This window comes from Sphingopyxis soli (assembly GCF_018682675.1).
In the GTDB taxonomy this organism is placed as follows: Bacteria; Pseudomonadota; Alphaproteobacteria; order Sphingomonadales; family Sphingomonadaceae; genus Sphingopyxis; species Sphingopyxis soli.
This window is the reverse complement of the sequence record NZ_JAFMTR010000013.1, coordinates 1-50,010: the sequence shown is the minus strand read 5'-3', so window position 1 is coordinate 50,010 and position 50,010 is coordinate 1. Positions and strand designations below refer to the sequence as shown.

The window sequence follows — 50,010 nt, the reverse complement described above, 5'->3', positions numbered from 1 at the left end:
CGATGCTACCCGCTGCACCCGCCCGAACCCGATATCTTCGCCATTTCGACGCCTCGAGCGTGGAATTAATGGGTCCTGACCCTAGGCTTTGGGCTTCCAGGTAGCGACGCGCCACAGGTAAACGGCCACCAGCGATCCGATCGCGACGAGCGCCACCGGCCCGACGAAGGCGTCGAGATTGGCGAAGCGTCCGCCGAACCAGTTGCCCGCGCCGGCGAGCGCCGCGATCCAGATCGTCGACCCCGCCGCGGTCCAGATCAGGAATTTCGCCTGGTTCATGTGGACCATTCCGGCGGGCAGCGACACCATCGTCCGCGCGACCGGCATGAAGCGCGCGACGAAGACGATCGCCGGTCCATATTTCAGGAAGAAGGCGTGCAGGCGCTGGACCTCCGCCCAGTCGAGCGTCAGCCAGCGGCCATGGCGGTCGATAAAGGGTTTGAGCCGTTCATACCCGATCCAGCGCCCGATCGCGTACCAGACCCAATTCCCCATCGTGGTCCCCGCGACCGCAACCGCAACCAGCGTCCAGAAATCGAAACGCCCCTGCGCGACCGCGATGCCGCCAAGGCCCATGATGACTTCGGAGGGGATCGGCGGAAAGACATTCTCGATCACCATCAGCACGAAGATGCCGAGATAGCCCCAGCTCTGGATCAGATCGAGAATGAAGTCGGTCATGGATCAGGAACGCGGATGGGCGTCAGCCGATCCGTCGTTTGATCGCATCCCAGATCATCCCCGCCGTGTCGCTGTTGTTGAAGCGGTCGATCGCGACGATCCCGGTGGGCGAGGTCACATTGATCTCGGTCAGCCATTCGCCGCCGATCACGTCGATGCCGACGAACAGCAATCCGCGTTCGCGAAGCTGGGGGCCGAGGACGTCGCAAATCTCCTGCTCGCGGGGTGTAAGCTCCGTCGCCTCGGCATAGCCGCCGACCGCAAGGTTCGAGCGGAACTCGCCTTCGCCGGGCTTGCGGTTGATAGCGCCCGCGACCTCGCCGTCGACGAGGACGATCCGCTTGTCGCCCTTGGCGACGCTCGGCAGGAATTGCTGGACCATGAAGGGTTCGGGCCAGACCTGCCCGAAGAGTTCGACGAGCGCGCCCAGATTGCTGCCGTCGGCGTCAATACGGAACACCGCCTTGCCCCCATTGCCGTGCAGCGGTTTGATCACCACCGCGCCATAGCGGCTCTGGAAGTCCTTCACCGCGTCGAGGCTGCGCGTCACCATCGTCGGGGGCATGAATTCGGGGAAGTCGAGCACGAACACCTTCTCGGGCGCGTTGCGCACCGAGACGGGATCGTTGACCACGAGCGTTTCGCCGCGGATGCGCTCGAGCAGCCAGGTGCCGGTGAGGTAGCCGAGGTCGAAGGGGGGATCCTGCCGCATCAGCACGACATCGACGTCGCGGCCGAGGTCGAGCGTGACGAAATCGCCGAATTCATAATGCGCGCCCGCCTCGCGTTTCGCGTCGAGGATGCGGTGCGCCCTGGTGGTCAGCCGCCCGGCCTCCCACGTCAGTCCGCGCACGTCATAGTGATAGAGTTCGTACCCGCGTTCGAGCGCCTTCAGGATCAGGTGGAAACTGCTGTCGCCATTGATGTTGATTCCCTCCATCGGGTCCATTTGCACGGCTGCACGCAGGGTCATCTTCTTCTCCGTTTCAAGCGGCAACGGGCGCGCCTTCACGGCTGCCAGACGTGGACCAGATGGCGAGGCAATCGCTTCGGCGCAAGGAGCATCACGTCGATGCGGATTTCATCCGACGGGCGCGCAAAGCGGGGGATGAGCATTTCCGCCGCCGCCGCGACGCGTCGCAAGCGCCACTGGTCGATCGCAAGGTCGAGGTCTTCGGGGCGCTCGCGCCACTTCACCTCGATGAAGGCGAGCGTCGTGCCGCGCCGCGCGACCAGGTCGACCTCCCCCGCGGCAACGCGGAGCCGCTGCCCGAGGATGCGCCAGCCGTGGAGGCGGAGCCACCATGCGGCGCGCCGTTCGGCCCTTCGGCCGCGTGCTTCGGCGGCGGCGCGGTTCAAGCCTGTTCCTTCAGGGCCAGCGCGCGGGCGTAAACATCGTGCCGGTCGAGCCCATATTGCTTCGCGACCGCCTTGGCGGCCTGCGCGACGGGCCGGTCCGCCATCGCGGCGCGCAACGCAGCGTCGATGGTCGCCGAATCGGCTTCCCCGGCGCTCTCCTCGCCGGGCGGGCCGACGACGATCACGATCTCGCCCTTGGGCGGCGCGTCGGCATAGCGCGCGGCGAGATCGGCGAGCGTGCCGGTCGCGCATTCCTCGTAGAGCTTGCTGATTTCGCGCGCGACGGCCGCCTCGCGGTTGCCGAGTCCTTCGGCCAGCGCGCCGAGCGCCGCCGAGAGCCGCGGCCCGCTTTCGTAGAAGACGAGCGTAGAGCGCAGGGCGGCGAACTCGGCGATCGTGTCGGCGCGCGCCTTTGCCTTGTTCGGCAGGAAACCCGCGAACAGGAAGCGGTCGCTGGGCAACCCCGACAATGTGATCGCGGCGATCGCGGCGCAGGGACCGGGAAGGGTGGTGACGTGTCGTCCGGCTGCGCGCGCGTCGCGCACCAGCTTGTACCCCGGGTCCGAAATCAGCGGGGTTCCGGCGTCTGACACCAGAACGACAACTTCGCGTTCCATGCGCGCAACCAGGGCGGCGCGGGTGCGTTCGTCGCTATGGTCGTGATAGGGGGTCATCGGAACGCGCAAACCCAGGTGCGACAGCAGCTTCGCGGTCACGCGCGTGTCCTCGGCGGCGATGACGTTGGCCGAGGCAAGCGTCGCGGCCGCCCGCGCACTGATGTCGCCGAGGTTGCCGATGGGCGTCGCAACGATATAGAGACCGGGCAAGGGAGATTTTGAGATGGTCGAATCCGGCATGACGCCGAAAATGGCAGAAACTGCCCAAGATTGCCACGGGGGCTCGCGCCAGGTTTATGCATCGTCGCGGCGCAAGATACTGCGCGGGATCGCGATGGTGACGCTGGGCGGTCTGCTCGCCGCGTGCCAGATGGTGCCAAAGGCGACCGGGCCGGCAGCCACGCCGCCGCCCGAAAAGCCCGCCGATGGCGTCGGTCCCGGCCTTCCGACCGATACCGACCGCCACCGCGTCGCGCTGCTGGTTCCGCAGACCGGTCCTAACGCCGACGTCGGCATGGCAATCGCCAATGCGACGACGATGGCGCTGCTCGATTCGAAGACCGAGCGGGTTCGCATCACCACCTATGACACCGCGCTTGGAGCCGCCGCCGCGGCGCGGCAGGCGGTCGCCGACGGCAACAAGCTGATCCTCGGCCCGCTGCTCAGCGAGGATGTCTCCGCGGTCGCGCCGATCGCGCGAGAGGCGAAGGTGCCGGTGCTGAGCTTCTCGAACGACAGCAGCGTCGCGGGCAACGGCGTCTTCATCATGGGTTTCGTCCCCGGCCAGTCGGTCGAGCGCGTCGTCGCCTATGCGCGCAGCAAGGGGCAGCAGCGGTTCGGCGCGCTCGTCCCCAAGACCGTCTATGGCGACCGCTCGGCCGCCGCTTTCCGTTCGGCGGTGACCGCCGCCGGGGGCACGCTGGTCGCGGTCGAAACCTATGACCGCAGCGCGACCGCGCTGACCGGAGCCGCGCGCCGCCTCGCCAATGCGGGCGCGATGGACGCGGTGCTGATCGCCGACAGCGGCGGCAACGCGATCCGCGCCGTTCCGGTGGTGAAGAGCACGGGGAACAAGCAGATCCTTGGCACCGAACTGTGGAACACCGACGCGGCGCTCGCGGGCAATCCCGCGATGCGCGGTTCTTGGTTCGCCAGCGTATCGGACGGCCTCTATGGCCAGCTCGCGACCAAATATCGCACACGGTTCGGCAAGGCGCCGTATCGTTTGGCCAGCCTCGGCTATGACTCGGTGCTGCTGACCGTGCGCATTGCGCGCGACTGGAAGCCGGGAACCAATTTCCCCACGACGCGCCTGCTCGCCGAGGATGGCTTTGGCGGTATCGACGGCATTTTCCGTTTCAATAACCGCGGGATCGCGATGCGCGCGCTCGAGGTCAGCGAAGTCGGGGCCGGCGGCTTCCGCGTGATCGATCCCGCGCCGACGAAATGGTAGTGGCATAACCGCCACAGCGCGGCGAAAAGCGTCATGTTTCTACCACGCGCAGCCTTTACGGCGCGGCGGCGTTCACTATATGGGCATCGGGCGCGTTTATGGCGTCAATGCCGCGTGCCTTGTTTGAACGATCAGGAGATACAGCTATACCACCGCCCATGACCCGCCGCTCGATGGCGCCGCTGCCGCCGAAGAATGGCCCGAGATACAATGAATTCATCGCTTCCCCGAAGGTCCGCGTGATCGATGAGGAAGGCGAAAATCTGGGCGTGATGCTGACTGCCGAAGCGATTGAGCAGGCCGCTTCCGTGGGACTGGATCTGGTCGAAGTCTCTCCGAACGCCGATCCGCCGGTGTGCAAGTTCCTTGACGTGGGCAAGTTCAAATACGAAGCCCAGAAAAAGGCGAACCTGGCGCGCAAGAGCCAGAAGACGCAGGAAATCAAAGAGATCAAGATGCGTCCGAATATCGACGATCATGATTTCGACGTGAAGATGAAGAAGGTCTTCGACTTCCTCGGCGAAGGCGACAAGGTCAAGATGACCATGCGCTTCCGCGGCCGTGAAATGAGCCATACGCAACTCGGCCTCAACGTGCTCCAGCGCGTCGCCGAAATGACCGCGGAAATCGCGAAGGTCGAGGCGCATCCGCGCACCGAAGGCCGTCAGATGGTGATGGTGATCGCGCCGAAATAAGCGGCGGGCATCAGCCGATACGGAAATTCAGGGCGGTCGTTCCACCGGGACGGCCGCCCGCTTCGTATCGACGTTCGGCCATGTGCACGTCCCCCGTCGCCGAGATTGCCACGAGCGTCGACGCCCGCGTGCCGTAAACATCGCCGAGCAGGAACAGCGCGGGGTCGCTTTCCGCGGTCAGCGTGTCGAGCAGGCCTTCGGGGTAGGCTTGCGTCTCGACCACCGCCGCCAGCGCGGCGCGCAGCCGGTCCGCGCGCGGACAGGAGGCGTCGACCGGCTCGTTGGCGAGCGCATGGACGCCGGGCGCCAGCGTCGCGATCAGCGGCTTGGGGCGGTTGGTCAGCAGCCGCGCGGTGCTGTCGACGGCAAACAGGTTGAACGCGTTGAAGCGGCCGAGGTCGGCTTCGGTCGGATCGGCAAAGCGTCCGTAGCCAGACAGCATGTCGACGACGAGCGCGCCGCGCGATTCCTTCGCGGGGTCGGGCATCGCGCCGCGCACGTTCGTCACCACCGCCACACGCCCGCTCGGCCGGTGGACGCCCAGCCATGTGCCTCCCGCCTGAAGGTCGCGTCCGGCGACGATCCCGCTGCCATCGGGCCAATGCCCGAGCGGCGCGGTCGGCCGCGCGTGGAACTCGTCGCGGTTCCCGACCAGGATCAGCGGCCAGTCGGGATGGGCATTGCGGGCGAGAGCGACGACACACATGCCGCGCATATCGGTTGTCGCCGCGGATTTGCCAAGCCGTTGGCGCAGTGTGTTGCAACGATATGCCACTCATTGCCGGGAATGGACAATGATGATATTCAGCTCCCGTCTTTCTGGAGGGGGAGATGAAAATGGACGTAGCCGTCAAAACGCCTTGGCACCTCTGGGTGGTCGGGGGTCTGTCGTTGCTCTGGAATCTGTTCCCGGTGGTCGATTTCTCGATGACCAATATGCAGAACGAATTCTGGCTGTCGCAATATAATGAAGCACAGCGCGCATTTTTCCTGTCGACGCCGCTATGGGCGAATATTGGCTGGGCGCTGGGCGGCTTCGGTTCGTTTATCGGGTCGCTGTTGCTTCTGCTCCGGTCGCGCAATGCGCTGACCGCTTTTCTGGTGTCGGCGGCGGGCCTTGCCGTGGTGAGCTATTACCAGCTCGTCCAGAACGGCGAGCGGCTCAAACAATTGCTGGGCGACATTCCGCTCTACACGACGATCACGGTATGGGTGGTCCTGCTCGCGCTGATCCTCTACGCGCGGTCGATGAAGGTAAAGGGCATCCTGCGCTGACATATGAGGGACGCCCCCGGGCGCCTCTCAGATGCTAACGCCCGCGAATGAAGGCGCGGACGTCAGCCGATAATTTGTGGCGGTCCTCGTCGCGGATGTACATCATGTGGCCCGCGCCATAATATTTATACTCGATGCGGTCCTGCGGGATGCCGGTGCGCGACAGCGCATATTCGGCGGCGAAGAAGGGCGTCGCGAAATCATAATAGCCCTGGCCGACGAACACGCGCAGCCCTGAATTCTCGCGCAGCGCCTGGCCGATATAGGGCGTGACATTCATATAGGCGTTGGTGTCGCGCCCGCCGATCCGCCAGTCCCATTGCCCGCCGATCCCGCTGATCGACTGATATTCGCGGTCGGTCTTGAACCCCAGCGTGTCGCGGCTCCAGCTGTTGATCGCGGCGGTATAGCTCGCGTCGATGCCATAGAAGCTGGGGTCGTTGTCGGGCTCTTCGCCCGCGCTGTCATAATCCTTGCCCGTATAGCGGCTGTCGAGCCGCCCGACGGTGAGGCCGCGGTCGCGCAGCAATTCCTTGTAGAAGCGGCTCGGCGTGACGCGCAGGTCGGCGCTTTCAAGATAGGTTTCGCTGAGCCCGGTAAAACGCGCGAGGTCGCGGCGGATCGCGGCGCGCTCCTCGCCCAGCAATTTCTGCCCTTTGAGCAGCGCGGCGGCATAGGGGCCGATCGCCCATTGCCTTGCTTCCTCGACGAACTGCTCGACCGAAAGGCCGGCTCCGGCTTTGCCATGGAATTGGGCGGTCGCGGCCATCGAAGGCAGGTTGGTGATTGGCGACAATTCGTTGCCCGGCGTGTCGGCGCCCGCCGCGAAATCGAGCACCGTCGAGATCAGGATGATACCGTTGAGCGCGACGTCGTTGTACGTTTCGTTCATCAGCTGGTTCGCGACCGCCGCCGAGCGCGTCGTGCCATAGCTTTCGCCGCCGAGATATTTGGGGCTGTTCCAGCGGCCGTTGTCGTTCAGCCAACGCCGGATCACCTCGGCGACCAGCTTGGCGTCCTGCGTCACGCCGTAATAGTCCTTGGGGTCGGCCTTGCCGATCAGGTGCGAAAAGCCCGTGCCCGGCGGGTCGATGAAGACGATGTCGGTGACGTCGAGCAGCGCGTCGGGATTGTCGACGATCGGATAGGGCGGGGCGCCGTCGTCGCGCGCATCACCGGGGATCGCAACGCGCTTCGGCCCGAACGCCCCCATCATCAGCCAGACGGTGCCCGATCCCGGGCCGCCGTTGAACAGAAACGTCACCGGCCGGTTCGGGTCGCGCGGTTCCCTGATATAGGCGGTGGTGACGACCGCGACTTCGGGCACGCCGTCCTTGTTCTTGATGATCGTCTCGCCGATCGTCGCGGCGTAATTGATACGCTGGCCGCCGAAGGTGCCGGAGAGCTTTGTGGTGCGGACCTGGGGCGTGATGTCGTCGACCTTGTCCACCTTCGGTTTGTCGTTCTGGTCCTCGGCATGGACGATGGCAGGAACCGCGACGGCAAGCGCCAGCGCGATCATCGACAGACCCGATTTCATCAACTTGTCTCCCCGTTTTGAAGCGTGGACGCTAATCCGCGCGCGGGGAGGGGGCAATGGTGCTGGTCGGTTGCAGTGGGGTCTTGGTCGAAGGCGTCAGGCGGCCCTTTTGGGCTGCACCGATAATTCGAGGCCGAGGGCGTCGAGAACGGCCATCAGCGTTTCCAGCGTCGGATTGCCGCTTTCCGACAGTGAATTGTAAAGTGCTTGTCGGCCAAGCCCGGTCTTGCGGGCGATTTCGCTCATGCCTTTCGAGCGGGCGACGTCACCGAGCGCGCTGGCGATGTGTTTCGGATCATTCCCTTCCATCGCCGCTTCGAGATAATAGAGGATGTGCTCCTCGGTCGCGAGATAGGTTGCTGCGTCAAATGGTCGTAGCTCCGTCACGGCCTTCAATCTCTTCCTTCAACCGCTTGGCGCGGGCGACATCGTCATCCTGACTCCGCTTGTCACCGCCACACAGCAGAATGACAAGCTCCTTACCGCGCCGGAAGAAATAAACCCGATAGCCCGGTCCATAGTCGATCCGCATTTCCAAGACGCCGCCCTTGACGGACTTATGGTCCCCGAAATTGCCGTTCGACGCGCGTTTCAGACGATCGACGATTTTCGCTATCGCTCGAATGTCCCGCAATGAACTAAGCCAACTGGCGAATTCGGTCGTTTCCGCCAGTCGGTAAGCCTGTCCTGTATAGAGGACATTTTTCGGATTGTCAAGCTCATCTGGCATCTGGTTACTCAGTCTATGGGCGTTGCGTGTGCTAGGATGATATTTGCTATCTTTGTGGCTTCGCTCTTGGTCAGATCAAATGGGACCGGTCCGATCCGAACAGTCAAATTATGACGGATCTGAATGGGAATCACATTTCCTGAGCCGGGTGATTCAGTATCGACCGAGTGATCTTGGGGAGGGGGTGTCTTTACGGCCGGCTTGCGCAGTACCAGCTTTTTCTTGTCCCCTCCATTTGGTTGCTCAGATATGGGGCGCTTAATCTGCGGACGGCCCTGTGGCCGAAAGCCAACCGGGTTGTCACAATAAGCCTTGAAATCGGCTACCGAGGTTTCGAATCGGCTGCGATAAGTTCTCTGGCTTTCAGGCTTGTATTTTTTCCCAAATTTGTTGGTGAAGCGCAGCATGACATTATCGATATCCAGTGCCGTGATATCCGAAAGCTCCTCCTCTTCGAGAGCCGCAAGGACTTTATTGGCGACCGCCTTTCTTGCTTGAGCCGTATTAAGAGGCATGAGTCCCTTCGAGCCTAGCCAGTCTAGGAATTCTAGGAAGTCAGCTTTCGTTCGACCGCTCATGACAAATGCTCCGCACAACCTGATTGCGCAGAGATGTCATCACGGTCATGATATGTCAATGTGATATTTCACACCGGTGAGCAGATAGCTATCGCCCCCACTTCGTCTTGCTCTGCTTCCCGAACCGGCCCTTGCGGGTTCCCGGCTTGCCCTCGTTAGAGCGGCCGACGCGCGGCGCGACCTTCTCGTCGGCGGGCAGACCCAACTCGTCGGCCTCCAGCCGCCGGATTTCGTCGCGCAGGCGGCCGGCTTCCTCGAACTCCAGGTCTGCCGCAGCATCGCGCATCTTCTTTTCCAGGTCGGCGATGTACGCGCGCAGATTGTGCCCCACCATATGCGCAGGCTTGTCCTCGCCGATGTCGATCGTCACCTGATCTTTCGACGCGACATGCGCGATGATGTCGCCGATATTGCGTTTGATCGTCTGCGGCGTGATGCCATGCTCTTCGTTATACGCCTGCTGCTTGGCGCGGCGTCGGTCGGTTTCGCGGAGCGCGCGTTCCATGCTGCCGGTGATGCGGTCGGCGTAAAGGATGACGCGGCCGTCGACGTTGCGCGCGGCGCGGCCGATCGTCTGGACGAGGCTGGTTTCGCTGCGCAGGAAACCCTCCTTGTCGGCGTCGAGGATCGCGACCAGCCCGCATTCGGGAATGTCGAGCCCTTCGCGCAGCAGATTGATGCCGACGAGCACGTCGAACACGCCCAACCGAAGATCGCGGATGATTTCGATGCGTTCGAGCGTTTCGACGTCCGAGTGCATGTATCGGACTTTCAAGCCCGCTTCGTGCAGGAATTCGGTCAGATCCTCGGCCATGCGCTTGGTCAGCGTCGTGACGAGCGTGCGGTATCCCGCGGCGGCGGTCTTTTTTGCTTCGGCAATCAGGTCGTCGACCTGTTCCTCGACCGGCTTGATCTCGACCGGCGGGTCGATGAGGCCGGTGGGGCGGATCACCTGTTCGGCGAACACGCCCTGCGTGCGCTCCATCTCCCAGGTTCCCGGCGTTGCCGAAACGCTGACCGTCTGCGGCCGCATCAAATCCCATTCGGCGAAGCGGAGCGGGCGATTGTCGATGCAGCTGGGCAGGCGGAAGCCATATTCGGCGAGGGTGATCTTGCGGCGATGGTCGCCCTTCGACATCGCGCCGATCTGCGGAATCGTCTGGTGGCTTTCGTCGACGAAGAGCAGGGCATTGTCGGGCAGATATTCGAACAGGGTCGGCGGCGGCTCGCCGGGCAGACGACCGGTCAGGAAGCGGCTGTAATTCTCGATCCCCGCGCAACTGCCGGTGGCGGCGATCATTTCGAGGTCGAAATTTGTGCGTTGTTCGAGCCGCTGCGCCTCGAGCAGGCGGCCTTCGGCCTCGAGTTCCTTGAGCCGCTCCGCCAGTTCGTGCCGGATCGCCTCGGTCGCCTGCTTGAGCGTCGGGCCGGGCGTCACATAGTGGCTGTTCGCATAGACCCGGACATAGTTGAGGCTGGCGATCTTCTTGCCCGTCAGCGGGTCAAACTCGACGATCTCCTCGATCTCGTCGCCGAAGAAGCTGACGCGCCACGCCATATCTTCATAGTGCGAGGGGAATATCTCGAGGCTGTCGCCGCGCACGCGGAAATTGCCCCGCGCGAACGCCTGGTCGTTGCGCTTGTATTGCAGCGCGACGAGCTTGCGGATGATCTCGCGATTGTCGACGACCTGGCCCTTCTTGAGGTCGAAGATCATCGCCGAATAGGTCTCGACCGACCCGATGCCGTACAGGCACGAAACCGATGCGACGATGATGACGTCGTCGCGTTCGAGCAGCGCGCGGGTCGCCGAATGGCGCATCCGGTCGATCGCCTCGTTTACCGAGCTTTCCTTCTCGATATAGGTGTCGGAGCGCGGGACATAGGCTTCGGGCTGGTAATAATCGTAATAGCTGACGAAATATTCGACCGCATTGTTCGGAAAGAAGCTCTTGAACTCGCCATAGAGCTGCGCCGCGAGAATCTTGTTCGGCGCGAGGATCAGCGCCGGGCGCTGCAACTCGTCGATGACCTTCGCCATGGTGAAGGTCTTGCCCGACCCGGTGACGCCGAGCAGCACCTGATCGCGCTCGCCCGCCAGCGCAGTGTCGACCAGTTCGCGGATCGCGGCCGGCTGGTCGCCGGCGGGCTGATAGTCGCTAACCAGTTCAAATCGCTTGCCGCCTTCGACTTTTTCGGGGCGGGCGGGGCGATGCGGGACATAGGCCTCGCCGGTGTCGATTTCATCGAGCGATGTACGAATCTGGATTGCCATCGCTGCCAATATGGTATCGATGGGGTGGGCGCACAATCGCAATGAGTCACAGGGGATGGATATGAAAAAGCTACTCACTTTCGCCGCTCTTGGCGTTGCATTGGCGACGGCGGGCTGCAGCAAGACCGAAAATGCCGGCGGCACCGTCAAGCGCGAGGCTGGAAACTGGAAGACCGACGTCAAGCTGGTGAAGTTCGACGTCCCGGGCATGCCGCCCGAAATGAAGGATGGCATGGCGAAGATGATGGAAGGCGCCAGCGGCATGGACCAGTGCTTCACGCAGGAGCAGGTCGACAAGGAAGATATCGCGGCCGAACTCGCCAAGGGGCCGGGCAACGGCGGCGAGTGCAAATGGTCGAAAAAGGATGTCAGCGGCGGCAAGATCGACGTCGCCGGCACCTGCACCGCCAATGGCCAGACGGTCGATATGGCGATGGCCGGTACGATGGAAGCGAAGAAGACCGATGTGACAATCACGACCAAGGGCAAGATGCCGACCGGTCAGGGCGAGATGGAGATGGTGCTGCAGATGACGAGCACCCACACCGGTCCCTGCAAGGACGGCGCGGCCGCGACCAAGAGCTGAGCCAAACGGCAATAGCGTACAAGCGGGGCGTCGGTGCGAACCGGCGCCCTTTCTGTTTGAAGGGAGAGAGAAACATGATCGGCTATGTGACCATGGGCACCGACGATTTGCCGCGCGCCCGCGAATTTTATGCCGGGCTGCTCGGGACGATCGGCGCGAGCGAGTTGATGCGCATGTCGGATACCGAGGCGAACGGCTTTACCCTTTATGGCACCGGTTGGGGCCAGCCCGGCATTGCGGTGACGCGGCCCTATGACGGCCCGCCGATCGCGGCAACGGCCATATGGCGGCGATCGTCGTCGACGAGCGCGCGAAGGTCGATGCGCTCCATGCCAAGGCGCTCGAACTCGGCGGCAGCTGCGAAGGATCGCCGGGCGTTCGCGGCGACGACGGCGAGCAGGCCTTCTATGCCGCCTATTTCCGTGACCTCGACGGCAACAAGCTGTGCGCCTTTCGGATCGGGCCGGCCTGAGTAGCGAAACTTGGAACGCCGGGGCCGATGTGTCGGGCTTCGGACTCGCCGGACGGGATGCAGGTGGGGCTGCATGTCCGTCCGGCGGAGTCACTGTTATGGAGCCGCCCGATATGCCGAAAAGCGCCAGGGACCAGCTCGCGCCCTTCGATCTTGCGACCCCAATTGTCCCAACCGGGCATAAGCCCAGCCCAGACCACGACGGCACAGGGCACGTCGCGACCGTTGAACGATCTCACGTCCCCCGGCGATATGGCAGTTACAAGGGGTCACGACGCGGCATGTCGCGAAACGGCAAGAAATTATTAACCACAAATGTCGCTTTTCAGCGTCATTTGGCACCCCTTAATGATTTTGATATAAGGCTGCGGCCTTCTGTTACCGTTACATGGTGGTAAAATCGGCTAGCTGTCCCGGCCGTTTGGCGTATCTAGCGCGCACGCCTCGCGAGGGGGCATTCGAGGTTGCATGGACCATATAATCGCTGATCAGCTTCCCGATGGTGATGAAACCGACCGGATCATTGCCGCCGAGTTCGAACAGCTGCGCGATTCGGCCCTGTTCACCCGTTCGCCGGTTCTGTCGCGTCTGTTGCAATTCCTTGTCGAGCATCGCCTGCGCGGCGGTCGCAGCGCCCCCAAGGCCTATGCGATCGCAACCGAGGCGTTGGGACGCAGCGCCGATTTCGATCCTGCGGTCGACAGCTATCCCCGCGTCATGGTCGGCCGACTCCGGACGCTGCTCGATCGCTACTATGCCGAAACGCCATGGATCCACCGTCTGCGGGTTCCGCAGGGTAGTTACGAAATCGTCGTCCAGCATCGCGCGGCGCCCCCCGCCCGATCGGCCGCGGACGCCGAGGGTGACATGGCGGCGGAACGCGCGCGAAACGCCGATACGGACGTGGCGTCATCGCGCCACAAGCGCGACGCCGGGATCTCGGCGCGATCCGGCTATGCGCGCCGGGTGGCGACGCCGCTTTTCGTGCTGCTGGCCGCCGCCGCCGGATGGTGGACCTATGCCAATTGGGGGCGGATGGGCGGCGCAACCCCCGTTCCCATGCCGCTGCTGGAGGTCGGGGCGCCGCAGGCGGGCGAAACGCCGGTTTCGCGCGCGCTCGCACGCGCGCTCGACGGGCGCCTTCGCGACGGTTTCCGGCGGTTCGAACTGGTCGACTTGCGAAGCGCGGAAGCGAATGGATCGTCGGCCGCCGCGCCGCAGCCGGACTATCGCCTCGACGTCCTGCTTGTCCGCGACCTCGATGGACCCGCCGACGTTACGCTGGTGCTGAACCGGGTCGCCGATCAGCGGACGATCTGGTCGCAACAATTTCATCTCGAAAAGTCGCAGATGCCGGAATTCGCGCCGGTCGACACCGCCATCGCCCAGATCGCCGGGGACTATGGCGTGATCGTCCGTGATCAGGTCCAGCGCCATCCGAACGATTTCGCGCCGGGCTTTCCATGCCTCGCGCAATTCAACCGGGTGCGCCAGATGCGCAGCGCCACCGCTGCACGGCAGATCGATGCCTGCCTGCGTGCTACGCTGGACCGCACTCCGGACGATCCGGTCGCGTTGACCGCGCTGTCGCTCGTCCGCTTCGGCGACTGGCAACCGCGCCGCAACACGCCCGAGGGCGCCGCCGCCTTTGCCGAAGCGCGGGCGCTTGCCGAGCGCGCCTATGAAAATGGTCCGGGGTCCTCGGCGGGCCTTTTCGCGATGTCGCGCGCGAACTTCTATGCGGGCAATTGCCCCGCCGGGCTTGCGCTCGGCGACGGCGCGATGCGGCTCAATCCCTATGATGCCGACATCGCCGGATTTCTCGGGCTGTTCAAACTTGCCTGCGGGCAGCCGGATGAGGGCACCGCGCTGTTGCAGCGGTCGCTCGATCTCGACGCCTCCTACCCCGGCGTGCCCGCGGTGACGCTGGCCTTTGTGCGGTCGCAAGCGGGGGATCAACAGGCGGCACAGGCCATTCTCGACCGGGTGCCGACGCCCAGCAAGATGGAACCGCAGTTCATGATGGTCCGCGCGATCGTCCTGGCGCGGCAGGGGCATCTGCCGGAAGCGCGCGCGACTTGGCAAGCATTGCTGAAATATACGAAGCAGCCCGCGAACGCCGCGCCGGAAACGGTGTTGCGACAGTTCCTGATCACTCCGGCGGTCATCGTTCGTGCGTCGGCGGCGCTCCGCGAGTCCGGCGTCGTGCCGCCCGGCCCGGCGTCCTGAATCCCGTTCCCGCGAGGCGTCTCTTGAACGCGCGCGGCGCAATTCCTATGTCTTCGCCGACTATAGAAGGGGCGGGAAAACGGGTGGGCCGGACTGGATTGCCGTTGAAAGCCAGCGATCGACAGCACGCTCGGCGTCCGACCGATGCCAGCCCTCTTGCCAGCCCCCGCGCTGGGCACTAGGGCGAATTTCAACATTCACGCCATAGTCAGAAAAAAGGAACTGTGCATGAGCGATTCGGCCGAAAAGGTTAAGAAGATCGTCGTCGAACATCTGGGCGTCGAAGCCGACAAGGTCACGGAGGAAGCCAGCTTCATCGACGATCTGGGCGCCGACAGCCTCGACATCGTCGAACTGGTGATGGCGTTCGAAGAAGAATTCGGCGTCGAAATTCCTGACGACGCGGCGGAAAAGATCGCCACCGTCAAGGATGCGATCGACTATATCGAAGCGAACAAGGGCTAATCGGGCCCTGTCCGGCGCAGCCGGACGCGGCGGCGACGCCGCCCACGCGTTTCCGGCTTCCCGGTCCCGAGCGTTCGTGCGCAGTGGCCGGGAAGCTTTTTTTATGGATATGACCTGGATGGATATGGCCGAGCACAGCGCTATATCCGTCATCCCGGCGAAGGCCGGGATCTCGCCATCTCGGTGATTGCAGGTCGGAAGGGCGAGACCCCGGCCTTCGCCGGGGTGACGATGCAAAAATATGACGCGGCCCGCTGCGGGGGCAGGGGCCGATGAAAGGAATGACTATGCGCCGGGTTGTGGTGACGGGTTTGGGTTTGGTGACGCCGCTGGGCGGTGATGTGGAAACCACCTGGACCAATCTGATCGCGGGCAAATCGGGCGCGGGTCCGATCACCCATTTCGACGCGTCGGACCAGAAATGCACCATCGCCTGCGAGGTGAAGGGGCCGGATCATGAATATGGCTTCGACCCCGCCAAGCGCGTCGATCACAAGGTCCAGCGCCAGGTCGACCCCTTCATCATCTTCGGCATCGATGCCGCCGGCCAGGCGCTCGAGGATGCGGGTCTGACCGACCTTACCGATGAGCAGAAGGTGCGCGCCGGCGTATCGATCGGCTCGGGTATCGGCGGCCTGCCGGGCATCGAGAGCGAAAGCCTGCTGCTTGCCGAAAAGGGGCCTGGCCGCGTTTCGCCGCACTTCGTCCACGGGCGCCTGATCAACCTCATCTCGGGTCAGGTCAGCATCAAATATGGCCTCAAGGGTCCGAACCATGCCGTCGTCACCGCCTGTTCGACCGGCGCGCATTCGATCGGCGATGCGGCGCGGATGATCCGCGACGACGATGCCGACATCATGCTCGCGGGCGGCGCCGAGGCGACGATCTGCCCGATCGGCATTGCCGGCTTCGCGCAGGCGCGCGCGCTCAACATGAGCTACAACGACCGCCCCGAACAGGCGAGCCGTCCCTATGACAAGGACCGCGACGGCTTCGTGATGGGCGAGGGCGCAGGCGTCGTCGTGCTCGAGGAATATGAACATGCCAAGGCGCGCGGCGCCAAGATCTATGCCGAAGTCGTGGGCTATGGCCTGTCGGGCGACGCCTATCACGTCACCGCGCCCGACCCCGAAATGGACGGCGCCTTCCGTTCGATGAGCGCGGCGCTCAAGAAGGCGGGCATGACCCCCGCGGACATCGACTATATCAACGCGCACGGCACGTCGACGATGGCCGACACCATCGAACTTGGCGCAGTGAAGCGCCTGTTCGGCGATGCGATGGCGAATGTGTCGATGAGCTCGACCAAGTCGGCGATCGGCCACCTGCTCGGCGGCGCGGGTGCGGTCGAGACGATCTTCTGCATCCTTGCGATCCGCGACCAGGTCGTCCCTCCGACGCTCAACCTCGACAATCCCGACGAGGGGACCGAAGGCGCCGACCTCGTCCCGAAGGTGGCGAAGAAGCGCAAGGTCAAGGCCGCGCTGAACAACAGCTTCGGCTTCGGCGGCACCAACGCCAGCCTGATCGTCAAAGCGGTCGAAGACTGATCGCCATGCGCTGGCTGCTTGCAGCCCTGATGGCGTTCGCGCTCACCGCCTGTTCGGGCGGCGCGCCGCGCGATACGGTCGTCGTCATCCCGCCGGGCGCGAGCATCGCCAAGGCAGGCGAGATCCTCGAAAAGGCGGGCGCGGTCTCGTCGGCCGACAGCTTTCGCAACCATGCCCGCTTCTTCGGCGGCGACGACCCGATCAAACCCGGCGAATATGAGATCAAGAAGGGGATGGGCGCGGGCGATATCCTGGGCCTGCTTCAGTCGGGCAAGACCGTCCAGCGTCTTGTCATGATCCCGCAGGGGATGCCCTCGATCATGGTGTGGGAGCGGCTGATGGCCGAACCGCGCCTGAAGGGCGAGATTCCGGTGCCGGCAGAGGGCAGTATCCTCCCCGACAGCTATGCCTTCACCACCGGAGAAACGCGCGCCGCAGTCGTGAAGCGGATGCAGGCTGCGATGGACAAGGCATTCGACGAACTCTGGGCGAAGCGCTCGCCCCGTAGCGCGGCGAAGGACCGCAACGAAGCGATGACGCTCGCCTCGATCGTCGAGAAGGAAACCGGCGTCCCCGCCGAACGCCGCACCGTTGCGGGGGTCTATACCAACCGCCTCGCTGTGGGCATGAGGCTTCAGGCCGATCCCACGATCATCTATCCGATTACCAAGGGCAAACCGCTCGGGCGCCGCATCCTGCGGTCGGAGATCCTCGCGGTGAACGATTATAATACCTACAGCATGACCGGCCTACCGAAGGGGCCGATCGCCAACCCCGGCAAGGCATCGATCGCCGCAGTGCTTGATCCCGAGGCGAATGATTATCTCTATTTCGTCGCGAAGGGCGATGGCGGCCACGCCTTCGCGCGCTCGCTGAGCGAGCACAATGCGAATGTGCAGAAATGGTATCAGCTGCGGCGCGATCGCGGGGAAATGGAATAGGCCGGCACGTTGGGCGGTCGGGAAGGGGAGAGCGATGATGCGAAACCTTGCGGGCCATGCGATGATCCTGCTGGCGGTGACCGCCTGCATGGCGGATGGAGGCAGCGCGGCCGGGCGGGCCGCCACCGATATCCGGATCGAAGACGGGCCACGGCTTTCGGCGCCGCGCGCTACGCACCAGCTCGTCGCCGTCTCGGGGCGCTATGTACTCGCGATCGGCGGCTGCGTCCGTACAGGCTGCGAGGCGGGCCCCGCCAGCGCCACGGTCGATATCATCGATGCGCGCACGATGCGGGTTGTCGGCACCGGTCGGCTGCTCGCGCCGCGCATCCAGCCGACCGCGGCGCTACTGCCCGACGGGCGCATCCTGGTCCTTGGCGGCTGGGTAGATGGCCGCGTCTCGGCTACCTCCGAAATCTTCGATCCGCAGACGGCGAAGTCGGATGCGGGACCGGCGCTCATGGGGCCCCGGACGGGTGCGGTCGTCACCGGTCTTTCCGACGGCCGGGTGCTGGTCGCCGGCGGCTATGACGGGCGCGAGGCGCTCGCCGACGCCGAAATTTTCGATCCGGCAAGCGGCCGGATGGCGCCTGCGGGTGCGCTCGCCGTCGCGCGCAGCGGCGCAACGGGCACGCTGCTTTCCGACGGCCGCGTGCTGATCGTTGGTGGCGGCCGTCCCGACCGGGCGCCGCAGATTGCACTTGCCAGCGCGGAGATTTTCGATCCGGTGACAAGGCGCTTTCAGCCTGCCGGAACACTGGCGCAGCGGCGTTACAAGCATGGCGCGGTGCGTCTCGACAATGGCGACGTGCTGATCGTCGGCGGGTCGGACGAGCGCGACTATGGCGGCAAACTGCGCTCGATCGAGCGCTATGACGTCGCATCGGGCCGCTTCGTTGCGGCGGGCAGCCTGTCGAGCGCGCGCTTCAAACTTGCGGACGGCCTGCTGGCGATGCCGGGCAATCGCGTCCTTGTCGCGGCGGGCGACACCGCGCCGGAGATTTTCGACGTCGCCAGCGGAACCTCGACGCGCGTCGACTATGATCTCGGCGGCCAGTGGAACTATATGACGCTCGTCCGGGCTGACGCAGGCACGGCGCTGCTCGCCGGCGGATATCGCGAAGGGCGGATCGAGCCCACCGACCGAAGCTGGATCATCCACTTCGGCGAAGGGGCCGCATCATGACCACCGCCAAACTCTTCCTCCACGGCGTTCCCGACAGTCCCGCGATCTGGCGGCCGCTGCTCGCCGCGCTCGACCTTGGCGACACGCCGGTGGCGGTCCCCGCGCTGCCCGGCTTTACCGGGCCGCTTCCGGCAGGCTTTCCCGCGACCAAGGAAGCCTATGCCGACTGGGCGGTCGGGCAGGCCGAGGCGCTGGTCGCGGCGCACGGCCCGATCGACATCGTCGGGCACGACTGGGGCGCGTTGATTGCACAGCGTGCGGCGATGCTGCGCCCCGACCTGTTCCGCAGTTGGGCGGTGTCGAACGCGGTGATCGACCCCGATTATCGCGGCCATCGTATCGCACGCATCTGGAACACGCCGATTCTCGGCGAAATCTTCATGGCACTGAGCAAACCCGCGGCGCTCGCGAAGGGGCTCGCCGAGCAGGGGATGCCCGCCGGGATTGCCGATGAGGAAGCGGCGCAATGGGCGAACAAGGACAAGCGGCGCGCGATCCTGAAACTCTACCGCTCGGCGAAGGGGCTGAACTTTGAACATGACTGGGCGCGCGATCTCGACAGGCTGCCTGCCAACGGCACGCTGATCTGGGGTGAAGACGATCCCTATGTCGATCCGTCGGTAGCCGAGCGATTCGCCGCCGACAATGATGCACCGCTGACGTTCATTAAAGGAGCAGGGCATTGGGCGATCGCCGAGCGGCCACAGGAGGTCGCGGCGGCGCTGCATCGCTTCTGGAACAGCCTCTAAACAGCGGTTTTCGCGAAGTCATCGGGAAGAGCGATCATAGTGACCCAATTAATCGATTGGATCGCATTGTCGGCTTCGGCCAAAGCGCGGGGCAACGAGACAGGGCGTCCCATGGACGACGGCAGGCCTCCCTTTACCGCTTCGTCCATCCCGTCTCGACCTTGGTGACCCGGGCCTTCCCCCCTCCCTCCCGGGCCGCCGGTGCCGCGCCCATCGTCCTTACAGCGACGATGGGCGCGACAGACCAACGCCGTTTCGACGCGCTGCGTCAGGCGCATTACCCGCCGCAGCGCAACCATATCGCGGCGCACATCACCCTTTTTCACCATCTTCCTCCCTCCGCGCTCGATGAACTCGACCGGTTGGCAAGATCGATCGCGGCCGATACGCCGCCGCCGCTGGCGGAGGTGAGCGACATCTATTCGCTGGGCGGCGGCACGGCTTTTCGGATCGAGAGCGGCGAGCTGTTGTCAATCCGCGCGCGCATCGCCGGGCATTTTCATGGCCTGCTCGGCGCTCAGGACAGGGGGACGCCGCGGCTTCATATCACGATCCAGAACAAGGTGCCGTCTGCGGAGGCACGGGCGCTGGTCGCAGAACTCGGGCGGGATTTCCGGCCCCGGCCGCTGGAGATCACCGGGCTTGCCGCCTGGCACTATCGCGGCGGCCCGTGGGAACCGGCCTTTGCGCGCAAATTTCGGGGAGCGCGCAGATGATATTGACCCGCGGGGGCGCCATGCCTATAGGCGCGGCTCGCCCTCGCGGCGGCCTTTCGGGGCGGAGTAGCTCAGCAGGTTAGAGCAGCGGAATCATAATCCGCGTGTCGGGGGTTCGAGTCCCTCCTCCGCTACCAACCCGGATTGTCCACCAGTGACCCACTGAGGCCACTGGCAGACATTTTTCGAGGAAAATCAAATATTTTTCGCGTCCCGTTGCGTACGCCGGCGTCCCGGTGCGACCGGCTGCGGCCACCCACGGCGATTTGGATTGGGGGTATTTTGGGGGTATTTTTCGGCTGTCCCCAAAACAGGCGATACCCCCAGATGGCTTTGAAAGAACTTGAGGTCAAATACGCCACCAAGCGGCAGCGCCCCTACAAGCTGTCCGATGGAGAAGGCCTGCACCTGCTCGTCCAGCCGAACGGATCGAAGCTCTGGCGCCTGAAATACCGCTTCGACGGCAAGGAAAAACTGCTGAGCTTCGGCAAATATCCGACCGTCACGCTGGCGATCGCCCGCGAGAAGCGGACCGAAGCCAAGCGGCTGCTCGATCAGGGTGAGGACCCCGCCGAGGCCAGGAAGCGGGCGAAGAAGCAGAGGGCCGCGCTCAAGCTGTTCGAAGAGATTGCGCGGGCCTGGCACGCCAATCGTATTGAAGGGCTGGACTCGGCCCATGCCCTGCGCGTCATCAACCGGATGGAGCGCGACGTCTTTCCGGTCATCGGGAAGCGTCCGATCACGGAAATCGACCCGCCCGAGATTCTCGAGATGATCCGCGCGGTCGAAGCGCGCGGCGCCCTCGATATCGCCCGTCGCCTCAAGCAGAACGTCAGCCAGATCTATCGCTTCGCGATCGCGAGCGGCTGGGCGACCATCGATCCGACGCTCGGCCTCAACGATGCGCTCAAGCCCAAGCCGCCCGTCAGGCACATGGCGCGCGTGCCGCTCGCGGAGTTTCCGAAGCTGGTGCGAGCGATCTTCGCCTATGACGGCGAGGACACGCCGCGCCGCCGCGAGATCACCCGTGACGCGCTGCTGTTCACCTTGCTCACATGGGTCCGAACCAGCGAAACCCGCTTCGCGGCCAGGGACGAGTTCGAGGATCTCTATGGACCGAACCCGCTATGGCGTCTGTCGCCGGAGCGCATGAAGATGGAACGTGAGCATCTTGTTCCGCTGTCCCGCCAGGCCGCAATGATCGTTCAGCGCCGCTTGCAGGCGACGAACGATGCGTTCCTCTTTCCCGGAGCCAAGCCTGGAAAGTCTATTTCCGAGAACACCATGATCTATGCCTGTTATCGGATGGGGTATCTCCATCGGCAGACGGTACATGGGTTTAGGGGGCTCGGCTCGACCTGGGCGAACGAAGCCGAACGCTACAAGCCGGATTGGATCGAGATGGCGCTCGCTCACGAGGACGAGGATGAGGTGCGCGGCGCTTACAACAGTGCGCTCTATCTCACACCGCGAAGGCGGATGCTCCAAGACTGGGCCGACGTGATCGACGCGGCAACCGCAGTGTCGAATGTCGAGAAGAATCCTATCGAGTTCTCACAATTCATGCGCTGTTCCGCTCCCATCCAGCACCTGCCACCAAGCGACCAGAGACAGCCGTATTGGCAACGCCCCCTTCGGGCGGCTTCGCGATGAGCCTCAAAAGTCAGAACCGCCGATTTAGAGGCGCGGTTTTCTGCCATAGTTGTTAGAAATATCAGCTACTTAGATGCATCCGCGAATAGTAGAATGAACTCCAAGAAACCGTATCTCACTACATCTCATCATAGCTGATTCCCCTTGCAACTCGACAAGGGAAACCGCCGGGACCGCCAATTACGCCGATACATCGTCTGGAAGGGCTCGATTGGGGCGAGCAGAACGCGCGCATCCGTCCCGATGGACGCGCTCAGCGTGACTAATTCAATGAAATATATGGGGTTATTTGCGTCGCCACGAAGCGTCAGCGGTGCAGGCTCATCAGTCCTTAATCAATGAGTGGGAGGAATAGTTCGCCAACAAATTGAATTGGACGATGAGCCCCAAGGCGCGGCAAATGGCGCCAACTCAAAAAATGCCGTGGGGAGGACAGTCATGGTCACAGCCTTTAGGACAAATTTGCTTTGTGCCACCGCGCTATCGATCGCGTGTGCGCTTGCAGTGCCGGCACATGCCCAGGACGCTGCATCGCAGGGCGAAAAGCCCGAGGCGCAGGAAGGTGGCCTTGAGACAATCGTCGTCACGGCGCAGAAGCGCGAACAGAATTTGCAGGATGTTCCAGCCGCCGTTTCCGCCATAGGCGGCGAGACGCTGCGCACGCGCGGCATCACGGAGACCTCAGACTTGATGGGCGCGATCCCCAGCCTGCAAGTCACCACTCCCTATGGTCGCACCCAACCGAATTTCTCGCTGCGCGGGATTTCAGTGGCGAACGAATTTTCCGCCTCCACTGCGTCGCCGGTTGGCGTCTATGTCGATGAAGTCTATCAGAGCTTCCGGGCGAGCCATGGCCTGCAACTCTATGACATCGACCGGGTCGAGGTACTGCGCGGACCGCAAGGAACACTCTACGGTCGCAACACCACGGGTGGCGCGATCAGCTTCTTCACGCGCAAGCCGGATCTGGGAGAGGCCAATGGCTATCTGACCGCCGGCTATGCCAATTACGACACTTTCACGGTGCAGGGCGCCGCTGAAGCGACGCTGGTTCCCGACATCTTGGGCGTCCGCGTCGCCGGTACTTTTGCAAAAGGGGATGGTTGGCAGCGCAATGTACTGCCTGGGAATGAGCGCGACCTAGGGACCACCGATACGATCGGCGGTCGCATCTCGATCCGCTTCCGGCCCGATCCCGATCTCGACATCAATTTGAAGCTCTATGCCGCGAAGGACGATCCATGGGGCACCGCGCCCTATGCAGGTGGTCAACTCGCGGGCGGGCAGGATGCGCTCGGCTATTCGCGTTACGATCCGCAACCTTTCCTAGGCGGGCGGTTGCTGCGTGACAATGAGGTCGCAGTTGATCGGGTAGGTAAGAACATCAGCAAGTCGAAAGGGATAGCCCTCAACATCAAATGGGATGTCAGCGACCAATTCTCCGTCACCTCGATTACCGGCTACGACACCGGCGACTATATCAACAATCCTGATGATTGCGATGGCGGCCCAGCCGATCTCTGCTCGATCGGCTACACGTCGACGAGCAAGAATTTCAACCAGGACCTGCGTTTCAGCTATTCGAACGACCGCCTCGATATCATTGCCGGCCTTTATTATGGCAGGGACAAGGTCAAGACGGTCAACTACCCGGACTTTTTCGGGGCGCTGAGGCCGCTGCTGCTTGGCGCCGGTCTTCCGGGCAGCTACAATAACGCCGCAATCGGAACGCCCGACGCGATCCGCTATATCCCAGCCTTTGCCGCCAATCCGGCGTTGGGGCCTGGCGATGCCGGATTCTGCGACGCGATCGAGATCAATCCCAACGGCTTCCTTGATGCACGCTCGCTGATTGCACTCCAGACCGACATCGCGATCAATAATACGGGCAATGGCGGCATGGGGGGTAGCTTTTCGGCGGGCTGCGCCGGGGCAGGCGCGCCTCCGTTCACCCCGATCCTCGGCGAACAGCGTTTTGACGTGTCGCGCCCCTCGAAGGCGATCTACGGCGACGTAACCTGGAAAGCGACCGAGCGGCTGACCGTGGCGGTGGGTGCACGCTACACCCAGGATAAGGTCAATTACCTTAACGGCAGCACTTTCCTCTATGCGCTCGACGGTACGACGCCGGTTGTCAACCTGATCCCCTACAGCAATCCATACAACCCCAATCTCGCGCCGCTTGAGCAGCGCGAAAAGGCAAACAGGCTAACCGGCCGTATCAATGTCAGCTATGAGTTCGCCGATGATATCATGGGCTATCTCCAGTACAGTCGCGGTTACCGCAGCGGCAGCTTCAACGGGCTTGCCTATCAGGGCGTCAATCAAGTCTATTATATCCAGCCTGAAAAGGTGAATGCATATGAGGCGGGGCTCAAAACCCGGCTGTTCGATCGCCGCGTCCAACTTAACCTCGCGGGCTTCTACTACGAGTATTCGAATCACCAAGTAACGCAGGTGGTCGGCGCTACAACCTTCACGCGCAGCGCCAATGGTCGCCTGTTCGGTGGCGAGGCCGAACTCGCCTGGCAGGTGGCCGATACGTTGCGTTTCGATGCTTCGCTGGGCTATCTCAACAGCAAGTACAAAGGCAATGTGATCGATCCGGCAAACCCGGCCAGCCCGACATTGAACGTCAACGGCAATCCCTTCCCGAACGCGCCGGAGGTTACGTTCCAGGCCGGATTCGACTGGGATATGATCGATGACGGCACCAACAAGCTGACCTTGCGCGGTGATGCGTCCTACATGGGCAAGTACTATTTTGATCCGTTCAAGAATTATGGGCAGACACCGTGCGATACACCCCCAGCGGGATCGAACATAACGCTCGCGGGTAAGGCGATTACATGCGCAAATCCGGGCTACTGGCTCGCCAATGCGCGATTAACCTATGCGCACGACAATATGTCGGTTAGCTTGTGGGCGAAGAATCTGTTCGACAAATATTACTACACCTACGGCCTCAACCTCAACGTGTTCGGCTACGATTATCTGAACCGCGGCATGCCGCGCACTTATGGCGTCGAAGCGACAGTCAAGTTCTGATCGCTGCTGCGACGGGGGCGGCGGGCATCCTCTCCCGCCCGCTGCCCCCGATTTTTTCGACCTGACTTTCAGACCGAGGAGTATCCATGATGCGTTCCACCGGCAACGGTCCCTCATTCATCGGCACGGCGTACAGAATCGAGCGCGCTGTGATCACTGAGATCGGCGCAGCTGAAAGCACCGCCCAGGCGAGCAGCGCCGAGCGGCCAGCGCGCCTCCGGACGATTTAACGTGGATGCGTCTCGGAACAGAACTGAGCTGGAACGAATTTTCGCGACCCAACGCGAAGGGACGCGTGAGCAGGTTTCGCGCAGCTACGAAGAACGCATGGACCTGCTCGGGCGCCTTGGCCGGATATTTGAGCAGCACAGAGACGAATTGGTCGATGCCGTTGCCGCCGATTTCGGCATTCGATCCCGCTACGAGACTATCCTGCTCGACCTGATGCTTGGCATATCGGAAATTAAATTTGCGCGCCGCAATCTGAAGACGTGGCTGAGGCCGCGGCGGGTGAAGACTGACATCTTCGGCCTTCCCGGTTCATCGCGCCTGGTCCCCCAGCCCCTAGGTGTGGTGGGCGTTCTCGGCACGTGGAACTATCCGCTCGGCACCATATTCGTTGGCGCGGCCGGTGCATTGGCGGCCGGCAACCGCGTGATCGCAAAGCCGAGCGAAGTTTCCGCCAACGCCGCCGAAGCCAGCGAGCGGCTTGTGCGCCGGTATTTCGCCGAAGAGGAATTCGCGATTGTCCAGGGCGGGCCCGACATGGCACAGGCGATGACGGCCCTACCTTTCGACCATATTCTCTTCACCGGTTCACCCGCGGTTGGCCGCAAAGTCTATGAAGCGGCGGCTGCCAACCTTACACCTGTTACTCTGGAACTTGGCGGCAAATGCCCTGCCATCGTGGGCAAGGGTGCATCGCTTGCACAAGTCTGTGAAAGCTTAGTGTTCGGCAAGCTGCTCAACGCCGGCCAGACCTGCATCGCCGCTGACTATGCCTTCGTCCATGTCGATCAGATGGAAAGCTTCGTCGCCGCACTCCGCGCTCAGGTTGCCAAATGCTACCCCAACGCGGCAAGCAACCCCGATTTCACCAGTATCATCAATGACCGACAGTTCGCGCGGCTCCAAGGTTTGCTCGATGATGCCGAAGCCAAGGGCGCGACGGTGCTCAACCTCTCGGACAACGGCGATGGAACGCTTCCTGAACGGCATCGGATCGTGCCGTTGGCGGTTCTCGACGTTACCGATGACATGGCGATGATGCAGGAGGAGATTTTCGGACCGATCCTGCCGATCATGCCATATCGCTCCGAAGACGAGCTCATTCGCTACGTAAACCGGCATGAGCGCCCGCTGGCGCTCTATTATTTTGGCGACGAAAGTGAGGAACGGCGCAAGATCATTTCCGAAACGCACGCTGGCGGCGTGACTCTCAACGGCACGGTCATGCACGTCTTCCAGCGCCGGCTGCCTTTCGGTGGCATCGGACAGAGCGGCATCGGTGCCTATACCGGCGTCGCCAGTTTCGAGCGCTTCACTCATTACAAGCCGGTGTTCTCTCAGCCGAAACTCAGCCTGCTTGGTCAACTTCTGCCACCCTATTCGAGCAAGACCGAAGGACTACTCAACATCTTCGAAAAGATCCTCTGACGTGGCTGCGGCGGTTGATGCTGGCATGTTGCATGACGCCGGGTCGCCAGCATGGGTCGAATGACAAGGGAAGCAAATGGCTGACTATGTAATTATTGGAGGTGGGTCGTCGGGCGGCGTTATCGCCAGCCGGTTGTCCGAGGACCCCGATGTCACCGTTTGCCTGCTCGAGGCAGGCGGCCCAGGCACCTCGCCGCTTGTGTCCACGCCCGGCGCTTTTGCGGCGCTGATCCAAGACTATCGGATCAATACGCTCAACTGGCGGTTCAACACCGACCCTTCAAAGGCGCTCAACGACCGCCGCCTCTACAATCCGCGCGGGAAGATGCTGGGTGGATCGAGCGGTATGAACGGGATGGTCTATATCCGCGGCGACCGGTCGGATTTCGACCACTGGGCCGAACTCGGCAACGACGGCTGGGGTTACAACGATGTCCTGCCCTATTTCCGCAAGGCTGAGAATAATGAGCGCGGTGAGGATGAGTTTCACGGCTCGTCGGGACCGCTTCACGTATCCAACGGCAAGCGCGAATTCGATGTCTATGATGCTTTCATCGAGGCGGCGACTGGACTGGACCATCAAGCCAATCCGGACTTCAATGGTGCCAGCCAGGAAGGTGTCGGCATCTATCAGTTTACCGTGAAGGACGGGAAGCGCGCCAGCGTGAAGGCGTGTTACCTTGATCCGGTGATGGGCAGGCGCGGCAACCTCCGCGTCGAAGTACATGCCCGCGTCCATCGTATCAGGTTTGAGGGCAACCGCGCGGTGGCAGTCGAGTATTCCCAGGACGGGCAGTTGAAGACGATCCCGTGCGAAAAGGAAGTCATTGTCAGCGGCGGCGCCTATAATTCGCCCCAACTGTTGATGCTTTCCGGTATCGGACCGCGTGATGAGTTGGAGAAGCATGGAATCGAAGTGATTCATGATATTCCCGGTGTCGGCCAGAATCTTCACGACCATCCTGACCTGATGCTGGTCTACCAGTCGAAGAAGCGGCTCGGGATCGCACTCAATGTCGTTGGCGCGCTCAAGACCGTGCGAGACCTATTCCAGTATCTCACGCAAAGGAAAAGCTGGCTGGCATCGCCGCCCACGGCTGCAGGCGGTTTCTTGCGATCCGCGCCGGGGCAGAACCGGGCGGACTGCCAGGTCCATGTCGTGCCGCTCGCCTATCGCGACCATGCGCGCGACTACAAGCTGATGACGAAATGGGGCTATACGATCATTCTCAATATTGGGCGCCCAAAGAGCCGCGGCTGGGTTGCCTTACATGACTCAAACCCCGAATCCGATCCCAAGATTGACCTCAATCTCTTGAGTCATCCCGACGACCTCAAGACGTTGCGCAATGCCTTCCGTGTCGTGCAGGAGATCCTGCATTCGGATCGCATGAAGGCGATGATGAAACGGCCTCTCTATCCTGACCGCTACCTTGAAACTGATGAAGAGATCGACGCCTATATCCGGGCAGAAGCCAATCATGCTTATCATCCGGTGGGAACATGCAAGATGGGCACCGACGAGATGGCGGTGGTCGACAACCGCCTGCGCGTTCACGGCCTCGCAAATATCCGCGTGGCCGATGCCTCGATCATGCCATCAGTCGTCAACGGCAACACCAATGCAACCTGCATCATGATCGGCGAGAAAGCCGCCGACATGATCCGGCACGATAATATGAGCAGCAAGAATAGCATCGCAGAATATTGAATTGGACGATTGGATCAATGCTGCAGACACAGATGCTTACGAAAAGAAGTCCGGAGAGGCCTATCGCATGTCAGTTTATTATGTGTCGACTGCGCCATTGTGGGCGAGCGCCTTAGAGGAGCGCGGCTGATGGACGTCCGTACGCAAATACGTCGCGCCGCACGTTATTTCGCCCAGCAAGAGGCTCTCGTTCACGGCCACAGGCGGTTGACTTTCTCGGAAGCCTGGTTGCGCGGCGTGAAGCTCGCAAATGCTCTTGCGGAGTGCGGCCTTCAACCGGGTGACCGGATTGCTACGCTGGAGAAGAACTCCATCGAGGCCGCCGACATCATACTGGCGGCTGCCATTGGAAACTATACGCGTGTTCCTCTCTATGCGCGCAACCGATGTGAAGCGCACGCCCATATGATCGCGAGTACCGGATCTCGGTTGGCGCTGGTCGATGAGGCATTGGCTTCGGAGTTGGCGGGGCTGGATGCCCAAGCTCCGACGCTTGAGCGGATCATTATCCGCGATCACAACTATGAGAATTGGTTGGCGACAGCCTCGGACCGGGATCCTGATCCCGTCGTCGCGCCGGAGGACTATTGTGTCATCCGCCACACCGGCGGCACGACGGGCAAACCCAAGGGCGTTGCCTATCGGCACCGTTCATGGATGACGATCTCCGCCGCATTTTTCAGCATCGGCCCCCAAGTGGCCCCAGGGGATGCCATTCTGCATGTCGGCCCGTTGTCCCATGCATCGGGCTTCCTGTTCGTGCCGGCCTGGTATTGCGGCGCCCGCAACGTGATGATGGACGGCTTCGATCCAGCGTCCTTTCTTGACACTCTCGAGCAGGAACGGATCAGCCATGCCTTTGTAGCCCCCACCATGCTCAATGCCATAGTGCATCACGACGGGGCATATGGCCGCCACTTTCCGAATTTGAAGTTTCTGCTGAGTGCTTCAGCGCCGATCTCCGAGCCGACGCTTCGCAAGTCGTGCCAGATATTCGGGAATCATGTTCTTCATTCGGGCTATGGACAGACCGAAATCCTGCCCATCGCGTCTATGGGGCCCAACGAGTGGTTCGGCGAATTTGAAGGTTCTGCCCCAATTCGGGCGGTCGGACGTCCCATGAGTGGCGCCGATATCGAAATCCGTAACGAGGACGGAAAGGTGCTGGGACCAAACGAGCCCGGCGAGATCGTCGCACGGTTCGAAAATGGCCAGATGGAGGAATTCTGGAACGATCCGGAGGAAACCGCCCGGCGCATGGAAGATGGCTGGGTCAAAACCGGCGATGTCGGCATGATCGACACAAACGGATTTTTGTATCTGCTCGATCGCAACAACGACATGATCGTGTCAGGCGGCTTCAATATCTATCCCACCGAAATCGAAAACGTAATTGCCGACCATCCCGGTGTACTCGAGGTCGCGGTCTTTGGCGTGCCCCATGAAAAATGGGGTGAAACGCCGCTTGCAATGGTGCGTGTCAAGCCCGGAGCACAAATCACGGAGACCGAGATAATAGATTTGGTGCGCCAGCGTCTGGGCTCCGCAAAAAAGCCAAGCAAGGTCGTTTTTACCGCCGAGCCACTGCCGTTGAGCAATGTCGGAAAGGTGCTTCGTTCAAAGCTTCGAGAGCCCTATTGGGCGGGCCAGGACCGGCGCATTTCGGGGGCATGACCGACGCAGCCATCCTAGCCACATCCTCTATTCCGGTGACCGCCTGCCGGCGCGCGGGAGACTGCAATGGACTATGAATACATCCTGGTTGAGCAACGCGGCCCAGCGCTTTGGGTGACCCTCAACCGGCCGGCAGCGTTGAACAGTCTGTCGTTGGCTTTGGCCGAGGAACTCGCCGCAGCGATCGAGGCAGCGGAAGCAGATGCGACGGTGCGCGCTTGCATTCTTACCGGCGCCGGACGGGCGTTTTGCGCTGGCGCGGATCTGCTCGCAATTGGCGATGGAACAGGCGGACAAACTCTCGCCGAACGCTTAAATCTGTTTCTGCCGCCGCTCGGTCAGGCTTTTAACAGGATCGAGACGTCGCGCCTTCCGATAATTGCGGCGGTCAACGGCCTTACGCTCGCCGGCGGCTTGGAACTGGTGTTGTGCTGTGATCTCGTCATTGCCGCGCACCCGGCCAGATTTGGCGACGCCCATGCAAATTACGGCCTGTTGCCCGGCGGTGGAGGGTCGGTTCGACTCCCTAGGAAGATCGGCGAAGCGCGTGCGAAACATCTGATGATGACCGGCGGGACCATCTCGGCTGCCGAGATGAAGGAAGCCGGACTCGTGACCCAACTGGTTGCTCCCGAGGATCTCATTGCGGCAGCGCAAGCGCTGGTAGAATCTCTTGCAGAAAAGAGCCGGCCAGGGCTCGCCTACATGAAGCAGCTAGTCCGCGCTGCGCAGGATAGCTCGCTCGAAGTCGGGCTGCGTCAGGAACTCGAAACCATGGCTGCTTACGCCTTGTCCAACGACATTGTCGAAGGACTGGCGGCATTCCGGGAGAAGCGGAAGCCCGATTTTTCCGACCGGTGAGACCTGATCGGATGCGGAACACATTGGAAGAATGGATCAACGAATGACCGACATATTCGTCATGGGGGTTGGGATGACCCCGTTCGGAAAACAGTTCGACAAGAGCCTGAAAATGCTCTGCGCCGAAGCTTCGTCGCAGGCCTTTTCCGACGCAGGATGCACCGCCGGCGATGTCGAAGCCATCTTCTTCGGCAATTGCGTCCAGGGGCATATGGAGGGCCAGGACATGATCCGCGGCGAAATCGTGGCGCGAGCGATGGGCATCTCAAGCGTTCCCGTGGTGAATGTCGAAAACGCATGTGCGACGGCTTCCACGGCCTTGCACATGGCCGCCGCCTATGTTCGATCGGGGGCAGCGGATGTCGTACTCGCGCTCGGCGCGGAGAAGATGTACTCGCCCGACAAGGCGCTCATGTTCAGTGCATTCGATGGCGCTTGGGACGTGCATGAAACCGAGTCGGGCCGCGCGCAGCTGCTGGCCATGGGCAATGGCGTCGATGTTCCGGAAGGAACGACATCGAGTCAGCCTTACAGCGTTTTCATGGATGTATACGCCGCGATGGCACGCGCGCACATGAAGACCTACGGCTCGACGCAAGCGCAAATCGCGGCCGTCTCGGCGAAAAATCACATGCATTCGACGCGCAATCTGCTTGCCCAGTATCGCCTCCCATATACCGTCGAAAGTGTACTCGCTGCGCCTCCGATCGTTTACCCGTTCACACTGCCGATGTGCTCCCCGATCAGCGACGGCGCCGCCGCTGCGATCATCTGCAGCGAAGCCGGTCGGCGCAAACTGTCGGCAGCCCCGGACAGGGCGCTAAGAATCCTGGCGTCTGTGCTGCAAACCGGCGCCGCGCGCGATCCCTTTGATTATGACCACCATGTCAGCCGCCTTGCGGCGAACCGGGCCTATGCGATGGCCGGCGTGGGGCCAGAAGATATTGGCGTCGCGGAGGTGCATGACGCCACGGCGGTTGGCGAGATCATTGAAATCGAGGCGCTCGGCCTGACGCCGCCTGGCGAGGGCGGACTCGCGGCAGAGCGCGGTGAGACGGCGCTGGGTGGGCGTATTCCGGTAAACACGTCGGGCGGGCTTGAATGCAAGGGACATCCGATCGGCGCCACCGGGCTCGGCCAAATCTACGAGCTTGCGCTGCAATTGCGCGGCGAGGCGGAAGATCGACAGGTTCCGAATGCCCGGTTCGCGATCGCGCAGAACGGCGGAGGTGTCATCGGGGTGGAAGAGGCGGTGGTCGCCGTCACGATCCTGGGCCGGTAGTTGTCAGAGCGCGCCTAGGGAAACACGGGGTCACGATATGAACTTTGAGCTGTCCGATGAACAACGCATGGCGGTGGAAACCGTCCGCCGCTTTCTCGACAACAAGCTTGAGCCGGAAATCCGCCGGCATGGGGAGCGATTCATCCCCAAACCGCTCATGAAGGAATGGACTCAAGCACTGACCGGCTATGGCCATATTACCGCACCGCATCAGGAGCAATGGGGCGGGCTTGATATGGGATGGCTCACTCATCTGCTCATTTTCGAGGAGATCGCCTATTCCTCGCTCGATGTGGCCATACCCGGCTTCATCAACGCGGTTGGCGCAGAACTCATCCGCCGCTTCGCCCCGGAGACGATCAAGCAACGCTATCTTGCCGACCTCGTCGCGGCCGAGAAGTTCGTTTCGCTCGGCATCTCGGAGCCCGATGTCGGCTCGGACGTCGCCGCCATCAAGACACGCGCCGTACGAGACGGCGATTTCTGGGTCATCAATGGCGAAAAGACCTGGATCACCAACGGAGCCTACTCGGACATCTTCATCTGTACGTGCAAGACTGGCGAAAATGAAGTCACTCACATCCTGGTCGATCGTGACGAGAGTGAGTATGAGGTGCGCGATATCCAGAAGATGGCGCTCAACGGCCAATCGACTGCACAGATATTCCTGTCCGATTGCCGCGTACCGGTGGCAAACACGATCGGCCGGGTCGGCGATGGATTGCGCAATACGTTGCAAGTGTTCGAGATTGCCCGCTGCCATATGGCGATGTGGAGTATCGGCATCGCACGGCGAGCAATGGATGAGGCGATCGCGTACGCTCGCGATCGCGCGCAGCATGGCAAGAAGATCGCCGGCCATCAGCTGATCGCCGACAAGATCGCCATCATGGCGACCAAGATCGACGCAGCCCGTCTGTTGACGCACCGGGCAATATCCCTCGTCCAGGCGGGCACGCGCGCAGAGACGGAATGCTCGATGGCCAAGTGGTACGCCACCGAAATGGCGATCGAAGCGACGCGCGATGCGCTTCAGATCCATGGCGGCAACGGCGTCACCCGCGAATTCATCGTTGAGCGGCTGGTGCGTGAGGCGATCATTTGCCCCATCCCCGATGGCACGACGGAGATTCAAAAGCTTGTTGTTTCGCGCGCCCTGACCGGCATTCAAGCCTTTCGGTAAGGCTCAGACGAAAACGACAGCGTCGACGGAAATGGAGCCGCGTGCCTGACTCGCACAGGATCAAATGCGCAGATGCGTCGCTCAGGTAAAAGAGGCAGACAAGCGATGGACGAAGAGCTTCGTTTCGATGGCAGGGTAGTGGTTGTGACCGGAGCCGGAGGCGGACTTGGGCGCCAGTACGCGCTGATGTTTGGCGGGCGCGGAGCCAAGGTGGTGGTGAATGATCTGGGTGGCGACGAGAAAGGGAGCGGCAGCTGCTCCACAGCCGCTGACAATGTGGTCGACGAAATTCGAGCCACGGGCGGTCAGGCGGTGGCAAATTATGCGTCGGTCGAGGAGGGCGCGCTGATCATCCAAGCCGCGGTTGACAACTTCGGAACCGTTGACGTCGTCATCAACAATGCCGGCATCCTGCGCGATGTGAGCTTCCACAAAATGACCGACGAAGACTGGACACTGCTTCAGCGGGTCCATCTGAATGGGACGCGGGCAGTGACGCAGGCAGCATGGCCGATACTGCGCGACAAGGGCTATGGCCGCATCGTCATGACCACGTCTGCAGCCGCAATCTACGGCAACTTCGGTCAGGCCAACTATGCCGCAGCCAAGCTCGGAATATTGGGGCTTGCGAACGCGCTGGCGGAGGAGGGGCGGTCCAGAAACATCCAGGTTAATACGATCGCCCCAATCGCCGCATCGCGTATGACCGCGACTGCCTTTCCACAAGAGTTTCTCGCCAATCTCAGAGCGGAAGCGATCAGTCCATTGGTCGGTTGGCTTGCGCACGAGAATTGCAGCGAAACCAAAGGGCTTTTTGAAGTTGGAGCCGGCTATATCGCCAAGCTTAGGTGGGAGCGCGCGCTTGGGCACGCCTTCGGAGCGGACAGGGCGTTCACGCTCGATGATGTCGCCCGGCACTGGGGTAGAATTGTCGACTTCACGGATGCCGAGCACCCGCTCGGGCTGAATGACAGCCTTGAGGCGGTAGAACGGGCGCTGAGAGCGTAATCAACCCGATGAATTACCATGATATTTTTGAGCGGCCGTCGGGCTGCCGATGGCGTCGTGCTGCCGCCAGATATCGATGAGCAGCAGGAATAGTTCTGCAGCGAATTGAATTGGACGACGGCCCTCAAATGCCGCCAAACGGCATGAACTACACAATATCTCCTGGGAAGAGAGGATCAGCCATGAGAGGATGTCTATTGGCTTCTGCCGCGTTGTTGTGCTCGGGAACAGCATTTGCCCAGGAAGCAACGCCCCAGGCGAACGACCAAACCGGGAGCGCCACGGAAGCGCTGGCTGAGGACATTGTCGTTACCGCCACCAAAAAGGGCTATGGCGAAAGCGTGCAGAAAGTACCGATGGCGGTCACGGCTTTTGGTGAAGCGCAGCTGGATGCCAAGTTCGTCCAGAATCTTCAAAGTCTGAGCTACGACGTTCCCAACGTCCAGCTCGAGGATGTGGGTACGGCACCGGGCTATGCCAATTTCACTATCCGGGGCCTCGGCATCAACAGCACGATCCCATCGATCGACCCCACCGTAGGCGTTTTCACTGACGGTATTTACCTCGGCATCAACGCTGGTGTCGTGCTGGACAACTTCGACCTTGAGGGGATCGAAGTTCTGCGTGGACCGCAAGGCTTGCTTTTCGGTCGCAACGTTACCGGCGGTGCCGTGGTTGTGCGGACCACGCGGCCCAGCTTCGATTTTGGAGCCAAAGCCAAGCTATCCATTGAAACGGGACTGAAAAAGACCGTAAGCGGCACGGTTACCGGACCTATCGTCGATGACGTTTTGGCTGCCAAATTGGCCGTCTACTACAGCGACGACAATGGCTGGTTTCGCAACCGCTTCGACAATCGCAGCTTCGGTAAATCACATGACCTTATCATTCGCCCGGCACTTTCGCTCAAGGGTGGCGACCGCTTCCGAATGGATCTCCGCTATGAGCATGGCGATGTCGAAAGCGATGGAGCCCCTGTCCAGAGTCACGCGCTGTTTCCCGCGACAGCTTCAGGTTTTCGATCAATTTCCCAGGTTTCTATGATGCCAAATGGGACCAGGCGATCGTGGAAACCAACATCGATGTCGGTCTGGGCGAAGGCGTCTTCACCAACATCGCTGGCTATCGGAAATTCCGATCCTCCGCGGGCGCTGATATCGATGGAACACCACAGTCCTTCTTTCATGCCTTTTTCGAAATCGACCAGGATCAACTCAGCGACGAACTTCGTTATGCCGGAAGGTTCGGTGACGTCGAATTGACAACCGGTCTATACTATTTTTCCCAGGATCTTCGTTACGCCGAGCTGCGGAATCTTTTGGGCGGTGCTCGGATCGTTTCCGGTGGGGGTACGCAAGACCAGACAACATGGGGCATTTTTGCTTCGACCGACTGGCATTTCACCGATACGCTGACCTTGAATCTCGGCGCGCGGTATAGTTGGGAACGCAAAGCCGTTCGGGTCTCGGCCTTACGCGCAAATGGTTGCAATCTAGACACGCTGATCTGTGCAACCAATTTCGCCGACGCGGCAAAATGGCGAGGGTTTACGCCGAAAATCGGCCTTCAGTGGAAGCCGGATGACGACACGCAGATTTATGGCCTTTACACGCGCGGGTTCCGCAGCGGCGGATATAATTTGCGCAACACCGATCCCGCTGTGCCGCCGGGGCCATTCAATCAAGAGACCCAGGACAGTTTCGAACTCGGCGCCAAGAAGCAATTCGGGCGCCACCGGATCAACCTGGCGGCCTTCTACAATCGCATGAAGGACCTGCAGCGCGAGATCAACCTGCCCGGACCGCTTGGCGTCAGCCAGGTCATACGGAACACCGCCGACGCCACAATCAAAGGCGTCGAGGCCGAGGGGCAGTTTTTTCTTTTGTCCAACCTCGTGATTTCGGGTCAGCTCGGCTACGTGAATGGCCAGTATCGCAACGTCCAGTTCGACCTCAGCGGTGATGGCGTCATCAACGATGTGGATCGTGCGCTCAAATTGCCAAGGCTGTCGCCATGGACCTATGGCGTGGGGCTGACTTATGATCAGCAGCTTGGCGAATTGGGGACAGCAACGGCGCGTGTCAGCTTCACGCATCGCGACAAGGCGGCATTCACCGACAACAACGTCGGCTTCCTTCAGGGCGCCGATATGCTCGATGCGAGCCTCACATTGGCGACCGACAACAAGCACTGGCGCTTCTCCATCTATGGCCGAAACCTCCTGAATGAGGTGACGATTGGCGGCGATACACCTTTGCCGGCGGCCTTCGGGGGCACGGGTGCAAGCCTTTCACCGCTAAACAGGGGGCGCGTCATCGGCGGAGAAGTGGCGATTAGCTTCTAGGCCATTTTCGAGGCGAGTGGAATCACCCGCCAACTCGGAAAATGCCCAAGATCAATTTGCTAGAGCATTTCCTGCCGGAAAGCCGGTTCCCACTTCTGCGCGAAATGCTCTAGCTGATCGCGACGGATGCAGCGGATTTCCGATCGCACCCCGCCCCCTTGCCGTTAATCCGATGATGCGGTGCGCCATGCCTGACGAACAAGGCTGACGAGCGCACGGCCAGCCGGTTTTACCTGCCAGCGGCTACGCACAGCATAACAAAGCGTCAATGGATCGAATAAACCGATTCCCTCCAAGGCCACGAAATTGGCGCGAAACCATGAGTTCTCGGTGAACTGTTTTGCAACCATCCCGATAGCATCGGATGTGGCAACGATCCGTCGAACCAATTGAAAATAGTCTGTCATGTGGATCCAGTCAGCGGGACGCTTACCGCTTTTTTCGTACATCTGCTGAATGATCGATGTGTAGGGTTCGGAAGATGAGGGCACTACGAATTCGAACTGGACCAGCGGCTCCTTGCTGGTCGGGTTTATCCCCAGAATGGGATGATTGTTCCGCACAAAAGGCAGTATTTCGATCGAGGCGACCCGCTCGCACTTGAATTCCGGCCAGCGTGCAAAGGCCGCTTCAAGTCCAAAGGCGACATCGATATCGCCGCGCGACAGGAGTCGCACGCCCCTTTCGCTGTTGCCCGAAACGACTTCGACGCGCACTGCCGGATGGCGCCGCAGCAAAGAAACCAGAGGTTGGGTGAGCAACCAGTCGATTGACCCTGGGAACAGTCCGATTCGAAGCGGGCCCGCATAGGCGTCGGCGCGGCGGGCTGTATCTCCGAGTAGTTCAGCTGCGTCGGCAAGCAAGCGCGCTGCGCGATCAATAAATTCGCGTCCCTCCTCTGTCGGCATCGCGCCCCGTGAGGTCCGATGGAAAAGGGAATAGCCAAGATGCCGTTCGAGTTCAGCGACACTCTTGGTCACCGCCGACTGCGTGACACCAACCGCATCCGCTGCCCTGGAGAAGGAACGAAGCTGACCAACCGCGACGGCATGCTTGAGGCGAGAATCGAGCATGGACATGCCCCACAGGAATAATTGCTCCAGAGAATGAATTAGGCGAATCAAGGTCATTTTGCCAATCTTACTTTCGACACTGCCGCCCAGCACGACTGCAACCCGTCTCGAAATCTGGAGCGGCGAAACGGCCTGGATCAAAGCGCCAAGGTCTCAGACGCAGGTATGCCTGAATGACGAAAACTGGTCCGCTTGCAGGCCTCAAAATACTCGAAATTGCGGGCATCGGCCCGGCGCCGTTTTGCGGAATGCTGTTGGCCGACCTTGGCGCCGATGTCGTCGTCATTGAACGCGTAAGCCCTAACTCCGAAAATATCGATCTTGGCAGCGGCGCCATTGTGAACCGCGGGAAACGTGTAATTGCCTTGGATCTGAAGTCCCCCGAAGGCGTCGCGCATGTCCTGGATCTCGTCCAAAGGGGCGATGTACTGATCGAAGGCATGCGGCCTGGGGTGATGGAGAGGCTCGGCCTTGGTCCCGAGGTTTGCCTAGCGCGTAACCCCCGCCTTGTATTCGGTCGCATGACGGGTTGGGGGCAGCAGGGACCTCTCGCCCAAGCGGCCGGCCATGACATCAACTATATCGCGCTGTCAGGAGCCCTTTGGTATGCTGGGCATCCCGGTGAACCGCCAATGGCGCCGCCAAGCCTGGTAGGCGATATTGGGGGTGGAGCGCTCTATTTGGCCATCGGCGTCCTCGCAGCGGCAATGCACGCGCGGGATACCGGGAATGGGCAAGTGGTTGACGCCGCGATCGTCGATGGGAGCGCTCACATGATGAACTTGCTCCTGAGCCTGAAGGCCGCCGGCCAGGTTGCCAGCATACGCGGCTGCAGCATCCTTGACGGCCCTCACTGGTACTCGACCTATCGGTGCGCCGACGGGAATTTCATCTCAGTCGGATCACTCGAGCCCAAGTTCTATGCGCTGCTTTGCAAAAAGCTGGGGTTGGCCGGCGATAGCAGTTTTGACGACGGCTATGATCGTGATGCCTGGCCCGAGCTCAAGCAGCGTTTTAGCGAGATATTCGCCATGCGGACACGGGAAGAATGGCGCACACTGCTGGAAGGCAGCGATGCCTGCTTTGCCCCCGTGCTTGATCCGGACGAAGCGGCGCGCCATCCTCATATGGCAGCGCGAGGCGTCTATCGGGAGATCGACAATATCCTCCAGGCAATGCCGGCGCCACGTTTTTCGGGCTCGTCACTACCGATCCCCGGACCGATCCCGCTGCATCATGAAGATCCGAGTACAATTCGGCGGGGCTGGAGCAAACCGGACCGCTGCGGGATTACCGCCAGAACCGACTGTTGCGAGTAGTCGGTTGGCATGGTGGGCGGCCAGCGGCCCGACACGAACGGTGATTTCATAACTATGAACCAATGCGACGCTCCGCTTCGCTGCGCTGCATTCAAATCAAAGGAGACAACGACACACAGGCACGTCAAACTATCCGATGATTCCTGTACGCCACGCCGGAACGGCGATTGCGGACGTGTCCACGGGACGTTGTTCGCATCGTGATTCGCTCGGCGCTTGAAATCAATGCTCGCCCCGGATGTGACGACGCCGATGGGATTTCCACTGCGGCGTCCACGGCCAATGTCCTGGCGTGAGGGCTTCGGTCATCGACCGATTCGACCGTCCGAATGCGGTCTTTTGGCGCGCCTGAGAATCCGCATCAGAGTTGAGTGCGCGTTGTTCGGGAATCTCATTTAAATATTTGTAAAAACGTAATAATATAGATAATAACTCCAACCTGTATCCAGTGTGGAGTAATGGTCGCAGGGCGTGAACTTACGCCCTTATGGATGCGTCGAAGTCCTTCAGTTTGAATCTCAGGAAATTGCGGCTTGCGATGCGCATCACGCAAGAAGCGCTCGCCCATGATGCGGGCACGAGCAGCTCTTATCTGAGTGCGATCGAAAATGGCCGGTCGAGCCCGACGCTGAAAGCAATGGAGCGGCTCGCGAAGGCACTCGGCGTTAATGCCGTCTATCTCTTGTCCGGCCGGATATCGATCTCGATCGTTTCGGACGACGAACTGGAAATCGGCGCGATACTGGCGCGCCCGGCGGTGACGCTCCGGCGCCATCCGCACAAGCCGACGGGGCGGCCGAGCAAGACCAAGTAAATCATCGGGGGCTGCACGCGCGTGGGCTGGAACCACGCGCCCGATAGACGCGCCCGCAACGCGCGCGTCGAAAGGAGTGCCCCTCGGTGCCGTTTCGCGACCTCGATGCCTATATTAAGCAGGCCAGGCGCGCGAACAGTGATCGCGAGCTGTTCAGTTGCAGCGAGGCCGCCGCACGCCAGCTCGGCCTCCCATGGCTCGCGATCGTCCAGAGCATGGCCTTCTTTCAGCCCGGTGGGCGATATTTCCGCATGGACAATTTCCAGAGCTGGGGCGACGTTTTCGTCGCCGAAGGCTATTACCGCGACGATCCCGCCTTGCTCGCGGCGCGCTCGACAAGCCGGGCGTTCTGCTGGCACGAAATGGAGCGACTGCTGGGCGGCTTCACGCGGCGACAGGCGCGCATCGTGCGCGAAGCCGCGCGTCATGGCCTGCGCAACGGCCTCACCGTTCCGATTGGCGTCGCCGGCGAGCCGCCCGGATGCTGTACGTTCGCAACGCGCGACGGGCAATTGCCGCCATCGCATATCTGCCGGATCGCGACGCTGATGGCGAGCGAGGCGTTTACCGAGGCGCGGCGCTTGCACGGCTTTCCGGCGCGCCCGCTGAAATTACCCCATCTCAGCCCAAAGCGGCTCGAATGCTTTCGCTTGGCGGCGATGGGCAAGAGCGACGTCGAGATCGGGATCATGATGAACATCGCCCCGACGACAGTGCGCACCTACATGCGTGACCTGCGCGAACATTTCGGAATCTATTCCCGCGCGCAGCTCCCGGCGATCGCGCTCGCCTGCGGAATCGTCTGCATCGAGGAGATCGTCCCGCGGTTCTGAGCGGGATCGCCGCATCCTCAATATTGACGACTGTTTGAGCCCTTCATCTCTGCTCCCTTCGCGACTGTTCAATTTGAACGGGAGCTACTGCCATGATCCATATTGTCAAAGGGTGCTCGCTTACCGATGCGCGCGCCGCCTCGATGTTCGAGGACCGCAAGACCCTGTTCGTCGATCTGCTGGGCTGGGATGTTCCGGTCGTCGGCGGCCGCTATGAAATCGACAGCTATGACGGCGACAAGGCGGTCTATCTGATCGCCACCGACGATGGCTGCATTCACCAGGGGTCGATGCGGCTGCTATCGACAGAGGGCGCACATCTTCTCGCCGATCGTTTCGCGTCGCTCTGCGAGTGCGATGCGCCCCGGGGGGAGCAGGTTCGCGAGATTACGCGACTTTGCCTGCCGCAACGATTGGGCGCCCCCGGACGCCTGCGTGTCCGCAACCGGCTCATCTCGGCGATGGTCGATCATGCGCTCGGCAGCGGAATCACCATGCTAACCGGCGTCGTGACCGCTGCTTTTCGCGAGGAGGTTTTGGCGATGGGCTGGCGCGCAGCGCCGCTCGGCCCCGCGCGCCGCATCGATGGCGCGTTCCTTGGAGCGTTCCGCATCGAGATCTGCGCCGGTACGCCTGCGCTGCTGGCGTCGAACGGCATCTATGTACCGGGTGCGATCACTCCCGATGCGGCGGCAAGAGCCGCGTGAAGGGAATGGCGATGCACGACCCCGCCCGCCTCGCCGCGATGCTGCTCGCCGACGGTTATGTCATTGTCGATAACGCCGTGCCGACCGAGCTAATCACCGCGCTCGAAGCCGAACTCGCACCGCGCTTCGTCGCCACGCCCTTTTGCGAAGGCGGATTCTACGGAGCCCGCACCAAGCGCTTTGGCGCGTTGTTGCGGCGTTCACGGCATATCGCCGGCCTTGTGCTGCACCCGATCATCCGCGGTATCGCCGAAACGGTGCTCGGGGAATGGTGCGATCGTATCGTTCTCAACCTCACCCAGGCGATCGAAATCCATCCCGGCGCGCTCGCGCAGGTGCCGCACCGCGACCAGGATCTCTGGGGCGGCGTCAAGACCGGGATGCACTATCAGATCAACGTCATCTGGCCGATCGATCCGTTCACGCTGGAGAGTGGCGCGACGCTGGTCTGGCCGGGCAGCCATCACGATGCGGCATCGCAACCGGGCGATGCACGTCCGGTCGCCGCCGAAATGCCACCCGGCTCCGCGCTGCTGTTCCTCGGATCGATCCTGCATGGTGCCGGCGCTAACCAGTCCGATCATGTGCGCCGCGCGGTCATCACCTCCTATTGCCTCGGATGGCTGCGGACGTTCGAGAATCAGTATCTCGTCTATCCGCCCGCCATCGCTCGAGCGTTCGATCCCGATCTGGCCGCGCTCATCGGCTATGCCCAGCATCGCCCCAATCTCGGCAATGTCGAAGGCCAGTGCCCGTCCGTGCTGCTTCACCGGGACGATATCGACGGCCTCCCTGCGATCGACGCGCTGCTCCCCGGCCAGGCCGACATGCTGGATGCCTATGTCGCCGAACAGGAAGCCGCGCGTGCGGGCCTGATCGGCGGGTAACGCGGGTTCGTCGGACCGGGCGCTGCACTCATGACACACGATCCAAACCCCGAAGCAGGCGGCGGCGCGCGAACACGGATCGAGGCGGATTCATCCGCTGTGGACGGTGGAGCCACGGCGTCGTCGGCCGCGGAGCGCGCTCGGCGGGCACGCGAGCATTGCCCGTTTCTGACAACCAAGCAGGCCGCGTTCCATCTCGGTCTCGCGGGGGACACGCTCAAGAAGATGCGCCGGGAGCGGCGCGGCCCGCCGTGCCGAAAGCATGGCACCGTCTGGCGCTACCATATCGACGATATCGAGGCCTGGTCGCGCGCGAACATGCGGGAGGGAGGCAATGGCTAGGCTGCTACCCTCCCGTCTGCCGGCTAAACCCACCGCGCTGATCGGTCTCGGCGCGGCCGCGCTGGCGACCACGATCGCGCTGCCGCCAACGCCGTGGCTGGTCTGGAACGCATCGGCCAGCGCGCCGATCGGTCTCTATGCCGTCAGCGGACGGCAGGACATCGCATCGGGCGACATGGTGCTGGTCCGGGTGCCCGACCGCTGGCGCCGGCTCGCCGCCGAGCGGCGCTACATTCCGATCAATATCCCGCTGGTCAAGCGCGTCGCGGCCGCGCCCGGCGATCGCGTCTGTGCGCGCGGGCGGGAGATCTATGTCAACGGCCACCCGGTGGCCGAACGCCGCGAAGCCGATGGCCGCGACCGTCCGATGCCGTGGTGGAATGGCTGCGTGATGTTGCGTTCGGGCGCATTGTTCCTGCTGATGGACAGCCCGGATTCGTTCGATGGGCGTTATTTCGGACCGACATCGCGCGGCGACGTCATCGGCGAGGTGCGACTGCTGTGGCTGGGCTGAGGGTCGCCATCACCGCCCTGGCGCTGCTGGCGGCGGCACCGGCTGACGCGCAGTCGGTCGTTCACTGGCGGCCCTATATCGAGGCAGCCTCGGCGCGTTTCGGCGTGCCGGTAGAATGGATCGAGCGCGTCATGCGCGCCGAGAGCGGCGGGCGCACGGTGCTGGACGGGCGCCCGATTACCAGCCACGCCGGCGCGATGGGACTGATGCAGCTCATGCCCGGCACCTGGTCCGAAATGCGCGCGCGGCTCGGGCTCGGACGTGATCCCCATAGCCCGCGCGACAACATATTGGCGGGGACGCTCTATCTTCGTCTGATGTATGACCGCTTCGGTTATCCCGGACTGTTCGCAGCCTATAACGCGGGACCGGCACGCTATGCCGAGCACGTGCGGACCGGCCGCGCGCTGCCCGGTGAGACCCGCGCCTATCTCGCGAGCGTCGCCGGAGTGCCCGTCAATTCCCGGTCGGCTGTCACGGCCGCCAGTGCAACGCCGCGTACCGTCAATGCCATCTTCTTCGCGATCGGCGACCGGCCCCCTGCCGGCCGGAGCGAAGCCGGTGCGGCCACGCTGTTCGTCGCGCTGCGATCGACGTCGCCCGAGAAGAACGCGCCAGACCGCCCATAGTGCGAGCCGATCGGGGCTTCATGCCGAATCGTGTTTCTGCTATGTTCCGAGCCTATGGAGTTGGTCGTGATGTTGCTCGGTCTGATCCTGTCCGCCACCGGCATCGTCCTCTTCGCCTGGGCGATGTTCCGGCTCGCCGTCTTCGCACTCCCGGTCGGGCTCGGTGCGGCCGCATTTCTGTGGGCGGGGGGTGGCGAACTGGGGCCGTTGCTCGGTCTGCTTCTCGGCCTCGTCGTCGGCGTCGCGGTCTTGCTGATCGGACGCATGCTCATCGCGTCGCGGTTGCCCGTTCCGCTTCGCGGAGCGATCGCGCTTCTCTTCGCCGTGCCCGCCGGGATCGCCGGCGGCAGTGTCGTCTCCAGCCTGATGCAGCTCGGCGGTGCGGGGCCGACCGCGACCGGCATCGCCGCGGCGGTCGGCGCGATCATCATCGCCGGTGCCGCCATGATGAGCCTGTTGCCCGCGATGACCGCTTGCACCGGTTCGAACGGATCCCCGCTGCACGGTTGATCTGTTGGGGCCAGTGGGCCGAGTGCTCGCTCCTCGTGTCACCGCGCGCATGGCGACCACGACGAGAGTGCTTCAAGACGGCAGGGTCTGACCTGACGCATCCGGGTTTTCAGGCGCCTCGCGCCTGCGGCGCGACCGCCGCTCTATTCCGCTAGGCTCACATCCGTTCGCCAAGCTCCACCGGGCCACGCTTCGCGCGTCCCGGCCAAAGGTGACGATCGGACTGGCGGGATGCCGGAGCCTTGCTCCGGCCTGTCGTCGCCGCGCCTGACCGGCGCGGCGGCATTTTTCGTTGGGCCTTCCCCTCGTCGCGCGGGTGGGCGGCGCTCCCTTCTGGGCCCGGCCCGGCGTCCCGCAAGCCGGCCTTCGACTGCGCTCGGGTCCGGCTCCTCCATTGCATTTCGGCCCTGCGGGTGCGGACCGCCTCCTGGCCGCGCCCGGCAGGTCGCAATTCGCCGCCCACCCCCGCTCCGGGGGAGGCCCTGGGGTTTTTGGGGCGGCATTGGAGGATAGCCATGCACCAGACCGGCAGCCAACGCGCGCGCGCAGAGGGCAGCAAACGCCAGCCCCCGGCGGAGCGCGCCAATCTTTACGACGAGGTGACGGGCCGCATTGTTTCCGAACTTGAGGCGGGCCGCTTCCCTTGGGTCCAGCCTTGGGGCCGCCCCAATGGTCAAGGCTTCTCCGCCGCCCCCGGCCTCCCGCGCAACGGGCTCACCAGCCGCAATTACAGCGGCGTCAATGTCCTGATCCTGTGGGGAGCAGTGATCGAGAACGGCTATCCGTCGCAATCGTGGCTGACCTTCCGCCAAGCCTTGGAGGCGGGCGGCAATGTCAGGAAAGGCGAGCGCGGGACAAGGGTTGTCTATGCCGACCGCTTCACCCCCGAAGCCGAGAAGGAACGCGCGCGCCAGACCGGCGGCGAAGCCCGCGCGGTGCCGTTCCTCAAACGCTTCACCGTGTTCAACGTCGCACAGTGCGAAGGCTTGCGCCCCGGCCTTGCCACCGACCCCGCACCGCTTCCCGAACGCCAAGTCGTGCCGATCGCCGAAGCGGTCATTGCGGCATCGGGCGTCGATTTCCGCATCGGTGGGGACAAGGCCTACTATGTCCCGAGCGCCGACTATGTGCAGGTGCCCCCGCAACCGGCCTTCCACGAACAGATCAATTTCTACCGGACGGCGCTGCACGAACTCTGTCATGCCAGCGGCCACCCGTCGCGCCTCAATCGCAATCTGCGCAATGCGTTCGGCAGCAAGGACTATGCGCGCGAAGAATTGATCGCCGAGATGGGATCGGCCTTCCTTTGCGCCGCGCTCGGCATCGTGCCGACCGTTCGTCACGCCGATTATCTGGCATCATGGCTCGACGTGCTGCGCGAGGACAATCGCGCGATCTTTCGCGCGGCCAGTCAGGCGAGCAAGGCCGCCGATTGGCTGCTTGCCCGCTACGCCGAGACGCAGGACGAAGGGAGGGAAGCGGCATGATTACGCTCCCCCATGCGATCCTTTCGGCGCTGCGCGCGAATGCGCGCGCCAGCCGCCTCCACGAGCAGCGCGACGAACGGTTCGACCCGTTCCCGGTGGTCAAATTCTTCAATCCGGTCGGCGCGGCGACGTGGATCGCCACCGAGCTTTACGACGATGGAGACACGCTGTTCGGCCTCGCCGACTTGGGGTTCGGATGCCCGGAAATGGGCGTGTTCTCGCTTACCGAGATTGCGGGCGTCCGCTTGCCCTTCGGCCTGTTCATCGAGCGCGACGAGCATTTCGAGCCGCTGGCCCCGCTTTCGCTATGGTCCGATACCGCGCGGCGCATGGGTGCAATCGTTCTGGCCGAAGCCGAACTTCGCCGCATCACCGATAGCCGGAACGGCAACGAGCTTCCGCCGCCTCTTGATGATCGAGGGGCCGGATGACGCGCGGCGCGTTTCGCCGCATTGAGTGCCGGTCCCGCCCATCCAGCAAGACAAACGGGACCGGCGCTCCAGAAGGAGCAGACCAATGAAACTCGACTTTATCGACCATAGCAAGCTGGTTCCGTCCAAGGTGAACATGCGGCACGGACCCAAGCCCCCGGACGTGGGCGACATTCTGCCCTCGATCCGCAAGCGCGGTGTCATCGTGCCGCTGATCGTGCGCCCGCAGGCGGGCAACGATAATGGCGTCCACGAAATCGTCGCCGGGCGGCGGCGCTGGACGGCGAACGCCATCGCGCTTGTCGAGGGCATCGACCACGGCCCGCTTCCCGTCGCCATCCTCGACGCCGGGGACGACGCCGACGCCATCGAGGCATCGCTTCTCGAGAACACCCGGCTCGATCCCGACGAGGTGACGCGATGGGAAACCTTCGCACGGCTGGTCAAGGAGGGCCGCGACATTGCGGATATCTCCGCGACGTTCGGCATTCCCGAGCTTGGCGTGAAGCGTATCCTAGCGCTCGGCAACCTGCTTCCGCGCATCCGCGATCTTTACCGCAAGGAGAAGATCAACGCGGCGACCGTCCGGCATCTGACGCTGGCGAGCAAGCAGCAGCAGAAGGCATGGCTGGCGCTCTACGACGATGACGACGCCTATTGCCCGACCGGCCAGCAATTGAAGGCATGGCTGTTCGGCGGGCAGTCGATCAAGGTCGAACATGCCCTGTTCGACGTCGATGCGAGCGGCCTTGCGATCGTCGCCGATCTGTTCGGCGAAGACCGCTATTTTGCAGATGCCGACGCGTTCTGGACCGCGCAGAACGCCGTAATCGACGCGCGCAAGGAGGACTATCTGGATGCCGGATGGTTCGACGTGGTGATCGTCCCGCCCGGCGAATATTTCTACCGCTATGAGTTCGCCAAGGCACCCAAGCGCAAGGGCGGGCGCGTGTATATAGATGTGCGCGAAAGCGGCGAGGTCGAGGTCCACGAAGGCTATGTGACGAGCAAGGAGGCCAAGCGGCTCGAACGCGGCGAGGCAATCGAAACCGGCCCCAAAGTGCCGCGCCCCGAAGTGACGAGCACGATGCAGACCTATATCAACCTGCACCGTCATGCCGCTGTCCGCGCCTCGCTGACCCGTCATCCCAAGGTCGCGCTGCGCTTGATGGTCGCCCATGTCATCGTCGGGTCGCCACTGTGGACGGTCAAGCCCGAGCCGCAGACCGCGCGCAACGACGATGTGCGCGAAAGCGTCGAAACTTGCCGCGCGGAAACCGACTTCGACGCGAAGCGCCGCGCCGTATTGGACCTTCTCGGCTTCTCGCCCGAGGAACCGACCGTCACAGGCGGCAACGGCGACGACTTCGGACTGGTCGGCGTGTTCCTGCGCTTGCTCGACGTGCCCGACCGCGCCGTAATGGACGTGATCGTCATCGTCATGGGCGAAACGCTCGCCAGCGGCAGCGCCGCCATCGAGGCGGTCGGCGGCGAGATCGGCGTCGATATGGCCCGCTACTGGCAGGCCGACGACGCCTTTTTCGAGTGTGTCCGCGACAAGGAGGTGCTGACCCGCATCGTCGCCGAGGTGGCGGGCGAACCTGTCGCCGCCGCCAATGCGAAGGAACCGGGCAAGGTCTTGAAGCGCATCGTCCGCGACCATCTGGAGGGTGCGAACGGGCGGCCCAAGGTCGAGGGTTGGGTGCCGAAATGGATGGCGTTCCCGCCCGCTACCTATACGGCGCGCGGCGGCGTCGGCACCGTCGCGGCTCATGCCAAGGTGCTCGCGGCGCGCCCCGACCGCGAGCCGGAACCGACCGGCCCCGGCGCGGTGATTGCGCTTCCGGCCCCTGCCAAGGCCGAGCCGCAGGAACAGCCCGAGCGCGAAGCCGCATGAAACTGGACGGGCGGCGGCGCACCCGCCGCCCGTTCCGTCCCCCATAAAATCGCCGCGCCGCTCGGCCGCAAGCGGCCCTCGCGGCGCGGATTTCAGACAGGAGACTTGTCATGGCCGACCGTGTTTCGGCATCCATCACCATCGGCGGGACGCTCCCCGCCAGCCAGCTTCCCGCCTTCGCCGAGGCCATCGCGAACGAAGGGCTGTCCACCGAATGGGACGGCGAACCCTTCGCGCTCGGCGATCTGCCCGAGGGCGAGCCCTTGGCGCTCATGGCGCACGAGGTCGCCTGGGGGCGGTTCGAGGGACTCGAAGCCTTCTGCATCGCGCATGGGCTTTTCTTCGCGCGCTGGTCGGGCGCCTATGCCTGCCAGTGGGGTGCGGAACGCACCGTGTTCACCGGCAGCGGCGAACCGCAAAGCTACGCTGCCGACGAGGACGACTATATCCTCATGGGGCGCTGCACCGCCGAGCGATTGGGCAGCTATGCGGCGATCATCGCGCATTTCGATGCGGCCGACTTCGCGGTGCCCCCGCTTGTCATCACGCCCGAACGGGAGGAGGCGAGCAATGGCTGACATCTGGATTCAGGGCAGCTTCGCCTTTCGCTGCACCGCCGCCGAGTGCGCGCTGATCGAGGAAGTCGCAAACGCTGGCTACGCGCTAGCGAATGACGACGCGCCCGATCCGCCGAGCGCGGCGCTGCTCGCAGCCTTTCCGCCGGACGATGCGAACGCGCGGTGGAGCGGGTTTCGCGAGGCGTTCAACGATCCCGAATTTCCCACCATCGGAGCCGATTTCATCGCTGAAACCTGCCCCGACGATCCATCCGCGCGGATCGTGTGTTTCGCCAGCATGGACGATTTCGATGCCGCTGCCATCGCGGTGGTGATCCAGCGATGTTGCCCCGAAACGCTCGCCAAGGGGCCGATCGGCTTTGAATGGGCCATGACCTGTTCCAAGCCCCGCATCGGGGAGTTCGGTGGCGGCTGGTGCGCGATTTTCGCAGACCGCATCGAGATCGACGCGACCAACGAGGCGCTGTCGCGCGCGCTCGCGGGCGACGGCAACTAGCCCAAATCGCGCCGCACTGCGCGCTCGCGTGCCGAAAACCCCTGCCGCCTGACCTACCGGGCGGTGCGGCGGATCACCGTCCGGGCGCTTCCGCATAACGTGCATTCGTCCTTCTGCCGCTCGAATCCGCGCGTGCCGCCGAGCGCGCAGGTGACGACATTGGCCTGTGCGGTAACCGACAGGTTGAGCCGGTCAGTCACGCAGGCATCGCACACCGCCGCGCCGTCCAGCCGCACGATCAGCCGTTCGATCTGCCCCGCAATCGTCGTTCCTTCGTTCATCGCCGTGAGGCTATAGCCGCGGCCTCGTGGCCGCGAAAGCAATCATGGCTTCCCGGAAAGACGCCGGACTGGGCTTCCTGTCCGCGCGCGCATCTCGTCCTTTCGTGTCTCACCAACCCGTCGCCGGCTCCTTGGGCGCATGACCTGGGACGGCCGCGCGCCTCGCGAAACCATCGCGCGGAACTGATTTCCCCGCGCCGCTTTGGCGGCGCTCCTCGCGGCCGCTTCGCTCCAAATCAGCCCCGCGCTTCCGGTCCTCCGCTTCGCTTCGGCCTGCGGTTCGCAGCGCGCTCAAGGGCCGTCCCTTCGGTCCGCCCATCGCCCGGCATCGGGTCGGGCGAATGTGCAAGGAGACGAGAAATGCCCTCAATCGGTCATGTCCAGCGCCAGAACGACGGTTCGTTCCGGGGCGCCTTGAAGACGCTTTCGGTCAATGCCGAGATCGCCATCATCCCCAACCGCAGTAAGACCGGGGACCAGCCCGACTACCGCGTGCTGTCGAACGGCGTCGAACTGGGCGGCGGCTGGATCCGCACCGGCGAGGTGAGCCAGCGCGAATATGTCCGCCTCGCCATGTCGGCCCCCGAACTTGGCGGCCGCACCCTCTACGCCAATCTCGGCCGCGCCGCCGGGCAGGACGACGACGACGCGTTCGCCGTTATCTGGAACCCCGGCGACTGAGCCGGATCGGCCCC

Annotated in this window: 49 protein-coding genes, 1 tRNA gene and 1 pseudogene; 39 read left to right on the top strand and 12 right to left on the bottom strand. The window is 62.7% G+C overall.

Annotated features, from left to right (window positions below; genetic code table 11):
• Window positions 1–81: 81 nt before the first annotated feature.
• The 4 genes from J1N50_RS01905 to rsmI are packed head-to-tail and all read right to left on the bottom strand — an operon-like array spanning window position 82 to window position 2,897.
• Window positions 82–681 carry a DedA family protein gene (locus J1N50_RS01905; protein WP_215349776.1) on the bottom strand — a complete coding sequence of 200 codons (600 nt, stop codon included), beginning with the start codon at window positions 679–681 and terminating at the stop codon, window positions 82–84.
• A 22-nt stretch (window positions 682–703) separates the two neighbouring features.
• Window positions 704–1,654: a glutathione synthase gene (gene gshB / locus J1N50_RS01900; RefSeq protein ID WP_215349773.1), complete on the bottom strand. Its 951-nt coding sequence runs from the start codon at window positions 1,652–1,654 to the stop codon at window positions 704–706.
• A 35-nt stretch (window positions 1,655–1,689) separates the two neighbouring features.
• Complete coding sequence (locus J1N50_RS01895; RefSeq protein WP_215349770.1) at window positions 1,690–2,040, bottom strand: YraN family protein; 351 nt, start codon at window positions 2,038–2,040, stop codon at window positions 1,690–1,692.
• Window positions 2,037–2,897 carry a 16S rRNA (cytidine(1402)-2'-O)-methyltransferase gene (gene rsmI / locus J1N50_RS01890; protein WP_215349768.1) on the bottom strand — a complete coding sequence of 287 codons (861 nt, stop codon included), beginning with the start codon at window positions 2,895–2,897 and terminating at the stop codon, window positions 2,037–2,039. The genes J1N50_RS01895 and rsmI overlap by 4 nt, the downstream gene beginning before the upstream one ends.
• 94 nt (window positions 2,898–2,991) lie before the next feature.
• On the opposite strand from rsmI, the gene J1N50_RS01885 reads away from it, so the two are divergent.
• The gene (locus J1N50_RS01885) at window positions 2,992–4,110 is read left to right on the top strand and encodes a penicillin-binding protein activator (protein ID WP_425516923.1); all 1,119 of its coding nucleotides are present in this window, start codon (window positions 2,992–2,994) and stop codon (window positions 4,108–4,110) included.
• Window positions 4,111–4,268: 158 nt separating this feature from the next.
• Window positions 4,269–4,805: a translation initiation factor IF-3 gene (infC, locus tag J1N50_RS01880; protein WP_215349784.1), complete on the top strand. Its 537-nt coding sequence runs from the start codon at window positions 4,269–4,271 to the stop codon at window positions 4,803–4,805.
• 10 nt (window positions 4,806–4,815) lie between these two features.
• Here the strand turns inward: infC and J1N50_RS01875 are convergent, their stop codons facing one another.
• The gene (locus tag J1N50_RS01875) at window positions 4,816–5,511 is read right to left on the bottom strand and encodes an NRDE family protein (RefSeq protein ID WP_215349765.1); all 696 of its coding nucleotides are present in this window, start codon (window positions 5,509–5,511) and stop codon (window positions 4,816–4,818) included.
• Window positions 5,512–5,642: 131 nt separating this feature from the next.
• Between J1N50_RS01875 and J1N50_RS01870 the strand changes: the two genes are divergently transcribed.
• Window positions 5,643–6,080: a hypothetical protein gene (locus J1N50_RS01870; RefSeq protein WP_215349762.1), complete on the top strand. Its 438-nt coding sequence runs from the start codon at window positions 5,643–5,645 to the stop codon at window positions 6,078–6,080.
• A 34-nt stretch (window positions 6,081–6,114) separates the two neighbouring features.
• On the opposite strand, the gene J1N50_RS01865 is transcribed toward J1N50_RS01870, so the two are convergent.
• From J1N50_RS01865 to uvrB, 5 genes are all read right to left on the bottom strand, one after another.
• Window positions 6,115–7,620, bottom strand: coding sequence for a S10 family peptidase (locus tag J1N50_RS01865; RefSeq protein WP_215349759.1), 1,506 nt, complete (start codon window positions 7,618–7,620; stop codon window positions 6,115–6,117).
• Window positions 7,621–7,716: 96 nt separating this feature from the next.
• Window positions 7,717–8,007, bottom strand: a complete 291-nt coding sequence (locus J1N50_RS01860) for an addiction module antidote protein (RefSeq protein ID WP_215349782.1) — start codon at window positions 8,005–8,007, stop codon at window positions 7,717–7,719.
• Window positions 7,985–8,350, bottom strand: a complete 366-nt coding sequence (locus J1N50_RS01855) for a type II toxin-antitoxin system RelE/ParE family toxin (protein ID WP_215349756.1) — start codon at window positions 8,348–8,350, stop codon at window positions 7,985–7,987. Before J1N50_RS01855 ends, J1N50_RS01860 begins: the two co-directional genes overlap by 23 nt.
• An 8-nt stretch (window positions 8,351–8,358) precedes the next feature.
• Entirely contained in the window at window positions 8,359–8,928 is a 570-nt protein-coding gene (locus J1N50_RS01850; RefSeq protein WP_215349752.1) for a hypothetical protein, read from the bottom strand.
• A gap of 88 nt (window positions 8,929–9,016) precedes the next feature.
• Complete coding sequence (gene uvrB, locus J1N50_RS01845; RefSeq protein ID WP_215349749.1) at window positions 9,017–11,203, bottom strand: excinuclease ABC subunit UvrB; 2,187 nt, start codon at window positions 11,201–11,203, stop codon at window positions 9,017–9,019.
• A 61-nt stretch (window positions 11,204–11,264) separates the two neighbouring features.
• Between uvrB and J1N50_RS01840 the strand changes: the two genes are divergently transcribed.
• From J1N50_RS01840 to J1N50_RS17710, 21 genes and pseudogenes are all read left to right on the top strand, one after another.
• Window positions 11,265–11,789, top strand: a complete 525-nt coding sequence (locus J1N50_RS01840; protein WP_215349745.1) for a DUF3617 domain-containing protein — start codon at window positions 11,265–11,267, stop codon at window positions 11,787–11,789.
• A 74-nt stretch (window positions 11,790–11,863) separates the two neighbouring features.
• A pseudogene (locus J1N50_RS01835) lies at window positions 11,864–12,261 on the top strand (VOC family protein).
• A gap of 468 nt (window positions 12,262–12,729) precedes the next feature.
• Window positions 12,730–14,490, top strand: a complete 1,761-nt coding sequence (locus J1N50_RS01830; protein WP_215349742.1) for a tetratricopeptide repeat protein — start codon at window positions 12,730–12,732, stop codon at window positions 14,488–14,490.
• A gap of 228 nt (window positions 14,491–14,718) precedes the next feature.
• Complete coding sequence (locus J1N50_RS01825; protein ID WP_003039428.1) at window positions 14,719–14,955, top strand: acyl carrier protein; 237 nt, start codon at window positions 14,719–14,721, stop codon at window positions 14,953–14,955.
• 287 nt (window positions 14,956–15,242) lie between these two features.
• Window positions 15,243–16,505: a beta-ketoacyl-ACP synthase II gene (fabF, locus tag J1N50_RS01820; protein ID WP_215349739.1), complete on the top strand. Its 1,263-nt coding sequence runs from the start codon at window positions 15,243–15,245 to the stop codon at window positions 16,503–16,505.
• Between the two features lie 5 nt (window positions 16,506–16,510).
• A complete protein-coding gene (gene mltG / locus J1N50_RS01815; protein ID WP_215349736.1) occupies window positions 16,511–17,446 on the top strand; it encodes an endolytic transglycosylase MltG in 936 nt (311 codons plus the stop codon).
• 34 nt (window positions 17,447–17,480) lie between these two features.
• Entirely contained in the window at window positions 17,481–18,632 is a 1,152-nt protein-coding gene (locus J1N50_RS01810; protein WP_215349734.1) for a Kelch repeat-containing protein, read from the top strand.
• Window positions 18,629–19,381 carry an alpha/beta fold hydrolase gene (locus J1N50_RS01805; protein WP_215349731.1) on the top strand — a complete coding sequence of 251 codons (753 nt, stop codon included), beginning with the start codon at window positions 18,629–18,631 and terminating at the stop codon, window positions 19,379–19,381. The genes J1N50_RS01810 and J1N50_RS01805 overlap by 4 nt, the downstream gene beginning before the upstream one ends.
• A 56-nt stretch (window positions 19,382–19,437) precedes the next feature.
• On the top strand, window positions 19,438–20,097 hold the full coding sequence (locus tag J1N50_RS01800) for a 2'-5' RNA ligase family protein (protein ID WP_343227824.1): 660 nt from the start codon (window positions 19,438–19,440) through the stop codon (window positions 20,095–20,097).
• A 60-nt stretch (window positions 20,098–20,157) separates the two neighbouring features.
• Window positions 20,158–20,234 (top strand) — tRNA-Met (locus J1N50_RS01795).
• Between the two features lie 190 nt (window positions 20,235–20,424).
• Window positions 20,425–21,750 (top strand): tyrosine-type recombinase/integrase, encoded by a 1,326-nt coding sequence (locus J1N50_RS01790; protein ID WP_081095415.1) that lies wholly within the window; start codon window positions 20,425–20,427, stop codon window positions 21,748–21,750.
• Between the two features lie 438 nt (window positions 21,751–22,188).
• Entirely contained in the window at window positions 22,189–24,798 is a 2,610-nt protein-coding gene (locus J1N50_RS01785) for a TonB-dependent receptor (RefSeq protein WP_246552943.1), read from the top strand.
• Window positions 24,799–25,029: 231 nt separating this feature from the next.
• Window positions 25,030–26,454, top strand: a complete 1,425-nt coding sequence (locus tag J1N50_RS01780; RefSeq protein ID WP_157228455.1) for an aldehyde dehydrogenase family protein — start codon at window positions 25,030–25,032, stop codon at window positions 26,452–26,454.
• Window positions 26,455–26,530: 76 nt separating this feature from the next.
• Window positions 26,531–28,165 carry a GMC family oxidoreductase gene (locus J1N50_RS01775; RefSeq protein ID WP_136175472.1) on the top strand — a complete coding sequence of 545 codons (1,635 nt, stop codon included), beginning with the start codon at window positions 26,531–26,533 and terminating at the stop codon, window positions 28,163–28,165.
• Between the two features lie 129 nt (window positions 28,166–28,294).
• A complete protein-coding gene (locus J1N50_RS01770) occupies window positions 28,295–29,839 on the top strand; it encodes a class I adenylate-forming enzyme family protein (protein WP_026108915.1) in 1,545 nt (514 codons plus the stop codon).
• Between the two features lie 66 nt (window positions 29,840–29,905).
• Window positions 29,906–30,700 (top strand): enoyl-CoA hydratase/isomerase family protein, encoded by a 795-nt coding sequence (locus J1N50_RS01765; protein WP_011415062.1) that lies wholly within the window; start codon window positions 29,906–29,908, stop codon window positions 30,698–30,700.
• Window positions 30,701–30,743: 43 nt separating this feature from the next.
• Window positions 30,744–31,982 (top strand): thiolase family protein, encoded by a 1,239-nt coding sequence (locus J1N50_RS01760; protein ID WP_011415063.1) that lies wholly within the window; start codon window positions 30,744–30,746, stop codon window positions 31,980–31,982.
• A gap of 37 nt (window positions 31,983–32,019) precedes the next feature.
• Window positions 32,020–33,165 carry an acyl-CoA dehydrogenase family protein gene (locus J1N50_RS01755; protein WP_017499968.1) on the top strand — a complete coding sequence of 382 codons (1,146 nt, stop codon included), beginning with the start codon at window positions 32,020–32,022 and terminating at the stop codon, window positions 33,163–33,165.
• Window positions 33,166–33,270: 105 nt separating this feature from the next.
• A complete protein-coding gene (locus tag J1N50_RS01750) occupies window positions 33,271–34,173 on the top strand; it encodes an SDR family oxidoreductase (RefSeq protein WP_011415065.1) in 903 nt (300 codons plus the stop codon).
• A gap of 197 nt (window positions 34,174–34,370) precedes the next feature.
• Window positions 34,371–35,435: a TonB-dependent receptor plug domain-containing protein gene (locus tag J1N50_RS18000; protein WP_231679520.1), complete on the top strand. Its 1,065-nt coding sequence runs from the start codon at window positions 34,371–34,373 to the stop codon at window positions 35,433–35,435.
• Window positions 35,330–36,517 carry a TonB-dependent receptor gene (locus J1N50_RS17710; protein ID WP_231679523.1) on the top strand — a complete coding sequence of 396 codons (1,188 nt, stop codon included), beginning with the start codon at window positions 35,330–35,332 and terminating at the stop codon, window positions 36,515–36,517. The genes J1N50_RS18000 and J1N50_RS17710 overlap by 106 nt, the downstream gene beginning before the upstream one ends.
• A 164-nt stretch (window positions 36,518–36,681) precedes the next feature.
• Here the strand turns inward: J1N50_RS17710 and J1N50_RS01740 are convergent, their stop codons facing one another.
• Entirely contained in the window at window positions 36,682–37,683 is a 1,002-nt protein-coding gene (locus J1N50_RS01740) for a LysR family transcriptional regulator (RefSeq protein ID WP_017499965.1), read from the bottom strand.
• An 80-nt stretch (window positions 37,684–37,763) separates the two neighbouring features.
• On the opposite strand from J1N50_RS01740, the gene J1N50_RS01735 reads away from it, so the two are divergent.
• From J1N50_RS01735 to J1N50_RS01670, 14 genes are all read left to right on the top strand, one after another.
• Window positions 37,764–38,909 carry a CaiB/BaiF CoA transferase family protein gene (locus tag J1N50_RS01735; RefSeq protein WP_026108913.1) on the top strand — a complete coding sequence of 382 codons (1,146 nt, stop codon included), beginning with the start codon at window positions 37,764–37,766 and terminating at the stop codon, window positions 38,907–38,909.
• Between the two features lie 487 nt (window positions 38,910–39,396).
• The gene (locus J1N50_RS01730; RefSeq protein ID WP_017499963.1) at window positions 39,397–39,723 is read left to right on the top strand and encodes a helix-turn-helix domain-containing protein; all 327 of its coding nucleotides are present in this window, start codon (window positions 39,397–39,399) and stop codon (window positions 39,721–39,723) included.
• An 86-nt stretch (window positions 39,724–39,809) separates the two neighbouring features.
• Entirely contained in the window at window positions 39,810–40,556 is a 747-nt protein-coding gene (locus tag J1N50_RS01725; protein ID WP_017499962.1) for a LuxR family transcriptional regulator, read from the top strand.
• Window positions 40,557–40,648: 92 nt separating this feature from the next.
• The gene (locus tag J1N50_RS01720; RefSeq protein ID WP_017499961.1) at window positions 40,649–41,263 is read left to right on the top strand and encodes an acyl-homoserine-lactone synthase; all 615 of its coding nucleotides are present in this window, start codon (window positions 40,649–40,651) and stop codon (window positions 41,261–41,263) included.
• Window positions 41,264–41,268: 5 nt separating this feature from the next.
• The gene (locus J1N50_RS01715) at window positions 41,269–42,150 is read left to right on the top strand and encodes a phytanoyl-CoA dioxygenase family protein (protein WP_017499960.1); all 882 of its coding nucleotides are present in this window, start codon (window positions 41,269–41,271) and stop codon (window positions 42,148–42,150) included.
• 30 nt (window positions 42,151–42,180) lie between these two features.
• Entirely contained in the window at window positions 42,181–42,492 is a 312-nt protein-coding gene (locus J1N50_RS17995; RefSeq protein WP_081095412.1) for a helix-turn-helix domain-containing protein, read from the top strand.
• Window positions 42,485–43,006 carry a S26 family signal peptidase gene (locus J1N50_RS01705; protein ID WP_017499958.1) on the top strand — a complete coding sequence of 174 codons (522 nt, stop codon included), beginning with the start codon at window positions 42,485–42,487 and terminating at the stop codon, window positions 43,004–43,006. Before J1N50_RS17995 ends, J1N50_RS01705 begins: the two co-directional genes overlap by 8 nt.
• Entirely contained in the window at window positions 42,994–43,635 is a 642-nt protein-coding gene (locus tag J1N50_RS01700; RefSeq protein WP_017499957.1) for a lytic transglycosylase domain-containing protein, read from the top strand. Before J1N50_RS01705 ends, J1N50_RS01700 begins: the two co-directional genes overlap by 13 nt.
• Window positions 43,636–43,701: 66 nt before the next feature.
• Complete coding sequence (locus J1N50_RS01695; RefSeq protein ID WP_136175471.1) at window positions 43,702–44,145, top strand: hypothetical protein; 444 nt, start codon at window positions 43,702–43,704, stop codon at window positions 44,143–44,145.
• A 515-nt stretch (window positions 44,146–44,660) separates the two neighbouring features.
• A complete protein-coding gene (locus J1N50_RS01690; RefSeq protein ID WP_017499955.1) occupies window positions 44,661–45,632 on the top strand; it encodes an ArdC family protein in 972 nt (323 codons plus the stop codon).
• Entirely contained in the window at window positions 45,629–46,063 is a 435-nt protein-coding gene (locus tag J1N50_RS01685) for a DUF2958 domain-containing protein (RefSeq protein WP_017499954.1), read from the top strand. Before J1N50_RS01690 ends, J1N50_RS01685 begins: the two co-directional genes overlap by 4 nt.
• Before the next feature lie 85 nt (window positions 46,064–46,148).
• A complete protein-coding gene (locus J1N50_RS01680; protein WP_017499953.1) occupies window positions 46,149–47,960 on the top strand; it encodes a ParB/RepB/Spo0J family partition protein in 1,812 nt (603 codons plus the stop codon).
• Window positions 47,961–48,070: 110 nt separating this feature from the next.
• A complete protein-coding gene (locus J1N50_RS01675) occupies window positions 48,071–48,538 on the top strand; it encodes a hypothetical protein (RefSeq protein ID WP_017499952.1) in 468 nt (155 codons plus the stop codon).
• The gene (locus J1N50_RS01670) at window positions 48,531–49,034 is read left to right on the top strand and encodes a hypothetical protein (RefSeq protein WP_017499951.1); all 504 of its coding nucleotides are present in this window, start codon (window positions 48,531–48,533) and stop codon (window positions 49,032–49,034) included. Before J1N50_RS01675 ends, J1N50_RS01670 begins: the two co-directional genes overlap by 8 nt.
• Window positions 49,035–49,087: 53 nt before the next feature.
• On the opposite strand, the gene J1N50_RS01665 is transcribed toward J1N50_RS01670, so the two are convergent.
• The gene (locus J1N50_RS01665; protein ID WP_017499950.1) at window positions 49,088–49,315 is read right to left on the bottom strand and encodes a hypothetical protein; all 228 of its coding nucleotides are present in this window, start codon (window positions 49,313–49,315) and stop codon (window positions 49,088–49,090) included.
• A gap of 360 nt (window positions 49,316–49,675) precedes the next feature.
• On the opposite strand from J1N50_RS01665, the gene J1N50_RS01660 reads away from it, so the two are divergent.
• Window positions 49,676–49,996: a DUF736 domain-containing protein gene (locus J1N50_RS01660; protein ID WP_017499949.1), complete on the top strand. Its 321-nt coding sequence runs from the start codon at window positions 49,676–49,678 to the stop codon at window positions 49,994–49,996.
• Window positions 49,997–50,010 lie beyond the last annotated feature (14 nt).

Excerpts from the sequence above, each read along its gene's own strand:
- J1N50_RS01905 (WP_215349776.1), bottom strand. The coding sequence starts at position 681 with ATGACCGACTTCATTCTCGATCTGATCCAGAGCTGGGGCTATCTCGGC.
- gshB (WP_215349773.1), bottom strand. The coding sequence starts at position 1,654 with ATGACCCTGCGTGCAGCCGTGCAAATGGACCCGATGGAGGGAATCAAC.
- rsmI (WP_215349768.1), bottom strand. The coding sequence starts at position 2,897 with ATGCCGGATTCGACCATCTCAAAATCTCCCTTGCCCGGTCTCTATATC.
- J1N50_RS01885 (WP_425516923.1), top strand. The coding sequence starts at position 2,992 with ATGGTGACGCTGGGCGGTCTGCTCGCCGCGTGCCAGATGGTGCCAAAG.
- infC (WP_215349784.1), top strand. The coding sequence starts at position 4,269 with ATGACCCGCCGCTCGATGGCGCCGCTGCCGCCGAAGAATGGCCCGAGA.
- J1N50_RS01875 (WP_215349765.1), bottom strand. The coding sequence starts at position 5,511 with ATGTGTGTCGTCGCTCTCGCCCGCAATGCCCATCCCGACTGGCCGCTG.
- J1N50_RS01870 (WP_215349762.1), top strand. The coding sequence starts at position 5,643 with ATGGACGTAGCCGTCAAAACGCCTTGGCACCTCTGGGTGGTCGGGGGT.
- J1N50_RS01865 (WP_215349759.1), bottom strand. The coding sequence starts at position 7,620 with ATGAAATCGGGTCTGTCGATGATCGCGCTGGCGCTTGCCGTCGCGGTT.
- J1N50_RS01855 (WP_215349756.1), bottom strand. The coding sequence starts at position 8,350 with ATGCCAGATGAGCTTGACAATCCGAAAAATGTCCTCTATACAGGACAG.
- J1N50_RS01850 (WP_215349752.1), bottom strand. The coding sequence starts at position 8,928 with ATGAGCGGTCGAACGAAAGCTGACTTCCTAGAATTCCTAGACTGGCTA.
- uvrB (WP_215349749.1), bottom strand. The coding sequence starts at position 11,203 with ATGGCAATCCAGATTCGTACATCGCTCGATGAAATCGACACCGGCGAG.
- J1N50_RS01840 (WP_215349745.1), top strand. The coding sequence starts at position 11,265 with ATGAAAAAGCTACTCACTTTCGCCGCTCTTGGCGTTGCATTGGCGACG.
- J1N50_RS01830 (WP_215349742.1), top strand. The coding sequence starts at position 12,730 with ATGGACCATATAATCGCTGATCAGCTTCCCGATGGTGATGAAACCGAC.
- J1N50_RS01825 (WP_003039428.1), top strand. The coding sequence starts at position 14,719 with ATGAGCGATTCGGCCGAAAAGGTTAAGAAGATCGTCGTCGAACATCTG.
- fabF (WP_215349739.1), top strand. The coding sequence starts at position 15,243 with ATGCGCCGGGTTGTGGTGACGGGTTTGGGTTTGGTGACGCCGCTGGGC.
- mltG (WP_215349736.1), top strand. The coding sequence starts at position 16,511 with ATGCGCTGGCTGCTTGCAGCCCTGATGGCGTTCGCGCTCACCGCCTGT.
- J1N50_RS01810 (WP_215349734.1), top strand. The coding sequence starts at position 17,481 with ATGATGCGAAACCTTGCGGGCCATGCGATGATCCTGCTGGCGGTGACC.
- J1N50_RS01805 (WP_215349731.1), top strand. The coding sequence starts at position 18,629 with ATGACCACCGCCAAACTCTTCCTCCACGGCGTTCCCGACAGTCCCGCG.
- J1N50_RS01790 (WP_081095415.1), top strand. The coding sequence starts at position 20,425 with ATGGCTTTGAAAGAACTTGAGGTCAAATACGCCACCAAGCGGCAGCGC.
- J1N50_RS01785 (WP_246552943.1), top strand. The coding sequence starts at position 22,189 with ATGGTCACAGCCTTTAGGACAAATTTGCTTTGTGCCACCGCGCTATCG.
- J1N50_RS01775 (WP_136175472.1), top strand. The coding sequence starts at position 26,531 with ATGGCTGACTATGTAATTATTGGAGGTGGGTCGTCGGGCGGCGTTATC.
- J1N50_RS01770 (WP_026108915.1), top strand. The coding sequence starts at position 28,295 with ATGGACGTCCGTACGCAAATACGTCGCGCCGCACGTTATTTCGCCCAG.
- J1N50_RS01765 (WP_011415062.1), top strand. The coding sequence starts at position 29,906 with ATGGACTATGAATACATCCTGGTTGAGCAACGCGGCCCAGCGCTTTGG.
- J1N50_RS01760 (WP_011415063.1), top strand. The coding sequence starts at position 30,744 with ATGACCGACATATTCGTCATGGGGGTTGGGATGACCCCGTTCGGAAAA.
- J1N50_RS01755 (WP_017499968.1), top strand. The coding sequence starts at position 32,020 with ATGAACTTTGAGCTGTCCGATGAACAACGCATGGCGGTGGAAACCGTC.
- J1N50_RS01750 (WP_011415065.1), top strand. The coding sequence starts at position 33,271 with ATGGACGAAGAGCTTCGTTTCGATGGCAGGGTAGTGGTTGTGACCGGA.
- J1N50_RS01735 (WP_026108913.1), top strand. The coding sequence starts at position 37,764 with ATGACGAAAACTGGTCCGCTTGCAGGCCTCAAAATACTCGAAATTGCG.
- J1N50_RS01730 (WP_017499963.1), top strand. The coding sequence starts at position 39,397 with ATGGATGCGTCGAAGTCCTTCAGTTTGAATCTCAGGAAATTGCGGCTT.
- J1N50_RS01720 (WP_017499961.1), top strand. The coding sequence starts at position 40,649 with ATGATCCATATTGTCAAAGGGTGCTCGCTTACCGATGCGCGCGCCGCC.
- J1N50_RS01715 (WP_017499960.1), top strand. The coding sequence starts at position 41,269 with ATGGCGATGCACGACCCCGCCCGCCTCGCCGCGATGCTGCTCGCCGAC.
- J1N50_RS17995 (WP_081095412.1), top strand. The coding sequence starts at position 42,181 with ATGACACACGATCCAAACCCCGAAGCAGGCGGCGGCGCGCGAACACGG.
- J1N50_RS01705 (WP_017499958.1), top strand. The coding sequence starts at position 42,485 with ATGGCTAGGCTGCTACCCTCCCGTCTGCCGGCTAAACCCACCGCGCTG.
- J1N50_RS01690 (WP_017499955.1), top strand. The coding sequence starts at position 44,661 with ATGCACCAGACCGGCAGCCAACGCGCGCGCGCAGAGGGCAGCAAACGC.
- J1N50_RS01685 (WP_017499954.1), top strand. The coding sequence starts at position 45,629 with ATGATTACGCTCCCCCATGCGATCCTTTCGGCGCTGCGCGCGAATGCG.
- J1N50_RS01680 (WP_017499953.1), top strand. The coding sequence starts at position 46,149 with ATGAAACTCGACTTTATCGACCATAGCAAGCTGGTTCCGTCCAAGGTG.
- J1N50_RS01675 (WP_017499952.1), top strand. The coding sequence starts at position 48,071 with ATGGCCGACCGTGTTTCGGCATCCATCACCATCGGCGGGACGCTCCCC.
- J1N50_RS01670 (WP_017499951.1), top strand. The coding sequence starts at position 48,531 with ATGGCTGACATCTGGATTCAGGGCAGCTTCGCCTTTCGCTGCACCGCC.
- J1N50_RS01665 (WP_017499950.1), bottom strand. The coding sequence starts at position 49,315 with ATGAACGAAGGAACGACGATTGCGGGGCAGATCGAACGGCTGATCGTG.
- J1N50_RS01660 (WP_017499949.1), top strand. The coding sequence starts at position 49,676 with ATGCCCTCAATCGGTCATGTCCAGCGCCAGAACGACGGTTCGTTCCGG.